Below are 42,720 nucleotides of genomic sequence, written 5' to 3' on the forward strand. Positions count from 1 at the left end.
ACTTAGGTGTGTTCCGTAGATACAGAATTCATCTATAGTTAAATTTCTTATATTTCTCTATTCATGTTCAAGCATATTAGATGAAGTTTATGCATAGAGATGCATATCAGGTAGTGCGACCGCTTAGCTGCCTAGCTATCTTGATTAAGAACATGTCAATTCTTCAGCAGAACCTACCAAAGCTGCGCTATTTTGTGCATCAGGCCTAAAAGCCGACGCTAACACGCTGCAGAATCATAATCACCTGCATATGAACTGCCTCCCATTTCTTATGTCCAAGAAATGGGAGGCAGTTCAGAATTAATCTCACAGGCTCTTTTACGTTTAACTTACGTTGTTGTAGTGTGCGTTACTGAGCGCGCCTCTTGCCAAGAACACCAGCTGCAATAAGAACAGAAGATGCAGCTGCTACAGATACTGCAGCAAAGGAAGCATCACCAGTTGAAGGAAGCTTAGGCTCCTTCTTCTTTGGCTGCTTTGGCTTCTTAGGAGTCTCTGAAGGTGGAGTGGTTGGAGTTGGAGGAATGTGAGTATTAGTAATAGTAAAGCCACTGGTAACATCACCTGTTACCTCAGCGGTATATCCCTCAACCTCGTCCTCAACAACGGTGTACGTAATAGCTGTTGTAGTGCCAGCCTGATTCTTATCGAGGTTGCTAAATGTTGCAGTCCAGCCATTTGCGTCAGAGAGAACCTCACTCTTACCAGTATCTACGCCGTCTGCATAAAGGTGTACGGTAACTGAAGTAGGACGAGTACCGTCAGCGTTATTTTGATCTTCCCAAACCTTGGATACAGAAACGCTTACCTGCTGCTCGCCAGTTGCAGTACCGGCACCGCGAGGATTAATCCACCAACCTTCACGAGTGAAGTTATCAGTGTTGCCATCAAAATCAAGAGTTGCTCTATTGTCTACCTGGGTAACGTTGGCTGGAACAATGGTCTTGTACTCAAGCCAGCAATCCTGGATAAGTGGTTGGAAACCAGCAAAATTAACCTGATCATTGAGTCGAGCAAAGTCAAGAGTGTAACCATTAGGGGTAAAGGTAATTGCAGGAAGGATCTGATCTGCAGAGAGAGTCTGAACAGCACCGTTAACAAGGTGGAGAACAAAAGAGTGCTTAAGATATGGACCAGCAAGCTCATCTGAAGGATTAACGCCAGTACCAGTAAGCTTTGATGCATCAACAGTATAAGGATTGACAATCTGATCCTTAACGGTGGCATTAAGCAGACCAACCTGGGTGATATCAGATGGAGTTAGGTTAACAACCCAGCTGGTAACGTAATAATCATTTCCAGTTGTAATAGTTGCACCAGAAGGAAGCGTATAAGTTGTCTCTGCAGTTGCACCAGTTCTGTTGTACTTAGTAATTGCAGTATCCATTGCAGCAATAGAACCGCCATACGTCATGTTAAGGCTGGTGTTACCAATATTGAGCGTAGTGCTGCCATTGCCTCTCTGTGCAATTGCGCTTGACCAATTGAGCGAGAAAGACATCTGGCCATGAACGTTAAGAAGACCCGCAATATTGTTATTGAAGGTAACAGTCATGGTATTAGGGTTACTGGTAGGAGTTGCAGTACCAACAGAAATACTATTTCCATTTGCATCTATACCCATAACCTCAAAAGGAGCTGGAGTATTATTCTCTAGCTCTGGAGGAAGCATAATAGTAAAGGTATCACCTGGTTGTGCAGGGGCACCATTGTTGAGCGCATAATCAAAATTTACACGCACGTTACTACCAACTAATGTTGTATAGCTAGCATTTGAAATAGTTGGTGTGTACTCAACAGCTTGTGCCTTTGTGTTGAATACAGTGAGCGCAGCAAATACAGTGAGCACAAACATAACTGCAAAGCTCAAAGACCTGCTAACTAAACCCTTAGACTGCATGATGCTCCTCACAGCTAGTTCAAAGATTTATTTATCTGCACACAAATAGCTGTACAAAACAATAAAATTTCTTTGAAACTCTAACTTATTACTTAAAAATATAAAGTTCTAAAGTACTGATGTCAAAGAACTATCTATATCTCCATAAAAAAACTCCCGCACAGAGTGCGGGAGTTAATAAATTGTTTGGATTGTAAGCAAAACTTACTTACCCAGAAGCTCCTGAACGTCAAGAGCGATCATGTACTCCTCGTTGGTAGGTACAACCAGGACGCGTACCTTTGAATCTGGAGCAGAGATGTCACGGATTTCACCGGAGCGAACCTTGTTCTTCTCCTCATCAATCTTGACACCCATCCACTCAAGCTCTTTGACAACCCCAAGACGCATCTCGTCGGAGTTCTCACCAATACCAGCAGAGAATGCCATGGTATCAAAACCGTGCATAGCCTGAGCCATCTCCATGATGAGCTGAGACGTACGATAATAGAACATATCAAGTGCAAGCAGGCAGTCCTTATCGCCAGCGTGAGCGCCATCCTCAATATCACGAGAATCGGAATGACCAGACAGAGCGAGAAGGCCAGACTGCTTGTTCATCATAGTGTCAATCTCATCGATGGAGTAACCACCAACGCGAGAGAGATAGAAGACAGTAGCTGGGTCAATAGTGCCGCAACGAGTGCCCATGATAAGGCCATCAAGTGGAGTAAGGCCCATGGTGGTCTCAAGATCGCGACCATCCTCAATAGCGGAAAGAGAAGCACCAGAACCAAGGTGGCAGCTAACCAGCTTGTGAGTCTGACCGTTGGTAAACTCATTGGTTGCACGCCAAATGTAGCGGTGAGAAGTACCGTGAGCGCCGTATTTGCGGACGTGGTACTTATCAACAACATCGCGAGGAAGAGCATAGCGATGTGCCTTCTCTGGCATATTGAAGTGGAAAGAAGTATCGCAAACGATTACATTGCCAACCTCTGGGAAGAGCTCACGGCAAATCTCAATAACATCAGCCTCAGCATAGTTATGAAGAGGAGCAAGTGGAGCAACCTCACGAACCTGAGCCAAGACCTTATCGTCTACAACAGCAGACTCTGGGAAGTACCAACCACCCTGAACAACACGGTGACCAATGCCATCGATTGGCTTATCAATAGTCTTAAGGATGTCAAAGACATGCTTAATAGCAGTCTTGTGATCAGGAAGAGCAACCTCAAGCTTCTGCTTCTCTCCACCAAGCTCCTCGTGACCAACAAAAGAACCTTCGATACCGATACGCTCGCAGTTTCCTTTTGCGTAAACCTCGCGGGTGTCAACGTCAAGAAGCTGATACTTAAGAGATGAGCTACCTGCGTTGATAACCAGTACGTTCATGTGACTCCTCTTTCCGTGAAGCAGTGCAGACTATTAAGTCTTTCTCTCCTACTTCAAATAAACATAACCGCATGACATCATAAACCCCAAGATACCCTGGAGTTAAATAGACAAGCAAAAAACTTGAATATTTTTATTTACAGCCCATTGAATCATCCAACTGCTTGCCACCTAAAACGTGGAAGTGGACGTGGTTGATTGACTGTCCGCCGTGTTCTCCGGTGTTGGTAATAACACGGAATCCAGTCTCTTTAATCCCAGTCTTTTCTGTTACAGCAGCTATAGCCTTAGTAACACTCTCAAGGGTTGCAGCAGGAATGCCATCAATAATGTTGTCGTAGTGGTTCTTTGGTACAACAAGAACATGCACAGGCGTAAGAGGATTTAGGTCATTAAAAGCTACAACGTTTTCATCCTCATAGAGAAACTCTGTAGGGATTTCTTTGTTAGCAAGCTTACAAAAAATGCAATCAGACATAACCTCTCCTTTACTCGTCTAAATATGCAGTAGAAGGTGCTGCGGTTGTATCAGTAATTGCAGCTCCTGCCTGGGACTCATCAAGTAGGACCTTAACCTTCTGCTCTGCAGTATCAAGCCTTCCACGAAGATCCTTTACCAACTCAACGCCACGAGCATACAGAGCCAAAGACTCCTCGAGCTCCAAGTCTGTGCCCTCAAGCTTACGGACAATCTGCTCAAGCTCGATGGAGGCGTCTTTAAAAGTAAGCTCTTCAGTCTTCTTAGTATCCATGTTGTTCCCCTTATCTATGAAAGTTCAATGTCAGAAACAGTTGCCTTAATTGTTCCATCCGTCATTTTGACCAGCAAAGAGTCTCCAACCGAGGCGTCTTTGGCCGTTTTAATGACAGACCCCTTTTCATCTTGAACATACGCATATCCCCTTGTAAGAACCTTTAGAGGAGAAAGTGCGTCTAATTTTCCTGCAAGCGAAGACAGCAAAGCCTCATGCGGATGGAGCATGGCAGCGCTAGCTCTGGTTAGCCTTTGTGACTCAACAGAAAGCGTCTCTTTCTTTCTTACAAGAAGCGCTGGCAGAGCGTCCATAAGCCTTTGCTCAGTCTGATTAAGGTCTTCTGTTCTTGTTGAAATAATATAAGCAGGGTCTTTCAAACAAGGACGATCTGATAGCTTCTCTAGCTGGTACTGTTTACTTGCTAGAGCATTTTTCATTGCCAAGTTAGAGCGTTGCTCAACAGTTGTAAGTCCCGTTTTATAGAACTGCAAAATCTTTCTTGTAGCATTTCCAAGGCGAGAAATTCTGTTGTTAAACGTAGTTTGTAACTCACTAATAGCGGGAGCCACAGACTCTGCAGCAGCAGTAGGCGTTGAGGTCCTTCTATCAGAAACCATATCTGCAATGGTGGTATCGGGTTCATGACCAATGCCCGTGATAACAGGAACTGGACATGCCGCAATAGCACGAGCCACTCCCTCATCATTGAAGCACATAAGATCTTCGAATGAGCCACCACCACGCACCAGCAAGATTGCATCTGGCCGTGTAGTTGCAGCAACCTGGAGAGCTCTCATAATAGTTGCAGGTGCATGAGTACCCTGAACAGCACAACCAGATACCTCAAGCTCTACAAGAGGGTTTCTGCGCGCAAGCGTACGCTTAACATCATCAATGACGCTGCCAGAAAGTGAGGTAACTACACCAATGCGTGTACAAAACTCTGGAATGTAGCGCTTTCTGGAAATATCTGTAAGACCTTCTTTTTCTAGCTTTTTAGCAAGCTGTGCCACCTTTTGGCGAAGGTCTCCTTCTCCGGCGATCTGTATAGTACGCGCATGAAAAGAAAGTTTGCCGCTTGAAGCGTAAATATCAAACTTTCCTGTCATCTGGATTTTCATTCCGTCTTGCAACGTAATGCCACTAGCAGCATAAATCTTTGACCAGACAATAACTGCCATAGAACTAACAGGGTCTTTTACGTCAAAGTAACAATGCCCAGACTTATAGTTTGGACCCCTAAATCCAGAGACCTCTCCAACCACCGTCATAGATGGCATTGAGGCAACTTCATTTTTTGCAAAGAGCACCGCATCAGATACCGAAAGAACAGAATCTTCTTTCTCTTGAATCTGATCCATTACTAGTTCCTGCTTCTGGAAGAACCAAGCAGATATAGAAGCTGGAGTGCAGAAACCATTGCAGCGGCTACGTAAGTAAGAGCAGCGGCAATCAGTACCTTTTTAGCGCCATTGTAGTCAAAGCCTGCAGGAGCGTTTGCCTTCAAAAAGGCTAATCCACGCCTTGAAGCATCGATCTCTACAGGAAGCGTAACTATATGGAATAAGAAGGTAAATGCATACAGCCAAATTGCTAGCACGGTCATGCCTGAAACATTTAGCAAGACACCAGCAATAAAGACATAGATCCATGCTGCGGATGCTAAATTAACAACAGGAACGAGAGCGGAACGAACGCGAGATGGCATGTACATCTTAGCGGTCTGAACAGCATGACCCGCTTCATGACAAGAAACAGCAACTGAAGCTACGCTACCCTCAGAGAAGTTTGCATCAGAGAGGTGCAGGCAATTGTCACGTGGATCAAAGTTATCGGTGAGCTCACCAGAAATTCTCTTGATGCCAACATTGCCCGCTCCGTTAGTGTCCATCATGGTACGAGCAACAGAAGCGCCGGTAGCATTAAACCCTGAAGGAACTAGAGAATACTTTTTAAATTCATGTTTGATGTACCACTGAGTACCCAATCCGAGCACCAACGAGGCAACTACTAGAACAACGTATGGGATAAACGCACCTGAGTAATACATATTTTTCTCCTATCTATGTATAGAGATGAGTATACCCAACTCACCGGACAAAAAGTCAGGTTTGCAAGAGTAATCGGTAGCTACTTGTTCTTAAGTTTAGGAGCAGCTTTTACAGTAGCTCTACTCGACCGTTTTTAACTGTTAGACCTACCTCGCCATTGAGCAGGCCAACAAGCTGCTTACCTACTAATTGATAGCGCCATCCGGTTTTAAGTCTTGCGTCAGACCTATCCAAAAGCAAATCAGTAAGATCATCTTTATTGGCAATTAACGGAGATGCAATTCCCTCTTTTTCTGAAACAATCCTGATAAGAGCATACATAAGCTCAACAACACCTTCAGAGCCAGATGAAGGATGAGCGTGATGCTCGATTTTTGGACACTGATCTGCGGGTGTCTTTTGTCCACGCTTAATTGCATCCAGTAGATGCACTACCCCACCTTGAGAGATTTGCTCAGTGCCGCGAATTTTGCGCAGTCTATCTGGTGTTGTAGGAACACGGCGACAAATCTCAATAATGAGTTCGTCAGAAAGCACCCACTTACGTGGAACATCTCTTTTAGCAGCAGTTTCTTCTCGCCAGGCGCACACCTCTCGAGCAATAGCAAGTTGTCTGCGCGTAAGCGAGCCAGAACGTTTCAAACGGAGATATGCCTGATAGGGGTCTCGGCGATACTGCTCAATATTAGTATGTTGGTCCATCTCTGGCTTTACCCAGCTCAAACGATCAAGCTTGATGAGCTTCTCGACCATTTGATCGTAGATTGCGGGAAGATATCTCACGTCATCCTCGGCATATACCAGCTGCTCTTTATCAAGAGGTCGCTTTGACCAGTCTGTTAAAGACTCAGCCTTAGCAAGCTTGACGTTAGCAAAATTTTCTACCAGACCGGCGTAGCTCACCTGCTGACGCATGCCCAAAAATGCAGCTGCTACCTGCGTATCAAATACAGGAGCGCATGCGCAATCCATTTTTTCTAGTAAAACTTCAAGGTCTTGTGAGCACGCGTGGAAAATTTTGACAATCTGCGGATTTTCCAAGAGCTCTTTAAGCGGAGTTAGGTCATCAATAAGCAAGGGATCAATCGCAGCAATCTCTGAACCTGTGGAAACCTGCACCAGGCAAAGCTTGGGAAAGTAGGTTTTCTCGCGAAGAAACTCCGTATCAACTGCAAGGATATGCGAAGTCTTTGCTCGCTCACAAAATGCGGAAAGTTCTTCTGAGGTTGCTATATACAATGCGTCCATCCAATTGCCGATTAAGTATCTAACGTAAAGCGATACACTCATACGTATCAAAATGATATACCAGCTTGTCGCAAATCTTCGGAGGATATATGAGAACCCTCATCATTCACAATCCTTGCTCAGGTTTTAGCTCTGACGCAATCTTTGAATTTGAGCGTGCTCTTTTGAAAAGCGGCGACGAATGCCTGGTAAAGCTAGTTGAAAGCCATTGGCGCACAGATGAGGTTCTGAGTTCTGTTCAGCCTGAAGATTTTGACGTAGTGGTGCTCTCGGGCGGAGATGGAACCGTATCTAGCCTGCTCTACGGCCTTAGAGGATACCAGACACCTATTCTTGTCTTCCCTTCTGGAACCGCTAATCTTCTAGCTGCAAATATTGGAAACGCTCCTGAACCTAACGCACTGGCGCTGGCCTGCAGAAACCTTCAGACCGCACAGCTTGATCTGGGTGAGATTACCTGGACCACAGTGTCGGGAGAAACCCATGTAGCTGGAGTTCCTTTAATGGCCGGTACAGGCCTTGACGCAGAAATTATGCGTTCAGCTATCCCCCACAAACAAACCTTTGGAGAAGCCGCATACTTTACTGCGGCCCTAGCCAACCTTATGCCGCCAGTTCACGACTTCAAAATTACCGTTGACGGCAAAGTACATGAGCTTCAGGGCATTGGCTGCCTTATTGCAAACAGCTCCATGATGCAAGCAGGAATTGAATTAGCACCTGGTAATCGTATGAATGACGGTCTGCTTGAGGTTATTGTCATTGAGACTCACATGACTGCAAAGCTGGTACGCCCACTACTTTCTGGTTTCTTTGATCGCACGGGAGACTCGCTTGGTAGGCCCTACCTCAATAGCTTTAGCGGAAAAGAAATTACCGTTGAATCAACAGCTCCTATGCCACTGGAAGTAAATGGCGAGGTCACCTGCCACGACATCTACGCCTATTCTGCTAGGTGTCTTCCTGGCGTGGTAAACGTTGTAGTGGACCACATGAGCCCTTACAGTAAGAAAGTATAAGAGCAGTTAAACAGCATTTTCTGTACTGACAGAGGACGCGTTTTCTTTTCTTTCGTTTTCGTAACATTCAACCAAAAAGATTGCACGTAGCCGTCAGATTAACTAATCTTTTATAGATACATTACTAGGGTACGCGCAGAGACTTCTGTAGCGTACACGCAGTTGATGGGATATTTTTTGGTTGACGTTTCTAAAATTCGCGAGAGGTTCGATGAGCTTTCAACTCCTATTTTGAAGTCTGGAAGACTCTATCAGCTTGCAACTTTTACACAACATGGAACTACCAGCACACTCGACCACGTTATTGCGGTTGCTTATAGCAGCCTTGCCTTTGCCATGAATGCTGGCATCAAAGTTGACGAGCATGCCCTTGTACGTGGCGCGCTTCTTCATGACTACTACCTCTATGATTGGCACGATCACGAGGCCGCACCAGACAACTGGCACGGATTTACGCACCCTCGCCATGCACTTGATAATGCCCGCGAGGATTTCCCTGATTTAACCCCTGTTGAGGAAGACATCATCTTGCATCACATGTTTCCTCTTGTTCCTATTCCACCTCATACCAAAGAGGCTTGGATTGTAACAACCTGCGATAAAGCTTGTTCAACTGCAGAAACGCTGACAGGCAATCCATACAAAAAAGATGGCTTCCGCCCAACGGGTTTCTCGACACCTGAAAGCGATTTTCAGGGCACAACAAACAGTGAGTCAGATGAGTTTAACGACTACATGGATTACGGAAACCTCTCGTGAGCACCATGACTGAGACACTGCGTACACTCTTTGCACTCGATAAGAATATTGAGCTCTTTGTGCAGCATCTGCCTCAGATGGTCATAATTTTTGCGCTGATTTCTTTTGGTGGTTGGGTATACGAGACCATTTATTGCTCCGTTGTTGAGGGAGAATTTACCAAGCGCGGTTTTCTTTTTGGTCCTACCTGCCCTATTTATGGCATTGGAGCGATTGCGGAATGGCTGGTACTAGGCCAGATTTCTGATCCAATTATTGTCTTTATCATAGGTGCAGTTTTAGCCACAGTTATTGAGTACTCGACCGGCCTCTTTTTGGAACGTCGCTTTAAAAAGAAGTGGTGGGATTACTCCATGTTTAAGTTCAACTTGCATGGCCGAATTTGTCCCCAGGCCAGTGCAGTGTTTGGCGCGTTTTCTGTAACATCAGTCTTTGTGCTCGTCCCAACGATGCTTAATATTTTGATGATTTTCTCCAAGCATACTGTCTCGGTTGTGGCGTTTATTGTAGTCACCCTCTATTTTCTGGATACGGTTGCTAGCCTTCTTTGGAATGGGCCTACTACCCATCACAAAGTTGAAGCCGCAGCTCAAGACGCATCAATAAAGGTTGAAGAAGCCGCACAGAATGCTTCGCAGAAAGTAAGCGCCGCGGCACAAAACGCATCGCAGAAAGCAAACGCAGCAGCTCAAAAGGCAAATGCGGCGGCCCAGAATGCAACTCTTATTGCTACCCAAAAGGCTCAACAGGTTTCGCAAAAAGTCCAGGTAACTAAGCAGAAACTTGACGATACCACGCAAAAAGTCAGAGACCGCTTGCCGGGTTCGTTCCCATGGGACAACTAGACGGGTTTCTCGGCATATTGTAATACCTCAGCAAACGCTGATTTCGAGTTTGGATTTATATGTACACCATTGAAAGTAGAGTTAGATATAGCGAGTGCGATGAGACCGGAAAGCTTTCCCTGGTAGGCGTTATGAACTACCTGCAGGATTGCTCGACGTTCCACTCAGAAGATATTGGCCGCGGCTTTAAGCAACTGACCAGCGAGGGATACGCATGGGTTCTGGCAACGTGGCAGATTCAAGTTGACCGTCTTCCTCAATTTGGCGAGAAGATCTGCGTAGGTACCTGGTCATATCAGATGAAGGGTCTTCAAGCATCAAGGTCGTTTGTTATTAATGATGCTAGCGGCGCGACTATCGTAAAAGCGGATTCTACCTGGTATTTGATGGACATTAAAGAAGGCAAGGCGGCTCGCGTTCCAGAGAGTGAGAGCGTCTACATTACCGGCGAGCCTCGCGTAGATTTGCCACCAACTCCTCGCAAAATTGCACTTGAGGGAAATGCTGTTGATGGTCCAGCCATTCTTGTTTCCCAGCAGCATCTGGATACAAACAAGCACGTTAATAATGCTCAGTACGTGCTCATGGCTGTCGACACACTTGTGGCCCTTGGCTATTCTCACAAGCTGCGCCGCATTGTGGTTCAGTACAGAAGTCAGGCACGCTTGGGCGACACCATTACTCCCCAGGTATACACCGATGAGACGGGTTTCTCGGTAGTGCTCAAAGATGCCGAGAGTTCCACCGTCTTTGCAACAGTCAGGCTGGAGGGATAACATGGCCGAGGCCAAAACAGTCAATGTAGCTGCAGCTATCTTCTATAAAGACAACAAAATTCTTGCCGCTTGTAGAGCTGATGCGGATAATGCTGGCTTCTGGGAGTTTCCTGGCGGAAAAGTTGAGGCTGGAGAAACCTCAGAGCAGGCGCTGCGTCGAGAAATTCAGGAAGAGCTGCACTGTAGCGTGCAGGGAGCGTTTTTCTATGACACGGTAGCTTACTCCTACCCCACCTTTGACCTGCATATGGATTGTTATATCTGCACGCTGGGTGAGTCTGAAAAGCCTGTCGCGGATCCAGAGATTCACTCGGAGCTTCGTTGGCTTGCTCAAAACGAGCTGCTTGACGTGCAGTGGCTTCCCGCGGATATTGAGCTCATCAAGCAGCTTGGCACGTTCTGGAACGACATCTTTGCGTCGCAGCACCTGTAGGAGTTGCGGGCGTGTGAACCGCGGGCGCGAGCGCTGCGGGCGCGGACAAGCTGTCGTGTGCAGAATACTTTGCAGAGAATGTGGAGTGACAAAAAGAGGGGTTTCTCGCCATGAAATCCTTGGGCGACGACGGGTATCATCAAAGTGTAAGCGTTTGATTGAGGATTGATGGCAAAGAAAGACGACAACCAAGATACCAGGGACAACAGGCATGAATTTGGCGGCGAGGGCCCTGACTTTGACCCAAACGATCCGTCGCAGATGCCTGACGGCTCTCCTTTCCCTGCAGGCTTGCTATTTTTTATAGTTATTATGCTGCTCTCGGGACTGGGACGTTCTTGTGTTTCGAGCAATCAGACTTCCTCAAGTCCGCTTTTTGGAGACCCCTACAGCGCTTATACTGACAGCAACTGGTAATGTACTTGGAAAAGACTTGCTATACGTACAACTAGCAGGTGTTTATTCCATTTTGTACGATATTTTGAAGGATTGAATATGAGCAAAGCAGATCGCATTTTTATTGATATGTGCTCCGACATTATTGAAAACGGCACCACCACCGAGGGCGAGAAGGTCCGTCCTACCTGGGAAGATGGTACCTCCGCATACACAATCAAGAAGTTTGGCGTCTGTAATCGCTATGATTTGCGCGAGGAGTTTCCAGCGCTGACGCTTCGTCGCACTGCGCTCAAGAGCGCTATGGACGAGATTCTGTGGATTTACCAGAAGAAGTCCAACAACGTTAACGATCTTAACTCACACATCTGGGATTCATGGGCTGACGAGTCTGGCTCCATTGGCAAAGCCTACGGTTATCAGGTTGGACAGGTTTCTCACTACTCCGATGGCGATTATGACCAGATGGATCGTGTACTCAAGGACCTCAAAGAGAATCCGTTCAGCCGTCGTATTATGACTAACCTGTATACCTTTGCCGATCTTTCTGAGATGAACCTCTACCCTTGCGCATTCAACGCAATTTACAACGTTACTCAGGAGCCAGGTAAGGATAAACCTACGCTCAACCTGCTGCTTGTTCAGCGTAGCCAGGACATTCTTGCAGCTAACAACTGGAATGTTTGCCAGTACGCTATCTTGCTCATGATGGTTGCGCAGGTCAGCGGCATGGAGGCTGGTGAGCTGGTTCACATGATTGCCGACGCTCACATTTATGATCGCCACGTTGACATTGTTAAAGAATTGATTTCTCGCCCCACCTTTGATGCGCCAAAGGTGAGCCTGAACCCTAACATCACCAACTTCTACGACTTCACTACTGACGACCTCATTGTCGAGGATTATCAGCACGGTCCGCAGATCAAGAACATTCCGATTGCGGTTTAGGCGCAGTTGCTGCAGACGCGGCTGGCGCTGCAGGCGCCCGGACGGATGCTCAAGCTAAGATCATCATTTCATGTAAGACGATACTTGCCAGGAGAACCACATGAACGCAATTGTTTCTGTAACACGCGATTGGGGCATCGGATGCGACGGAGATCTTCTCATCCCCAACAAGGCTGACATGAAGTATTTTGTTGAGCACACGCGCGGTTGCACGGTTGTCATGGGCAGAAAGACGCTGGAGAGCTTCCCTGGTGGACCGCTTAAAGGTCGCCGTAACATTGTCATTTCTAGAAATGCCGATTACCAGGTCGAAGGCGTTGAGGTGGTGTCGTCGGCAGAGGAAGCGCTTCGTTTAGTTGCGGATGAAGCTCCCGAGAAGGTCTGGCTTATTGGAGGCGCTTCAATTTACCGCGCTCTTCTCGACAAGTGCTCTTACGCGTACATCACGAAGCACGACACCGTAGTTGACGCGGACACGTACTTCCCCAACCTGGACGAAGATCCTGCGTGGGAAGTTTGTAACGAGGAAGATGGCGGCGTGACTCCAGAAGGTGTCGCTTTCAAGTTTGTAATCTACCGACACGTTTAGGCGTCGTGTGGGCCTACCAAGAGCGTTTTTGTTGTTGTGCACAACCCATCAGTGCGTCCAATCGTATGAATTTTATGTTGATTGGGCGCAACGATTTATGGATTCTTTAGTTTAATTTTCATCTAAGTCCCTCTTTTACCTGATGGTATGAGAGGACTTTTTATTATGGCAAAACCAAGCCAGGGAACTTACAAATAGCTGTCAGATTGCTGACAAAGCGTGCTGATATATTCGCTTCTCAATCTAAGGAGGAACGAATAGATATTATTTTCTCGCATGAAACTGCACTTCAAATCTGTGGACAACTTAAGATACACGGAAACGATGAGGCGTTATCACAACGCTCATCAAGGGATTTCCGCGCAACGTACGCTGCATGTTCAGATGAGACATATGAAGAAAAGCTTCAATTTCTGAAGAAAGAATATGGCATAGTTTTGGCTAAAACCACTCATGAAATACTCAGAGATAATTTGAGGACAAGGTCTTGCGATGCGCGAGTATCTCATCAATTCAAATGTCTTTTACCTGTTGGTTCGCTTATTGAGCTTGGACAAAATGTGTATTGTATCTCGCCTGCTTTAGCTGTTTGTATGATGCCCAGGAATAAGAGTCCTCTTCATCAAATTGTGCTTGCAAATCTAATGATGGCCAGTTATGGTCATCTTGCAAACGGTGAACTCTGTGAATTTGATATGCCGTTGGTAACTTCGAACGAGCTTACGTCTCTTTTGAGTGCACTTGAACCTTATTCTCCAGGTTTGAGAACTACGCGAAGAAACATGCGCTATTTCTTCTCTGATGCGGCCTCTCCCATGGAGATCAAAATGGCAATTAGATCTGCCATGCCATATTGTGAAGGTGGTTTCAATCAAATACCGATTGCGTTGAATAAAACGTATGTAATAAAAGACCAAATAAACCAAGAGGTTCAACCTAAAGAACGAAGGTTAGATTTACTTTATGGCAAGATGTCCAAATCAAATTTGTCTGGATTGAATTTAGTGGCTATTGAATATAACGGTGCATATCATGATGGCTTCTATCAGCAAAGAAAAGACAATCAAAGAACAAATGAGCTGAATTCAGTAAGTATTAAGGAGTACTTTGTGAATGCAGATATTTACAGAAACCAGCTCGCAATGCAAAATATGTTCCTAAGTATTAAAAAGGACTTGGGAGATAGCAATCTATACCGGATTAAGCGGGCGTTACGTCAGTATTCTCATGAGCAATTCATTTTGATGAATAAACTTGATTCAATATACAGATTTATGAATGAACTAATATATAAAATTTAACTATCCCTGAATTGCCCCATGCGACAACACAGCAATGTCGGATAATCTGCAAAATTCGATGCTAATAGCACATCAAATGACGATATTCTGCGCTAAACACGCATTATTGAAGCAATGTATAGCCTTTTTTGACAGATTAAGTGACATAGATGTGTTTTGTGAATCTGTAGCAACAGTTTCAATCGAATTTGCACATCAGGCGATCAGGCAGAAAGTTCAGAAGACAAGAAAAAGAGCCGGTTACCTGGGGTTTAGGTAACCGGCTCTTGTTTTGTGCTTTACGCGCGCCGTGGCGGGCGCGACAAACGCTACGCAGTAGACACGCGACGCAATGGATGCGCTACGTAACGGCCGCGGCGGCCGCGACTGTGACGCACGCGAGAATTAGTCCTCGTAGAAGCCTGGCTCACGACCGTAGTAAGCATCCAGATAGAGCTCGCGGAGCTCGGAGACAAGTGGGTAGCGTGGGTTTGCGCCAGTGCACTGGTCATCGAATGCCTGCTCAGACATCTCGTCAAGGGTATCGAGGAAGTATTTCTCATCTATACCGTAATCCTTGATGGTCTCCTTGACGCCGATGTATGCCTTGAGCTCCTCAATCTTCTTGACGAAGTTCTCAAAGACCTCGAGGTCATCCTTGCCGGTAACACCGCAGAAACGACCTGCCTCAGCATACCGTGCGAGGGTGTGTGGGTGATCGTATTGTGGGAAGGTACCCATCTTTGTTGGACGCTCAGCTGCGTTGTAGCGCATAACGCGAGTAAGGATAACTGCGTTTGCCCAACCGTGTGGAATGTGGTGGAAAGCGCCCAGTTTGTGAGCCATAGAGTGGTTGATACCGAGGAATGCATTAGCAAATGCAAGACCACCCAGGCAGGAAGCATTTGCCATGTGATCGCGTGCCTCAACATCGTTTGGATTGTCATAAGCACGTGGCAAGTACTCAAAGACAAGTTTCATGCCGCGAAGAGCCATGCCATCTGTGTAGTCAGATGCCATCATAGAGACAAATGCCTCGAGGCAGTGAGTAAGGACGTCAATACCAGAAGCGGAGGTCAGGCCCTTAGGCTGACTCATCATGTTGTCGGTATCAACAATTGCCATGTTAGGCAGCAACTCGTAGTCTGCAAGTGGGTACTTAACGCCGTTGTCAGCATCAGTGATGATCGCAAATGGAGTTACCTCGGAACCAGTACCAGAAGAAGTTGGAATAGCAACGAAGAATGCCTTGTTGCCCATCTTAGGATAGTTGTAGACACGCTTGCGGATATCCAAGAAGTCCGCTGCCATGTCCTCAAACTTCTCCTCTGGGTTCTCGTACATGGACCACATAATCTTACCTGCGTCCATAGCAGAACCGCCGCCGATTGCGATGATGCAGTCTGGCTCGAAGGAGCGAATGCGAGCTACACCCTCAAGAGCGCACTGAAGGGTTGGGTCTGGAGCAACATCCCAGAATGAAGAGTGAACAATACCCAGGGAATCCAGGGTCTCCTCGATAGTCTTGGTGAAGCCACTCTTGTAAAGGAACTGGTCTGTGACAATGAAGACGCGCTTCTTGTTATAGACCTCTTTAAGCTCACGGAGAGCAAGAGGCATGCAGCCCCTCTTGAAGTAGACCTTCTCAGGTACACGAAGCCAAAGCATATTCTCTTGCCTCTCTGCAACAGACTTGTAGTTAAGCAGGTGCTGTGGGCCAACGTTGCCGGAGACGGAGTTGCCGCCCCAGGTACCGCAGCCAAGGGTTAGGGATGGAGCCATCTTGAAGTTGTAGAGGTCTCCAATACCACCCTGAGAGGAAGGAGTATTGATCAGGATACGGCAGGTTTTCATTGCCTCCTGATGCTTAGCAATCTTCTCTTTCTCGTTAATGTTGACGTAAAGAGAGCTGGTGTGACCGTAGCCACCATCAGCAACAAGACGCTCTGCCTTAGCGATTGCCTCGTCAAAAGTCTTTGCACGATACATGCCAAGAACTGGAGAGAGTTTCTCGTGAGCCATCTCTTCTGAAGGCTCAACAGAGGTTACCTCACCAATAAGAATCTTGGTCTTCTCTGGGACGTCGACGCCAGCAGTCTTTGCGATGAAGTGAGCAGACTTACCAACAATGCCTGCATTAACAGCGCCGTTAACAATGACGGTCTTACGGACAGCGTCAAGCTCTTTACCCTGGAGGAAGTAGCAGCCACGATCAGCGAACTCCTTCTTAACCTGGTCATATACGCTGTCAAGAACGGTAACAGACTGTTCGGAAGCGCAGATCATACCGTTATCGAAGGTCTTGGAGTGAATGATGGAGCTAACTGCAAGCTTGATATCTGCAGTATCGTCGATGATAACAGGGGTGTTACCAGGACCAACGCCCAGAGCTGGCTTACCAGAAGAGTAAGCTGCGTTAACCATACCTGGACCACCGGTTGCCAAAATGATGTCAGCGTTGCTCATGACTGCTGCAGTCATATCAATGGTAGGAGCTGGTACCCAATCGATAATACCCTTGGGGCAGCCGGCCTTCTCGGCAGCATCGCGAACAATACGAGCAGCAGCAATGGTGCACTCTTTTGCGCGTGGATGTGGGGAAATAATAATGGCATTTCTTGTCTTCAGGGCAAGAAGCGTCTTAAAGATTGCGGTAGAAGTTGGGTTAGTAGTTGGAATAACTGCAGCTACGATACCCATTGGCTCGGCTACAACTCGATAACCTGCAGCTGGATCATCCTCTACAACGCCACAGGTCTTCATGTCCTTGTACTTGTTGTAAATGTACTCTGCTGCGTAATGGTTCTTGATAACCTTGTCTTCCATTACACCCATGCCAGTTTCTTCAACTGCCATGCGAGCAAGAGGGATACGATTTTTCTCGGCCGCAAGAGCAGCTTCATAGAAAATCTTATCGACCTGCTCCTGAGTGAATGTTGCAAACTCTGCCTGTGTCTCACGCATCTCTTCGAGGCGCTTGAGCAAAGTATCAACATCCTCAATTTGAGTAGCCTTCTTTGCCATAAAATCCCCTTCTGTTTAGGAACATTAATTCAAATTATACCAAGGTCTGCTAAACAAGTGCTTACCGTTAACCGAGTCTCTCAAAATTTACAATCTGCGTTCTGGCGTCTTCATCCGTTGCTGTAAATCTATGCCATTCACCTGGCGATTCTTTCCACGTGTAATCCACGTACGGGCCAAATCCACCCACCAACTGCGATGTTGCGCGCGAAAAGCTCGGATCCGCTTTGAAGCCCGGATAGCGCACCGCCTCGACGCGCGGATGGCACGCCAGGAACGCAGCAACCACCTGCGCCGCGTCGCTCGCCGCGTGGCGAGAAACCCGTGCACTCGCCTGCTCTTCCGCTCCCGTGGCAGAAACCGTCACGTCCTCTGCAGAACACGCCTTGGCTTCAACCGCCTCTGCTACCCACGGTATGCAGCACTTCCGCATGCACACGACAACATATCCCGGCACCCGAGCGTCCTCGGCTACTGCGATCTCTGCTCCCAGACGACATGCCGGGCTGAACTCGGCTCCAATCGTACGCACATCCGCCACAAGCAGCTCCCCTGCTGCGGCTCTGCCTTTGATGTCGCACACCTCAACGGGCACGCCAGCAAGCGGCTCCACGACGCTTGCTCCGCCTGCAATCAGTGTGGCGAGAAGTTCGTCTACATAGGAAACAGGGACAAGCCGCGCACGGCCTGCCCCTGTCATTTTTACGTATTCAGCTACAACGTTGGTTGCGGTTTGCGTGACAACGTTGGTTGCGGTTTGCGTGACAACGTTGGTTGCGGTTTGCGTGACGCCGTCGATTGCGCCGACACTCTTCGTGCCACCTGCGCCATCCTGCGCGGCACCGCCCGTAACCCGTACTTTGTCTGAAACCCTATTAACCAACGCGCTCCGCATTCTCTTTGACAACCTGAGCAATAAACTCGTCAAGCTCTGCAACGTGAGTCTCGTTGGAACGGTCGCGAACAGAAATGTTACCTGCGTCAACCTCCTGCTCACCAAGGATGAGCATGTAAGGAACGCGATCAAGGGAGCGAGCCTCACGAATCTTATAGCCGATCTTCTCGTCACGGTCGTCGACCTTAACGCGAATACCAGCAGCAGCAAGCTTATCGGCAACCTCATGAGCATAAGGGCGAGACTTCTCAGAGACAGGAAGAACCTTGACCTGGCATGGGCTCAGCCAGACAGGGAACTTGCCTTCGTAATTCTCGGTCAGAATACCAATGAAGCGCTCAAAAGAACCAAAGCCAGCGCGGTGAATCATAATTGGCTGCTTCTTGGTACCGTCGGAGTCAATGTACTCAAGCTGGAAGTTATGAGGCAGCTGGAAGTCAAGCTGGATGGTACCGCACTGCCAAGAACGACCAAGGCAATCGGTTAGATGGAAGTCAATCTTAGGACCGTAGAAAGCGCCATCGCCCTCGTTGACCACGTAATCGATACCCATGGCATCAAGTGCATCACGCAGGCCCTGCTCGGCGCGCTCCCAATCCTCATCAGAACCCATGGAATCCTCTGGGCGCGTAGAAAGCTCAACGCGGTATGGGAAGCCAAACTGTGCATAGTAAGCAGTGATGAGGTGAGATGCATCCGTGACCTGCTCAGTAATCTGATCAGGGCGGATAAAGAGGTGTGCATCGTCCTGAGTAAACTCACGGACACGGAACAGACCGTGCAGAGCACCCTTCATCTCGTAACGGTGATCAAGACCAGCCTCAGCCAGCTTCATAGGAAGATCCCTATAAGAACGTGGCTTGGACTTATAAATTAAGCAAGCACCAGGGCAGTTCATAGGCTTAATGGCAAAGTCCTCTTCATCTACCGTGGTGGTATACATATTCTCTTTGTAGTGGTCCCAGTGACCAGAGGTCTCCCAAAGGGAACGCGAGAGGATCAGTGGAGTCTGAACCTCCTGGTAACCAAAGCGAGCCTGCATCTCATGCCAGTACTCGGTCAGAGCGTTGCGCAAAGCCATGCCATTTGGAAGCCAGAATGGAGAACCTGGACCAAAGTCGGACATCATGAAGAGCTCCATCTCGCGGCCAATCTTCCTGTGATCGCGCTTCTCGGCCTCTTCAATCATCTTGAGATACTGAGTAAGCTCATCTTTGGAACCAAACGCAACACCGTAAATTCTGGTGAGCATCTTGTTGTTCTTGTCGGCCTTCCAATACGCACCAGAAATGCTGGTCAGCTTGAAAGCCTTAACACCCTTGGTGTAGAGCATATGAGGGCCAACGCACATGTCAACGTATTCACCCTGCTTATAGAAGGTGATGTGTGCGTCAGGAGCAAGATCGCCAATGTGCTCAACCTTGTAAGACTCGCCGCGCTCCTTCATGTAGGCAATAGCCTCATCGCGAGGAAGCTCAAACGTCTCAATCTTGAGGTTCTCTTTGACGATCTTCTTCATCTCATCTTCGATAGCTGGGAAATCATCCTCGTTAACCTTGGTGTCTCCAAGATCAACGTCATAGTAGAAACCGTTTTCGGTTGCTGGACCATAGGCAAACTGTGCGTGTGGGTACAGACGCTTCAAAGCCTGAGCAAGCAGGTGAGCTGCGTCGTGACGAATAACCTCAAGCTCTTCAGCTGCATCGTTAATCTCGCCAACATGGCCGTCGTTATATAAAACCTTCATGTAAAACCCCTCAGAGGTAGCTACTCATAGAAACAGGCACGGCGCCTACTCTGCTCACACAGGAGCTTAGGAGCAGACGCCTACATAGTCTCTGTTGTAAAACACCAGATTGCCATCATAAAGAACAAAACCAAACGTTATTGAATGCGAGTACGGCAGTAAGGGCAAACCTTCCAGTCTGCATTCAAAGGACGATGGCATGTTGGGCAAACGTTTCTAACCTGCGTATTGCAGATTGGGCACACGATAAAATCGCGGTCAATTGGAGCGGAGCACTTAGGGCAGATGCCGTAGTGAGAAAGCTGGTGCTCACGAAGGGCAATATCAAGGTCCTGCTCCTCGCGGTCAATGAGGTAGCTGCTTGGACGCAGAATAACGTACGCAAGCAGACCAACAACAGGAACAACAGAAATGACTGCCCACATCCACCAAGGCTCTGCGCCGCGGCGCTGAGCGTCGCGAATAACGTAGATGATGGAAAGGATATAAAGCATTACGACGCAAATGACCATGAGGTAAATAACCATACGTACCTCAGGTGTAATAATCTGATCAAGAATCTCCTGCATCTGACAGCCCCTTCTGCTGGCTTTTTGTTCTCTCCTAAATCGTACGACAAACCGCCTCAAAATGGAGCGAAATGTCGCAGATAAATTTATTTTACCAAAGCATCACTAAAATGTGCAGCAACCTCGCCAGCAAGTGAAATTGTTCCACATGCTACAAAGCCCTTCTCGCGCAAGGCGTCCACTGCTTCAGGAACACTTCTGTAGACAGCTACCACGTTAGCGCCGCAGGCTTTGTACAGCTCAGCAAGCTCATCTGCATCCATGGCGCGCTCGTTATCTGTCTGGGTTACCGCCACCTCAGGGAACTCTTTAGCGAGAAGTTCTGCGATGCCCTTAACATCTTTATCTGCAAAAACAGCAGTCAAAAGCATAGGACGGTTGGCGACCTCTGGCTCAATTGAGCGGATAGCGGTTAAGAACGTCTCGATTGACTGCGGGTTGTGAGCCGCGTCGATAAGGACTAAAGGCTTTGGCTGAAGCAGTTGGAACCTACCGGGTGTAGGACACCTGGTTGTGGAGAAAAACGCTTTCTCTGCATCAAGCGGACGACCCAGAAAATCCTCAGCCAAGCAGGTTGCCAGGGCAATGTTTGCTGCCTGGTAGCTTGGTTTAAGTGCAGCAAGATCCTCGTAGGTTGCACGCGGTGTTACAACCGTAAGCTCCAGCGGGAATCCAATGCTCTTAGGCTTTTTGGTAATGAAGAAATGTGCGTGAGGCAGCTCTGGATGGTCAGTAGCCTTACCAGCAGAAACCTCTCCCTCAACGTCTTCAGGCTTGTCAGCTACAAGAAGAGTTGGGACAACGTCCACAGAAGCTGCTTGGGACAAGAATACGTCTTGGACGCTCTGAGGAGTTGTCGTTCCCACGCCAAGAACGCAGGTACGACCAGGTTTGATGATGGCGGCCTTCTCGCCAGCAATAGCCTCAAGGGTATCGCCTAGGATGCGCGTGTGATCCAGGCCAACGCCCGTGATGGCAACGGAGGTGATGTTTTGAGCAGCACTTGTTGCGTCCCACCTGCCACCCATACCGCACTCAAGCACACAGACGTCAATCTCTGCCTCGGCAAAGACCACTAGAGCTGCAACGGTAAGCAGGTCAAACTCAGTGATGTCATAAGGACGCTCGCCCAAGACGGCTCGCTGAGCGTTGACGCGCTCCCCCGCCACCTGAGCTGCAGAGACGCCGTGAGCAAAGACTTCCTCAGAGACGGGCGTGCCGTTGATCTCCATGCGCTCGGTATAGCTGATGAGTTCGGGAGACGTGTACAGAGCGGTCTGGAGACCCTCTCCCTTGAGCAGGGCTGCAGTGTATCTAGAGGTAGACGTTTTGCCGTTGGTGCCGGCAATCTGGACACTCTTAAAGCAGAGATCAGGGTTGCCCAGCTCTTTGAGCATGTCTTCCACGCTCTCCAACAAGGGCTGAATACCAAACTTCTTTGTATCGTGAAGTACCTTTAAAGACTGCTCGTAGCTCAGCTCAGGTACAGAAAAGGGAACGGAATAACTCATAGTGCGCATACCTCTTATAGGCCGAGCAGACGCATAGCTTCTGCTCGGGTTTTCTCGTTAGTCTTAAAAATGCCACGAACCGCAGACGTGGTGGTCAAAGCACCCGATGCCCTAATGCCGCGCATGCTCATGCACGTGTGTTCGGCCTCCATAACCACCAAAACGCCCAAGGGATCAAGCTCTTCTACCATAGCGTCAGCAATCTGGCCTGTAAGGCGCTCTTGTACCTGCAGACGGCGAGAATACCCGCTGACGCAGCGAGCAATCTTGGAAAGGCCGGTAATACGACCATTTTGCGGGATATAGCAGACATGTGCCTTGCCCACAAAAGGCAAAATGTGATGCTCGCAGGTAGACGAGAAAGGAATGTCGCGGACAATAACCATCTCTTTATTGCCCTCTTCATGGAACTGTTTGCGCAGGTGAGCTGCAGGGTCTTCCTGCATGCCACCAAAGAGCTCCACGCAAGCACGAGCAACACGGTCTGGCGTATCAAGCAGACCTTCTCGCTCTGGATCCTCGCCAATAGCAAGCAAAAACTCCTTGACCGCGGCTTTTACGCGCTCTTGGTCAAGCTCTTTATAGTTATTTTCCGCTGCCATGAGGCAACCTACCTTTCACTCTTATGCAAGCGTTCTTTGAGCTGCGGCAACAACATGGCGAGCAAGAATTGCCGTTGTCACACTACCCACACCGCCAGGAACAGGAGTATAAGCACTTACCAGAGGAGCTACCTGCTCTGTATTAACATCGCCAACAAGCTTTTGAGCTGCTTCATCCCAGTTAATACCTACGTCAATGATGGTCTGACCATCTCTTACGTAGTCAGCCCCAATAAGATGCGCACGACCTGCGGCCACAACCACAACCTCTGCCTGCTTAAGCGTAGCAGCAAGGTCTTTGGTCTTGCTGTGACACACCGTCACCGTAGCGTTTCTTGCACTTAAAAGTGCAGCTACCGGACGACCAATAACGTTAGAGCGACCAACAACTGCAACAGGCGCTCCCTCAAGGGGCACCTGGTAGAAATCAAGAAGTGCGAGAACTGCCTCTGCGGTACAAGGTCCCAGTGCGCCAGAAGTTCCGCAAAGTGTTGCCAGCAGCATCGAATCGGTTGCACAATCAACATCTTTTTCTGGAGCTAGATGCTGAAGCGCTTCATGCTCGTCAATTCCAGCAGGAAATGGACGCATAGGCAGACAACCATGTACCGATGCATCGGCGGAAACCTGATCAAACGCGCTATTTACCTGCTCTTGTGTAGCGTCTTCTGGAAGCTCAATGGTCTCAACTTCAAAGCCCACCTTTTCCGCACGCGTATAAGCCGCACGCTCATAGGTAAGGTCATCGCTTTTCTGTCCAATGCGAACAATAACCAGCTTAGGAGTCACGCCTTGTGCACGGAGCTCCTGGACTTGAGCAGCAAGTTCTTCAGTTATGTCCTTGGCAACAGGAGCACCACGAAGCTCCTGTGAAGTAGTCTCTGAGCTCATGTTATGCCTCCTGTCTTAGCTGTGCGCTTACTGCATCACTTACGGCGTCAGCTCGTGATACATAGGTGTCCAGAAGCTTATCCGCCTCATCAAGCAGCGTTTGAGCGTACGCCGTATCATGCATAGAACGAGTGTTTACAAACAGCGTATGAGAAGCGGCAATCAAAGCGCCACGTGCCAAGGCAGCACCGCAGCCCACATCAGACAAAAGCATACGGGAGCCCTTAATAAGCATCTCTTCAAGAAGCTCAATGGACTCGCAGACTTTTCTCATAACCTTCAGCGGAGGTTGAGCTGCTTCTTTAAGAGCATCCTCAACAATCTCTACGCGCTTTGGGTCATCTTTGGGCACGCTAAACGCGCTTGAAACCAGCAAGAACTGACGAGAGTCCTCGTCCATCAACTCCATAAAGTCCTGACGGAGCGCACTAGCTCGAGCAATGTATTTTGCAAGATCGTCTTCATGCTGAGCATAGGCAGGTTTTCCTTGTGCGTAGACACCAGCCATTGAAGCCAAGGATACTGCAAGCGCACCTACATAAGCGGCAGCGCTACCGCCGCCAGGAATAGGCTCTTTAGCAGCAAGGTGTTGCGCATAAGAATCTGCACTATAGATTGTAAACGCTACTTCTTCAGGTGAAGAGGGATAAGACATTAGAAAAGACCCACAATTCTTCCATCATCAAGAACATCAATGTGCTCTGCAGCAGGAACCTTTGGAAGTCCTGGCATGGTCATGATAGAGCCCGTAAGGCAGACCACAAAGCCAGCACCTGCAGAAACACGAACTTCTCGCACGGTAATCTTAAAGTTTTCTGGAGCACCCAATTTAGTCTGATCATCAGTAAATGAGTACTGAGTTTTTGCCATACAAATAGGAAGCTCACCAAAGCCAAGCTCTTCAAGCTGCTGAAGCTGCTTGGCGGCACTTGGAGCAAATTCAACGCCATCAGCGTGGTAAATCTTGGTAGCAATGTCAGTAATCTTCTGCTTCAAAGACTCTTTGACATCGTATGCAAAGGTGAGTTTAGACTCAGTCTGACAGAGGCGCATGACCTCTTCTGCCAAAGCTTGACCACCCTTTCCACCTTTTGCCCAAACCTCAGACAGCACTACATTTACGCCACGCTTCTTGCACTCCTCCTCTACCAGAGCAAGTTCTTCTGCGGTATCGGTTGGGAATGCATTGATAGCAACAACTACAGGAAGACCGTAGACGGTCTGAATGTTGTCAACATGACGAAGCAGGTTAGGAATGCCCTCTTTAAGCGCCTCAACGTTTTGCTGGTTAAGATCTGCTTTGGCAACGCCTCCGTTGTACTTAAGAGCACGAACGGTTGCCACCAAAACAACAGCCGATGGAGCAAGGCCAGTAGCTCTGCATTTGATGTCCAAGAACTTCTCGGCACCAAGATCTGCACCAAAACCAGCCTCGGTAACAACGTAATCAGCAAGACGAAGAGCAGTCTTTGTTGCCTCAACCGTATTGCAACCGTGAGCAATGTTGGCAAAAGGACCACCGTGGACAAGAGCAGGTGTGTGCTCAAGTGTCTGGACCAGATTAGGCTGAATAGCATCTTTGAGCAGCGCTGTCATAGCGCCCTCTGCGTGGATATCGCTGACGGTAACAGGCTTGCGGTCATAGGTGTAGGCAATAACCATTCTGCCCAGGCGCTCTTTAAGATCTTTGATGCCGGAAGCAAGGCAGAATACAGCCATAACCTCGGAAGCAACGGTAATATCAAAGCCGTCTTGTCTTGGCATTCCGTCAGCAATGCCACCAAGGCCGTCAACAACGTTTCTGAGTTGGCGATCGTTCATATCTACACAGCGCTTCCACACAACATGACGTGGATCAATGTTGAGACTGTTGCCCTGCTTAATATGGTTATCCAGCATGGCAGCGCAAAGGTTGTTTGCAGCGCCAATAGCGTGGAAGTCACCGGTAAAGTGAAGGTTAATGTCCTCCATAGGAACTACCTGGGCATATCCACCGCCCGCAGCGCCACCCTTGACGCCAAAGACAGGACCCAAAGAAGGCTCTCTCAGGGCCAACATGGCAGACTGTCCCAAGCTGGACAAGGCATCTGCCAGACCAACCGAGGTAGTAGTCTTTCCCTCGCCTGCCGGCGTTGGGTTAATGGCGGTTACCAGCACAAGTTTGCCGCGAAGAGGCTTATCTGCCAGAGCACGTGCATCAAGCTTTGCCTTATAGCGACCATAAGGCTCCAGAAGGTCCTCTGGAATACCCGCACGCTTTGCCACCTCAAAGATGGGAAGCATCTCGGATGATTGAGCAATCTCGATATCGGATTTAACCTCAGACATGTTGTTCCTAACCTAAAGTGGACTGTTTGCACGTACTAAACACATGATGCGGCTGTTACACCGCATCAAGTTTTACCTATGAGAAGTCGGCAATCTGCTGCTCTAGCTGAGCAACAAGCGTAGTAAGTTCTTCTGCGCGTGCACGTTTTTTCTCGATAACTTCAGGCGCTGCCTTAGCAACAAATCCCTGGTTAGCAAGGGTGCGCTCCACGCCAGAGAGCTCCTTCTTTGCAGACTCAAGATCTTTCTGAAGACGTTTAGCCTCAGCAGCAAGGTCAACAAGCTCGCCAAGAACAACGTACATTTCAAGGCCAGCATCGGTGACAGAAACAGAACCAGCAGGCTTCTGAGGCGCCTCAGCAACCTCAAATGAGCTTACGCGACCAACATTCTGGATGAAGGCTGCCTGCTCCTTCAGCGCTGCAACATCTTGCGCTGGAGCTTTAACCACAACAGCAAGGTCTGTCTTTGGCGACAGCCTGTAACGTGCGCGAGAAGAACGGACAGCAGAAACAACGGTCTTAGCAAGAGAGAAGTTATGCTCAGCTGCCTCGTCAACAAAGGTTGCAAGCTTCTCTGGGTCTGGCCACTCAGAAATCATCAAGAACTCTGCGTCGTGACTCAAAAGACCAGACGCAGGAAGGGCATCCCAAACGCTCTCGGTAACAAATGGCATAGCTGGATGCAAAAGCCTCATGCTGACATCCAGGACAAAGACAAGGTTGCGCTGAACCTGCAGGCGCTGATCAGGAGTTCCATCAAGAAGTCTGCCCTTGCAGAGCTCAATGTACCAGTCGCAGACATCATTCCAGAAGAAGGACTGAATGTTGCGGGCATACTCACCAAAGCCATAGGTCTCAAGCTGCTCAGTTGTCTCTGCAACAACCTTAGCAAGGCGCGAGAACATCCATGCATCTTCTGGTGTTTCTGCCTTTGGCATGCCGGCAGTGTAGCCGTCGAGGTTCATCTGAACAAAGCGACTTGCATTCCAAATCTTAGTAACAAAAGAACGTGCCTGATCGGTTCTTGGAGACTCAATAAGCTCACGGGTCTTCTTATCAAGTACAGCATCAAACTTGACGTCCTGGTTGTTGGTAATAAGCGTAAGCAGGTTATAACGCATTGCGTCTGCACCATACTTAGCAATCAGATCCATAGGATCTACGCCGTTACCCTTTGACTTGGACATACGGCTGCCGTCCTTAGCCAAAATGGTTGCGTAGATGTAGACATCGTGGAATGGAATCTCTTTGGTGAAATAGAGCGAGCTCATAATCATGCGAGCAACCCAAAGAGCAATGATGTCTCGAGCGGTTACCAGAACCTGTGTTGGGTGGTGACCCTCAAGCTGCTCAGGATGGTCTGGCCAGCCCTGTGTAGCAAAGGTCCACAGCTGAGAAGAGAACCAGGTGTCCAAAACGTCCTCATCCTGGTGAACATGATGACCGCCGCACTTTGGACAGACGTCAGTGTCTTCCATAAGAGCATCCTGCCAGCCACAATCATCGCAGTAGAACACAGGAATACGGTGTCCCCACCAAAGCTGCCTGGAGATGTTCCAGTCACGGAGATTCTCCATCCAAGTGAGGTAGGTCTGAGTCCAACGCTCTGGGTGGAAGGTGACCTGACCGTCTTTGACTACCTGTGCTGCAGGCTCTTTGAGCTTATCAACGGCAACAAACCATTGCTCAGAGAGCCATGGCTCAAGAGTTGTGCCGCAGCGGTAGCAATGCATAACGGAGTGATCAAGATCTTCAACGTGATCAAGCAGGCCATGCTCTTCAAACCAAGCAACAATAGCCTCACGAGCCTGATCTCTATCAAGACCAGAGAACTCACCATATCCGTCAACAACAACAGCATGCTCATCAAAGATGTTGATCTGCTCAAGATTGTGAGCCTGACCCATAGCAAAGTCATTAGGGTCATGAGCTGGAGTTACCTTAACAAAACCGGTACCAAAGCCTGCGTCAACATGCCAGTCAGAGAAAATTGGAATCTCTCGATTAACAATGGGCAGAATAACGGTCTTTCCAACAAGAACGGCCTTTTCTGGATCTTGAGGAGAGACAGCTACGCCGGTATCACCCAGCATAGTCTCTGGACGAGTAGTTGCTACGGTAATGTACTCAACGCCATTAACAGGCTCTTTGAGCGGGTAACGCAGGTACCAAAGATGGCCCTTCTCGTCAGCGTACTCTGCCTCGTCGTCTGAGATAGAAGTCTCACAATGAGGACACCAGTTTACAATGCGCTTACCGCGATAAATGAGCTGGTCATGATACCAGTCAACAAAGACCTTACGTACTGCCTGAGTGTACTCAGGAGACATGGTGAACTTCTCGTCATTAAAATCAATAGAGCAGCCCATGCGCTTAATCTGAGAAACAATGGTTCCGCCGTACTCGCGCGTCCAATCCCAGCAAGCATCCAGGAATTTCTCGCGACCAATTTCAAGACGAGAAATACCCTCTGACTTAAGCTTCTTATCAACCTTAGTCTGAGTTGCAATGCCTGCGTGGTCAGTTCCTAGAATCCAACGAGTTGAATAACCACGCATGCGAGAATAACGAATGTAGGTGTCCTGGATGGTGTCATCCATGGCATGTCCCATGTGAAGGATGCCGGTAACGTTTGGTGGAGGGATAACTACTGTACGGTCTTCAGTTCCTTTGCTACGACCATAGCAATCTGCCTTCATCCACTTTTCAATGAGCTCAGGTTCAGCTGCCTGAGGATCATAATTCTTGGGCATTTCTTCCACAGTAATCTTGCCTTTCATATGCTGACAACATCGTCAAAATTTGCTTCATTTATTCTACTAATAAAAGACAACTTATGGGGTGCTTTCTTACCATTAGTTAAAATTACTATCGGTCTACACTTTTTGAAGCGTAGGTGAAGTAACAAGCTATACTATCTGCAGATACTTTTTATGAGGAGCTCTATGTCTGCCACAATTCCTGAAGCCACTGCTCGACTCGAACTTGTTCTAGGAAAAGACCGCCTTGGACAAATTCAAAATTCCTGCGTTATGGTCTTAGGGCTTGGTGGCGTTGGTTCAAACTGTGTTCAGGCGCTGGCCAGAGGCGGTGTAGGTTCCTTTGTTTTAGTGGATGCTGATGCAGTAGAAGCATCCAACCTTAATAGACAGGCTATTGCCTATGTGAGCACCATTGGAAAAAGAAAAGTTGACGTTACCAAAGAGATGATTCTGGACATTAATCCAGACGCTCACGTGGTCACACTTGACGCGTTTTTGCTTAAAGACAACGTTGACGAGCAGCTCTCTGCTCTTCCAAAACCAGATGTTGTAGTTGATGCTATCGATACCATTTCTGCTAAATTAGCGGTTGTGGCATGGTGTCAGAAGAACGATATCTACCTCATCTCCAGCATGGGCGGCGGCAATAAAATCCACCCAGAACTTCTGGAGATTACTACGCTTTCAAAAACACATACCGATGCTCTTGCAAGAGTAATGAGAAAAGAGTCCAAAAAGCGTGGACTTGCCGACTTCCGTGTTCTCTACTCCCCTGAGCCAGCGCGACCAGTTTTTGCACCAGAGGGCGCAACGGGCAAATCTGCCAAGCTAGGAACTATGTCCTACTACCCTCCTATTATGGGTCAGATGATTGCCTCAGACGTCATTCTGCATCTTTCAGGGCTTGATCATGAGTAACCTCACATACTTTGATGCGCACGTCCATGCCAACCTTATGGACACTCCACTCAATGTAGCGAGAAGTTCCCATGACGCCGGATTAGGTTTCTTTGCCTGTGGTGTTACTCCTCAGGACTACCTAGAACTTGCTCCTCAGCTTACGCAAGCCAACATCCGCGTGGGACTAGGAGCACATCCCTGGTACATCTCTGACGGTCGCGTTACTCAAAAAGATATAGAGCTCCTGATAGAACTAATGGAGCAGACGCCTTACATTGGCGAGATTGGACTAGATTTTTCTTCTCGCTATTGTGTTGATGGGTTGCAAGATTTGCAGGTTAAGGCCTTTACAAAGATTTGCGCACGTGCAGCAGAGCTTTCACGCAACGACCAGCCACGAGTGCTCTCGATGCACACCGTTAGAAGCGTTAATGCGGTGCTAGACATTCTTGAACAGACAGGAGCCGCTCAAGAGTGTGTTCCTATCATCCATTGGTTTAGCGGTAGCTCAGAAGAGCTCCAAAGGGCTATTAAGCTTGGCTGTTGGTTCTCTGTTGGCGAGATGAGCCTTAAGACCAAGCGTGGCCGTGAATACGCTAAGGTGTATCCACAAGATAAGCTTCTTACCGAGACTGACCTTCCCTCCAGTAATCACACAGATATTGACGCTGCGGACATTGTGGATAGCCTGAAACGCGCGCTTAGCGGTCTTAGCGAGGCCCGTGGATACTCTGTGCAAACTGAAGTAATGGCAAACGCAGCAGGCGTTTTTGGCGTCTAAGTGTTAAAGTCTTACGTATGAGAAGATTACGTAAAATACCCACACAACGCCTTGTTGGAACAGGCAGGGCGCAACTTTCTGGAGCAATGCTTGCAAGCTCATCCGATGAGCTGGGACTTGCTCTTAATGACGTTGTGCTTGTTTTTGCCTGCAGCGATAACTTTGTGCCGTATTTATCTGTAGCAATTCAATCCATCATTGAGAATGTCAATCCAGAACGTCGTTACGATATCATTGTTTTGACTCGTGACCTCACTCCTACCAGCATGATTACGCTTACTCGTCAGGCTCAGCTTGTTGATAACGTCCATGTTGGCTTCTTAGATGTTGACGCAGCTCTTGGTGATATTGAGCTTCCTCATCATGGTCACTTTAGACCAGAAACTTACTACAGGCTGCTTGCTCCCTCACTTCTTCCTAACGTCAATAAAGCCATTTATCTTGACTCTGACCTGGTAGTTAATACCGATATTGCAGAGCTCTATGATTTCGACGTCACAGGATACTTGGTAGGCGCTACGCGCGACGCTGATACTATTGGTCAGATTGATGGCTATGACGCCACAGTGGGCCCCTACCTCAAAAATGAGCTGGGCATGGATGATCCTCACGATTACTTCCAGGCAGGCGTCATTTTGATGAACCTTGAAGAGATTAGAAAGCAGATTTCTCCTGAAGAGTTTCTGAAGGTCTCAACCATGCGTGCATGGCGATGGCTTGACCAAGACGTTCTTAACAGGTTTGTAAACGGCCATTATCTTCGTATTAATATGAAGTGGAATTACCTGGTAGACTGGCAATTCCTCCGCCGTGATCACATTGTTGCTCAGGCGCCAAAAGATGTGCGAGAAGAATACGAAGAGGCTCGTAAGAATATCTGTATTGCGCATTTTGCAGGACCAGACAACAGGCCTTGGCTCTATCCAAACTCAGATCTTGCAGGTCTTTTCTGGTTTTATGCTCGTCGCTCCCCTTATCTTGAGGAGCTTCGTTCACAGCTTGAAGAGTCAAGACGTACGGTAAGAGGTCTTTCTCACCGCGTGCAAAGTGGTGTTCTTTTCCGCGGCTTGATGCCTTTGTTTGATACCGTCTTCCCACCAGGCACCAAAACCCGTACCCAACTTATTACGTCATACAACAAACTTGGTGGCGGCAACCTATAACGCAAAAGGAGGTCTTTCGACCTCCTTTTTTATTGCTATGCGAGTTATTTCTTTTTGCCCTTAATGATTTCTGGAGCATTATCTCCGCCAACGCTTTCTGGAGTAACCACAACCTTTGTGATATCCAAATCTGATGGCAGATCAAACATGGTCTCTTGCAACGTAGACTCACAGATTGCACGAAGACCACGAGCACCGGTGCCGCGAGCTAAAGCCTTCTTAGCAATCTCTCTAAGTGAATCCTCAGTAAACTCAAGGTCTACTCCCTCAAGCTCAAACATGCGCTTGTACTGCTTGGTAAGAGCATTCTTTGGATCTGTGAGAATGCTCATCAGATCTTCCTCACCAAGCTCACGGGTAGAAGTAATAACTGGAATACGTCCTAAAAGCTCTGGAATCATACCAAATTTGTGCAAGTCCTGAGGCATTACCTTTGCAATAAGCTCAGACTCACCTTCTTTGACATTCTTAGCAACGTCAGAGTTAAAGCCAATTCCCTTTTTACCAATACGGTCAGCAACAATCTTGTCCAGTCCAACAAAAGCGCCACCACAAATGAACAAGATATTGGTGGTATCAATGTGAATAAGCTCCTGTTGAGGGTGCTTACGACCACCTGTTGGAGGAACACTTGCAACGGTACCCTCAAGAATCTTCAGGAGTGCCTGCTGAACGCCTTCACCAGAAACATCACGAGTAATAGAGAGGTTCTCAGCTTTGCGAGCAATCTTATCAATCTCATCGATGTAGACAATACCTACCTGAGCACGCTCAACATCGCCATCGGCGGCAGTGATGAGCTTAAGCAGGATATTCTCGACATCTTCACCAACGTAACCAGCCTCAGTAAGGGTTGTTGCGTCAGCAATAGCAAACGGCACTTCAAGAAAACGAGCAAGCGTCTGAGCAAGCAGCGTTTTACCAGTACCAGTCGGACCTAACAGTAAGATGTTGGACTTTGCAATCTCAACGTCTTCCTGACCCTCCTGAGGATCATCGTTGCCTGAAAGAATACGACGATAGTGGTTATACACCGCAACCGACATAGCACGCTTAGCGTCTTCCTGACCCATTACGTACTGAGACAGCTCATCGTAAATCTCATGCGGAGTTGGCAAGTCTTTGATGACAGGTTCATCAGAGTGAGTCTCAATCTCTGACTCTTCATCAAAGCCAAGGGACTCATCAATCATATCTGAGCAGGTAGAGACACACTCATCGCAAATGCAGACGCCACCTGGGCCCTGAATAAGCTTATTTACCTGCGACCTACTCTTTCCGCAGAAAGAACAGTGCATCTCATCTAATCCGCCAAAAGGCGAGAAGTCCTGGTCTTTAGCCATAACTTAAACCCTCGATACAAGAACAATTATTGGTCGTTACGAGAAGAAATAACGCGGTCTACCAGACCGTAATCACAGGCCTCCTGTGCACGAAGATAATTATCGCGCTCGGTATCTGCATTGACCTTCTCGATAGGCTGTCCAGTATAATCCGAAAGCAACTCGTTGATGCGCTGGCGAATCCACTTTGTCTCATCTGCAACAATCTGGATATCGGTCTGCTGACCCTGAACGCCACTTGATGGCTGGTGAATCATAACCATAGAGTTAGGAAGCGCAAGACGCTTACCCTTTGCACCAGCTGCAAGAAGAACAGCGCCCATAGAAGCTGCCATACCAACGCAGATGGTAGACACGTCAGGCTTAATGAAGTTCATGGTATCAAGAATGCCCAGACCTGCATAAACGTCTCCACCAGGAGAGTCAATGTAGAGAGAAATATCCTTGTCTGGGTCCTGGCTCTCAAGGTGCAAAAGCTGCGCAATAACAAGATTTGCAGAATCGCGCGTTACCGGCTCACCCAAGAAAACAATACGATCGTTGAGCAGTCTAGAGTAGATGTCATAGCTACGCTCACCACGAGGAGTCTGCTCAATAACATACGGAATAGTTGGAATGTTTGTTGGATAATGCATAATCCTCCTTCAAAGGTCTTTCCTTAGAAACATACCCCGGGAAGCGTGTCTCTAACCCGGGGTATGAAAAATTCAAAGTAACTGCAACTTTTGGCGCAGTCTTTCTGGCGAGAAACCCAACCAGCTGCGGACTACTCAGCGTCCTTCTCTGCGTCCTCGTCCTTCTTAGCTGCCTTCTTCTTAGCAGGAGCCTTCTTAGCAGGCTTCTTCTCTGCCTTCTGCTCTTCCTTAGCAGCCTCAGCAATCTCGTCGACAACGGTGACGGTTGCGTTATCGCGCAGCCAATCAAGAGCCTTGGAACGACGGATGGACTCACGGATTGCAGGAAGACGGCCAGCCTTGCGCCACTCCTCAATTGCAGCCTCAACGTTTGGAACACCAGCGCGCTCAAACTCTGCGCGGATGTCCTCCTCAGTTGCCTCAAGCTTGAGCTCAGCTGCCAATGCGTCAAGAGCCAGGGACTGACGTGCGCGCTCCTCAGCCTGAACACGAAGATCAGAGATGAAGTCATCGGTCTTAATGCCACGTGCAGCCAGGAACATATCAAGGCTCATACCCTGCTGCTGAAGACCATTCAAGAACTCCTGAGCAATCTCGTTGAAGACCTCATTCTTGTACTCCTCTGGAACCTCCTCAAGCTGAAGACGCTTGCCCAGAGCCTCTACAACACGGTCCTCTTTAAGAGTTGGAAGAGAATTCTTCTTGTCAGACTCAATCTCAGACTTAACAGCCTCGCGGAGTTTCTCGACCGTGTCATAACCAAAGGTGTTCTTTGCAAGCTCGTCAGTCAGCTCTGGAGTGACGGACTTCTTGTGAGCAACAACCTTGACGTTGATATCGTAATCGTGGGAGTGAACCTCATCGCCGTGAGTGTGGCTGTGAGTCCATTTGACCTCTTTCTCCTCACCTGGCTTCATGCCGATGAGTGCCTCCTCAAGCTCCTTTGGAGCCTGGGTGCCATTAAGGGTAAGAACGCGGTCCTCGCCCTCCATGTGAGCAGCACCCTCAATGTTCTTGATGTCTACACCAATGGTGTCGCCCTCTTTGACAGCGCGCTTCTCCTTGGTGTTCTCAAATTTAGCCTGGTAAGACAGAAGCTGCTTGATTTGGTGATCAACCTCAGCCTCAGTTGCCTCATTTGGTGGCATGTTGATTGCAGGAGCATCGTAAGAATCAAGCTTAGCCTCAGGACGAACGTTGAAGACTACCTCGTAGGAGTAATCCTGGCCCTCAACAGGAAGGTCTGCATCCTGGTTGTAATCACCACGGCCAACAGGAACAAGGTCAAGCTCCTCAAGAAGCTGTGGCTCTGCTGCGCCGAGAAGATCGTTGGTTGCCTGAGCAAGGACTGCCTCGCGGCCAACAATGCCGTCAATGACAGGACGAGGTGCGCGGCCCTTGCGGAAACCCTGGAAGGAATACTTGTTTGCAATGTCCTTGTAAGCCTGCTTAATTGCAGCGTCTACCTCTGCAGCAGGAACTGTAACCTTGACGGTGAGTTTCTCGTCAACTGGCTTATCTGCGGTAACGGTGATGTTCAACGTTCCTCCAGTGTCTCGTAAAAAATGCTGGCGTACCAGCTCTTAACCAAATTTCTGCATGGTGCGGGCGGAGGGAATCGAACCCCCACGGACTTAGTCCACTAGAACCTAAATCTAGCGCGTCTGCCAGTTCCGCCACGCCCGCATATTTATGCAGCCTTGCAATAATAACAAACTTTTGCGCTCTTCACTAGGAGAACTTCGTATTCTAAACACTTCCCTCACGAAAAAAGACCGGCCTTTTTCAAGACCGGTCTTGTTCAATTGAAAAGCTCATTCTCCAAGCACGTTTTAAAGATCTTGTAGTGCAAAGGTCTCGGGCTCACTCTTTCTTGCCGCAGCAAGTGCCTGAATAAGAGCGGTAGCAGCAGACATTGCGGTGACGCAGGTAATGCCCTGGCTGACAGCTTCTGCGCGCATCTTGGTGCCGTCGCTATGAGCCTCGTGACCATGAGGTGTATTGATGATGAAGCTGACGGTCTTATCGCGCATAAGGTCAACAACGTTTGGATGACCATCGGAAATGCGATTGACGGTAGTGCAGTCAATTCCGGCCGCACGCAGCGTCTTTGCGGTACCACCTGTGGTGTAGATGCCATAGCCAAGGTTCTCCAGAGCCATAGCAACAGGAGCAATGGCGCGCTTATCTCGGTCGCACACACTGATGAAGACGGAGCCCTGCTCAGGAAGCTTGTTCTCAACTGCCTCACGAGTCTTTGCGTACGCTGCTGGGAAGGTGCGGGCAATACCCATGACCTCGCCGGTAGACTTCATCTCTGGACCAAGGATTGAGTCAGCACCAGGGAATCTAGACCAAGGCATAACCGCCTCTTTGACCGCGTAGTAATCGACGGTGCGATTCTCGTCTGGAAGCAGACCTTGTGCTCTGAGCTCACTGATCTTCTCGCCAGCCATGATGCGAGATGCGTATTTGGCCAGGGAGACGCCAGTTGCCTTTGACGAGAAAGGCACGGTTCTAGAAGCGCGAGGATTGAGCTCAATGACAAAGACGTGCTCGTCGCGGACGGCGTACTGGATGTTTAGCAGGCCTCGAATGCCGCAGGCAAGCGCCAGCTTTTTGGTGATATCCCTAATCTGATCAACAATCTTTTCAGAAAGCGAGAAGGGCGGCCAGCAGCAGGCGGAGTCGCCAGAGTGAATACCGCACTCCTCAATGTGCTCCAGGACGGAGCCCACATAACACTCCTCGGTGTCGCAGAGAGCATCAACGTCCAGCTCAATGGCGTCCTCGAGGAAGGCGTCCAGGTAGACAGGACGGTCTGGCGTGACGTGCGTCGCGGACTCCATGTAGGTGATCAGGTCGGAGTCGTCGTAGACAATGGCCATACCACGACCACCAAGAACGTAGCTTGGGCGGACAATCAGTGGGTAGCCAATGCGACGAGCGGCGTCGCGAGCCTCGTCCATAGTAGAAGCAACTGCCGAAGGTGGGCAGGCAATGTTGAGGCGGTCAAGAAGGGCTGCGAAGCGGTCGCGGTCCTCTGCCAGGTCAATTGCCTCTGGCTGAGTACCCATGATAGGAACACCAGCGTCCTTGAGAGCGCGTGCCAGCTTGATTGGAGTCTGGCCACCAAGGGTGACAATAACGCCTTCTGGCTTCTCAACCTCAATGACATCCATGACGTCTTCAAAGGTTAGAGGCTGGAAATACAGGCGATCAGAAGTGTCGTAGTCTGTAGAAACCGTCTCGGGGTTGCAGTTGACCATGACCGTCTCATAGCCCTGCTCACGAAGAGCGTAGGCAGCATGTACGCAGCAGTAGTCAAACTCAATACCCTGACCGATACGGTTAGGACCAGCGGAAAGAATCATGACGCGTGGCTTTTCTGCTTCCACGTACTCCGTGGCATTGCCCTTCTCGTACGTGACGTAGTGGTACTGAGTGGTTGCGCCAAACTCACCTGCGCAGGTATCAACTGTCTTGACCTGTGGGCGAACACCCAGCACTTCCCTCACAGCACGGACAACGTCTGTCTTGGTACCAGTAAGGTGTGCGAGCTGCTCATCCGAGAAGCCCAGCTGTTTGGCAGCAAGCATGTTATCGGTGGTGAGGCCAGAAAGTCCCAGCTCCTTGATGCGTTTCTCGGCGTTGATGATGCCTGCCATACGATGCAGGTACCATGGATTAATGCCGGTCATATCGTGGATGCGCTCAACGCTCCAATTTCTGCGCAGTGCCTCAGCAACGTAGAAAATACGCTCTGGTGTTGGCTTACTGACCAACTCATCAAAGTTCTTCTCGTCAAAGACATCGTGGCCGTCTGCGCCCAGACCAGCGCGATCTTGCTCCAGGGAGCGAAGCGCCTTCTGCAGGGCCTCCTCAAAGGTTCTGCCCATAGCCATAGCCTCACCAACCGACTTCATGCGGGTGGTCAGAACGCGGCTGGTGCCCTTGAACTTGACGAAGGCAAAGCGAGGAACCTTGACCACGCAGTAGTCGATGGAAGGCTCAAAGGCAGCAGGAGTTGCCTTGGTGATGTCATTGGTAATTTCATCCAGTGTATAGCCAACAGAGAGCAGTGCCGCCATCTTTGCAATTGGGAAGCCAGTTGCCTTGGAAGCCAACGCTGAAGAGCGGCTGACACGAGGGTTCATCTCAATGACGATGACGCGGCCGTTAGTTGGGTTGACCGCAAACTGAACGTTAGAACCACCGCAGGCAACGCCTACACGCTCGAGAATAGCGATGGAGTAATCGCGGAGGTTCTGGAGCTCTTCATCAGTAAGCGTCTGAGCTGGAGCAACGGTAATGGAGTCTCCCGTGTGGACGCCCATTGGATCGAGGTTCTCGATGGAGCAGACAACAATACCGTTACCCGCGGTATCGCGCATGACCTCCATCTCAATCTCTTTCCAGCCCTCGATGGACTCCTCTACCAGCACCTCATGCTCTGGGGAAAGCAAGAGGCCCTGTTCAACAATCTCTACAAGCTCTTCTGGGGTATGAGCAATGCCGCCGCCCGCACCACCAAGGGTGAAGCTTGGGCGAATGACCACGGGATATCCCAGGTCAGCAACAATGCGTTGGGCATCTTCCATGGAGTGAGCGATATCTGCGCGAGCAACCTCCAGGCCAATGTCCTGGACTGCCTCACTGAAAAGCTCACGGTCCTCACCGGTGCGGATGGACTCCAGGTTACAGCCGATAACCTCGATGTTGTATTTGTCAAGAACGCCCGCCTCGCCAAGACTGATAGTACAGTTCAGAGCAGTCTGGCCGCCCATGTTTGGCAGAAGCGCATCAGGACGCTCGCGCTCAATGACGCGGGTCACAGACTCAACGGTGATTGGCTCAACGTAGGTTCTATCTGCAGTTTCTGGATCTGTCATGATGGTTGCTGGGTTTGAGTTAACCAGAACAACCTCAAAGCCCTCTTTACGAAGGGCACGGCATGCTTGAGTGCCGGAATAGTCAAACTCGCAGGCCTGGCCAATAACAATTGGGCCAGAGCCGATGACCAGGATCTTCTTAATATCAGTACGCTTTGGCATTAGAAGCGCCTCCCCTCACGAACGTCGATGGCAAGATAGTCAGACTGTCCCTCCATCAAACGCGCAAACGCCTTGAACAAGTAGGATGAATCGTGAGGTCCTGGGCTTGCCTCAGGGTGATACTGAACGGAAAACGCTGGAATATCCAGGAATTGGATGCCCTCTGGAGTGCCGTCGTTAAGGTTGACGTGTGTGAGCCTGACGCGACCAAACTCCTTTGTCTGGACAACAGGAGCAATACGCCTTGCGGACCACTCGCAGAGGTTGTCAAAGTGCTCGGAGATTCCACCGGACTCCTCTGCAATGAGCTTGCCGAGGCTTGGGAAAACCAGACCGTAGTTGTGATTCTGAGCAGTAATCTCTACCTTGCCGGTCAGAAGATTCATGACTGGTTCGTTGCCGCCATGGTGGCCAAATTTGAGTTTCTCGATATCTGCACCTGCGACAATGGAGAGCATCTGGTTGCCCAGGCAGATACCAAAGACGGGAACCTTGCCCAGAACGCCGCGAGCGGCCTCCTGCGTAGCGTCAACCTGCTCTGGGTCACCAGGGCCATTGGAGAAGAAGATGCCGTCTGGGTTGTAGGCTAAGGCGTCCTCAGCAGGTGTGTTCCACGGTACAACCGTGACCTCGCAGCCGTTTGCCGCAAGACCCTGGAGAATGCCGTTCTTCTCGCCACAGTCGTATGCGACAACGTTGAAGCGCTTCTTAGACGTAGCGGAAACCACGTGAGGCGCGTCGACGGAGACGTCGGGGACAAAGTTGTGCTCGGAGATGCTGGGCGATGCCTGGACGCGCGCAAGCAGATGGGCGGGGTCCAGGTCCTCGGTGGAGATGGCCGCCTTCTGTGCGCCAAAATCGCGCAGGTGCATGGTCAGCGCACGAGTATCGATGCCCTCGATGGCAACGACGTCGTTTTCCTGCAGGAACTCTGGCAGACTCTGCTTGGATGTCCAGTTGCTTGGCTCGTAGCACATGTCGTGCACGACAAAGCCACGCAAGTGCAGGGTGTCTCGCTGCATGACCGCAGGATCGATGCCGTAGTTGCCTACCTGCGGATAGGTCAGCGTGACAATCTGTCCGGCGTAACTTGGATCGGAGATAATCTCCTGGTAACCCGTCATGGACGTGTTGAAAACAATCTCGCCGAAGGTCTCTCCGCTAGCACCACAGCACCTCCCCTCGAAGGTTGTTCCGTCTTCGAGAACAAGCAGCGCGCGAGGCTGCGAGGTGGCACTTGCCAGCGGATTCATATACTCTCCAATCTGCGTAGGAGCATGCCGAGCCATAAAAAAAGAGCACTCCTTGTGGAGGCTCAACAGCGAACATGCGCACTCAACGCTATGGGCCTTGCCGGTGTCTCGCACCGTCCTTAAAGGTTGGTAGTATTGTAGCGCATAACCAATAAAGGAGATGGCATGTTTCCAGATTTTCTAGAGAATCCCTCAGATGTGACTGCGCCGCTGCTGCTAGGATGCACCCTGACAAGGACAATTACGCTTAATGGCGAGAAACACAAACTAGTTGCAAGAATTGTGGAGACCGAGGCTTACGACCAAGACGATCCAGCAAGTCATGCGTTTGGCGGTCCTAGCGAGCGCAATGCTGCTATGTTTGGACCTGCAGGTCATCTGTACGTTTACGTTTCGTATGGTATGCATCACTGCTGCAATGTGGTGTGTGGTCCTGAGGGCTTTGGCAGCGGTTGCTTGGTGCGCGCAGTTGAGCCTCTTGAGGGTGTAGAGGTGATGCGCGAGCTCCGTGAGGCTGGACGCGCGGGTAAAGCGCATACAGGACATGTAGGTAAAGAGCAAGCGGAACGTGCGCGTAAGCACCCGCTCAAGCTGCGCGACCTCACTAATGGACCAGGTAAGGTGTGCGCTGCGCTTGGTATTGACAAGGAACTCTACGAACATGACCTGACAGTTGAGCCGCTTGTGCTGGGCTTTGCTCCCCTGTTACCAGGAGAAACAATTGGACGTTCACCTCGCGTAGGCATTAGCAAAAACATTGATGCTCCAAAGCGCTTTTTCATCGAAGGAAACGAGTTTGTTTCAAGAGCGTAGGTAATTTCAAGAGCGCAAGACGGGACCAAAATACTATCAATGAGCAGCACAAAAAAGGACCTTGGGAGACCAAGGTCCTTTTTTGAATACCAAGAGGGAGCTAAACCGACAAAGCAGGTACAACAATCAACTGCAGCAACACCGGGTTTCTCGCCAAGTGTTATGCGAACTAGCAGACACCCTGCGCCATCATTGCATTTGCAACCTTGAGGAAGCCGGCGATGTTTGCGCCAAAGACCAGGTTGCCGGGGTGGCCATACGTTGCTGCGGCCTCTGAAGCAGCGGTGTAGATGCTCTCCATGATTCCCTGCAACTTGGAGTCTACCTCCTCAAACGTCCAGGAAAGGTGCTCGGCGTTCTGGGACATCTCAAGACCGGAAACAGCTACGCCACCTGCGTTTGCAGCCTTACCAGGTGCGAAAAAGACGCCGTTCTCGATGAGATAATTGGTTGCCTCGAGGGTGGTTGGCATGTTAGCGCCCTCAACGACGTACTTGGTGCCGTTAGCAACAAGTTTCTGCACGTCAGCAAGCTCGAGCTCGTTCTGAGTTGCGCATGGCATAGCAATATCACACTTCTGACTCCAAGGACGCTCGCCTGGGAAGAAAGTGGCGGAAGGACGTGCGTCGGCGTACTCCTTGATGCGGGCGCGACGAACCTCCTTGACGTCTTTCAGCAGCTCAACGTCAATACCCTCAGGGTCGTAAACATAACCTGAGGAGTCAGATACGGTCACCACGGTTGCTCCCAGCTGCTGTGCCTTCTGGGCAGCGTAGGTAGCAACGTTTCCGGAGCCAGAGATGCAGACAGTTTTACCTGCGAGCGCATCGTTCTTCTCGGCAAGCATGTGGGTGAGGAAGTAAACCGCGCCGTAGCCGGTTGCCTCGGTGCGAGCAAGGGAGCCGCCGAAGGAGAGGCCTTTGCCGGTCAGGACGCCGGTCCACTCATTGCGAAGGCGCTTGTACTGGCCAAACATGTAGCCAATCTCGCGCGCGCCAGTGCCAATGTCACCAGCTGGCACGTCGGTGTTTGGACCAATGTGGCGAGCAAGCTCAGTCATAAAGGACTGGCAAAACGCCATAATCTCGCGGTCAGACTTGCCCTTTGGATCGAAGTCAGAGCCGCCTTTGCCGCCGCCCATTGGAAGCGTGGTCAGAGAGTTCTTGAAGATTTGCTCAAAGCCGAGGAACTTCAGGATAGAAAGGTTAACTGTTGGGTGGAGACGAAGGCCGCCCTTGTAAGGTCCAATTGCGGAGTTAAACTCGATACGGTATCCGCGATTAACCTGAACGTTGCCGGCGTCGTCAATCCAAGGGACGCGGAACATAACAATGCGCTCTGGCTCAACAAGACGTTCAAGCAAGGCAGCTTTCTCGAACTCTGGATGAGCATCAAGTGCAGGTTGGATGGTGGTAAGAACTTCTTTTGCTGCCTGGATAAACTCAGGCTGATCTGCGTAACGCTCTTCAAGCTGTGCGATTACCTTAGATGAATAACTCATGAAACCCCTTTCGAAGTGGTTACGAATAGCATAGTCATCCAATGTTTCGATTACATAACAAAATAGAAAAATCTGAGAGACAAAAATTAGTTCAAAAAGATTGCAATTTATTCTTGCTCTTGGGCGATTTGTCACCTATACTTTTCTCTCGGCTCGGGGTGTAGCGCAGCTTGGTAGCGCAACTGCTTTGGGAGCAGTGGGTCGCTGGTTCGAATCCAGTCACCCCGACCATTTTTTCTTTTTGCTTTACCCTTGCGGCGGTAGTTCAATTGGTAGAGCATCAGCCTTCCAAGCTGACTGTTGCGGGTTCGAGTCCCGTCCGCCGCTCCATAAAATTTCCTATTTTAAATTATCCCCTGTTCAAGGCATAATTCTGAATATTTATCCCGCCTCTTGTTTCTTCATGGGTGCTGATGGTTTTTTAGACGAGTCAGCGATTTTTTCCACGGTTATCTCTGTTTTCACAGACATCTTATTAGCGATTTTCTTCTTTACTTGTCATGATCAACTTTTGATTTATTTCCTTGAATATTCATGTAATTAAATTCATTTCCGTGCATACGTAATTTTTGA

General features: G+C 49.2%; 36 protein-coding genes and 3 tRNA genes. 15 read left to right on the forward strand and 24 right to left on the reverse strand.

What is annotated here, in order from left to right; all coding sequences use genetic code 11:
• Positions 1–349: 349 nt before the first annotated feature.
• From HMPREF1647_RS02005 to rnd, 7 genes are all read right to left on the reverse strand, one after another.
• On the reverse strand, positions 350–1,900 hold the full coding sequence (locus HMPREF1647_RS02005) for a Cna B-type domain-containing protein (protein ID WP_035431631.1): 1,551 nt from the start codon (positions 1,898–1,900) through the stop codon (positions 350–352).
• A 204-nt stretch (positions 1,901–2,104) separates the two neighbouring features.
• Positions 2,105–3,274, reverse strand: coding sequence for an acetate/propionate family kinase (locus tag HMPREF1647_RS02010; RefSeq protein WP_035431633.1), 1,170 nt, complete (start codon positions 3,272–3,274; stop codon positions 2,105–2,107).
• A 133-nt stretch (positions 3,275–3,407) separates the two neighbouring features.
• The gene (locus HMPREF1647_RS02015) at positions 3,408–3,752 is read right to left on the reverse strand and encodes an HIT domain-containing protein (protein WP_035431635.1); all 345 of its coding nucleotides are present in this window, start codon (positions 3,750–3,752) and stop codon (positions 3,408–3,410) included.
• A 10-nt stretch (positions 3,753–3,762) separates the two neighbouring features.
• A complete protein-coding gene (gene xseB, locus HMPREF1647_RS02020) occupies positions 3,763–4,026 on the reverse strand; it encodes an exodeoxyribonuclease VII small subunit (RefSeq protein ID WP_035428758.1) in 264 nt (87 codons plus the stop codon).
• Between the two features lie 14 nt (positions 4,027–4,040).
• On the reverse strand, positions 4,041–5,390 hold the full coding sequence (gene xseA, locus HMPREF1647_RS02025; RefSeq protein ID WP_035431637.1) for an exodeoxyribonuclease VII large subunit: 1,350 nt from the start codon (positions 5,388–5,390) through the stop codon (positions 4,041–4,043).
• Between the two features lie 2 nt (positions 5,391–5,392).
• A complete protein-coding gene (locus HMPREF1647_RS02030; RefSeq protein ID WP_035431639.1) occupies positions 5,393–6,079 on the reverse strand; it encodes a zinc metallopeptidase in 687 nt (228 codons plus the stop codon).
• A 109-nt stretch (positions 6,080–6,188) separates the two neighbouring features.
• Positions 6,189–7,328, reverse strand: coding sequence for a ribonuclease D (rnd, locus tag HMPREF1647_RS02035; RefSeq protein WP_187468905.1), 1,140 nt, complete (start codon positions 7,326–7,328; stop codon positions 6,189–6,191).
• Between the two features lie 89 nt (positions 7,329–7,417).
• On the opposite strand from rnd, the gene HMPREF1647_RS02040 reads away from it, so the two are divergent.
• The 9 genes from HMPREF1647_RS02040 to HMPREF1647_RS02080 all read left to right on the forward strand — a co-directional run bounded on the left by HMPREF1647_RS02040 (position 7,418) and on the right by HMPREF1647_RS02080 (position 14,394).
• On the forward strand, positions 7,418–8,347 hold the full coding sequence (locus HMPREF1647_RS02040; RefSeq protein ID WP_035431641.1) for a diacylglycerol/lipid kinase family protein: 930 nt from the start codon (positions 7,418–7,420) through the stop codon (positions 8,345–8,347).
• 165 nt (positions 8,348–8,512) lie between these two features.
• Positions 8,513–9,106, forward strand: coding sequence for an HD domain-containing protein (locus tag HMPREF1647_RS02045; protein ID WP_035431643.1), 594 nt, complete (start codon positions 8,513–8,515; stop codon positions 9,104–9,106).
• A gap of 5 nt (positions 9,107–9,111) precedes the next feature.
• The gene (locus HMPREF1647_RS06790; protein ID WP_262363789.1) at positions 9,112–9,951 is read left to right on the forward strand and encodes a putative ABC transporter permease; all 840 of its coding nucleotides are present in this window, start codon (positions 9,112–9,114) and stop codon (positions 9,949–9,951) included.
• A 59-nt stretch (positions 9,952–10,010) separates the two neighbouring features.
• Positions 10,011–10,727, forward strand: coding sequence for an acyl-[acyl-carrier-protein] thioesterase (locus HMPREF1647_RS02055; protein WP_035431645.1), 717 nt, complete (start codon positions 10,011–10,013; stop codon positions 10,725–10,727).
• A gap of 1 nt (position 10,728) precedes the next feature.
• Positions 10,729–11,160 carry a (deoxy)nucleoside triphosphate pyrophosphohydrolase gene (locus tag HMPREF1647_RS02060; protein WP_035431647.1) on the forward strand — a complete coding sequence of 144 codons (432 nt, stop codon included), beginning with the start codon at positions 10,729–10,731 and terminating at the stop codon, positions 11,158–11,160.
• A gap of 168 nt (positions 11,161–11,328) precedes the next feature.
• A complete protein-coding gene (locus HMPREF1647_RS02065) occupies positions 11,329–11,577 on the forward strand; it encodes a hypothetical protein (protein ID WP_035431649.1) in 249 nt (82 codons plus the stop codon).
• A gap of 78 nt (positions 11,578–11,655) precedes the next feature.
• Entirely contained in the window at positions 11,656–12,504 is an 849-nt protein-coding gene (gene thyA, locus HMPREF1647_RS02070) for a thymidylate synthase (protein WP_035431651.1), read from the forward strand.
• A 100-nt stretch (positions 12,505–12,604) separates the two neighbouring features.
• Positions 12,605–13,093 (forward strand): dihydrofolate reductase, encoded by a 489-nt coding sequence (locus HMPREF1647_RS02075; protein ID WP_035431653.1) that lies wholly within the window; start codon positions 12,605–12,607, stop codon positions 13,091–13,093.
• Positions 13,094–13,299: 206 nt separating this feature from the next.
• Positions 13,300–14,394: a hypothetical protein gene (locus HMPREF1647_RS02080; protein ID WP_035431654.1), complete on the forward strand. Its 1,095-nt coding sequence runs from the start codon at positions 13,300–13,302 to the stop codon at positions 14,392–14,394.
• A 384-nt stretch (positions 14,395–14,778) separates the two neighbouring features.
• On the opposite strand, the gene adhE is transcribed toward HMPREF1647_RS02080, so the two are convergent.
• The 10 genes from adhE to HMPREF1647_RS02130 all read right to left on the reverse strand — a co-directional run bounded on the left by adhE (position 14,779) and on the right by HMPREF1647_RS02130 (position 28,704).
• Positions 14,779–17,397 carry a bifunctional acetaldehyde-CoA/alcohol dehydrogenase gene (adhE, locus tag HMPREF1647_RS02085; RefSeq protein ID WP_035431656.1) on the reverse strand — a complete coding sequence of 873 codons (2,619 nt, stop codon included), beginning with the start codon at positions 17,395–17,397 and terminating at the stop codon, positions 14,779–14,781.
• Positions 17,398–17,464: 67 nt separating this feature from the next.
• Positions 17,465–18,280 carry a PLP-dependent aminotransferase family protein gene (locus HMPREF1647_RS02090; RefSeq protein WP_035431658.1) on the reverse strand — a complete coding sequence of 272 codons (816 nt, stop codon included), beginning with the start codon at positions 18,278–18,280 and terminating at the stop codon, positions 17,465–17,467.
• Entirely contained in the window at positions 18,273–20,039 is a 1,767-nt protein-coding gene (gene thrS, locus HMPREF1647_RS02095) for a threonine--tRNA ligase (RefSeq protein WP_035431659.1), read from the reverse strand. Before thrS ends, HMPREF1647_RS02090 begins: the two co-directional genes overlap by 8 nt.
• Before the next feature lie 137 nt (positions 20,040–20,176).
• Positions 20,177–20,608, reverse strand: coding sequence for a zinc ribbon domain-containing protein (locus tag HMPREF1647_RS02100; RefSeq protein ID WP_012808713.1), 432 nt, complete (start codon positions 20,606–20,608; stop codon positions 20,177–20,179).
• A gap of 86 nt (positions 20,609–20,694) precedes the next feature.
• The gene (locus tag HMPREF1647_RS02105) at positions 20,695–22,119 is read right to left on the reverse strand and encodes a bifunctional folylpolyglutamate synthase/dihydrofolate synthase (protein WP_035431687.1); all 1,425 of its coding nucleotides are present in this window, start codon (positions 22,117–22,119) and stop codon (positions 20,695–20,697) included.
• Positions 22,120–22,133: 14 nt separating this feature from the next.
• Positions 22,134–22,721 (reverse strand): GTP cyclohydrolase I FolE, encoded by a 588-nt coding sequence (gene folE, locus HMPREF1647_RS02110; protein ID WP_035431661.1) that lies wholly within the window; start codon positions 22,719–22,721, stop codon positions 22,134–22,136.
• A 21-nt stretch (positions 22,722–22,742) separates the two neighbouring features.
• On the reverse strand, positions 22,743–23,612 hold the full coding sequence (locus tag HMPREF1647_RS02115; RefSeq protein ID WP_035431663.1) for a bifunctional 5,10-methylenetetrahydrofolate dehydrogenase/5,10-methenyltetrahydrofolate cyclohydrolase: 870 nt from the start codon (positions 23,610–23,612) through the stop codon (positions 22,743–22,745).
• Position 23,613: 1 nt separating this feature from the next.
• Positions 23,614–24,267: a cyclodeaminase/cyclohydrolase family protein gene (locus HMPREF1647_RS02120; RefSeq protein ID WP_035431665.1), complete on the reverse strand. Its 654-nt coding sequence runs from the start codon at positions 24,265–24,267 to the stop codon at positions 23,614–23,616.
• The gene (locus HMPREF1647_RS02125) at positions 24,267–25,940 is read right to left on the reverse strand and encodes a formate--tetrahydrofolate ligase (protein ID WP_035431667.1); all 1,674 of its coding nucleotides are present in this window, start codon (positions 25,938–25,940) and stop codon (positions 24,267–24,269) included. Before HMPREF1647_RS02125 ends, HMPREF1647_RS02120 begins: the two co-directional genes overlap by 1 nt.
• 76 nt (positions 25,941–26,016) lie before the next feature.
• Positions 26,017–28,704: a valine--tRNA ligase gene (locus HMPREF1647_RS02130; RefSeq protein ID WP_035431689.1), complete on the reverse strand. Its 2,688-nt coding sequence runs from the start codon at positions 28,702–28,704 to the stop codon at positions 26,017–26,019.
• A gap of 183 nt (positions 28,705–28,887) precedes the next feature.
• Here HMPREF1647_RS02130 and HMPREF1647_RS02135 point away from each other — a divergent pair, with 183 nt between their 5' ends.
• The 3 genes from HMPREF1647_RS02135 to HMPREF1647_RS02145 all read left to right on the forward strand — a co-directional run bounded on the left by HMPREF1647_RS02135 (position 28,888) and on the right by HMPREF1647_RS02145 (position 31,548).
• Complete coding sequence (locus HMPREF1647_RS02135; protein ID WP_035428738.1) at positions 28,888–29,622, forward strand: tRNA threonylcarbamoyladenosine dehydratase; 735 nt, start codon at positions 28,888–28,890, stop codon at positions 29,620–29,622.
• Positions 29,615–30,385, forward strand: a complete 771-nt coding sequence (locus HMPREF1647_RS02140; protein WP_035431669.1) for a TatD family hydrolase — start codon at positions 29,615–29,617, stop codon at positions 30,383–30,385. Before HMPREF1647_RS02135 ends, HMPREF1647_RS02140 begins: the two co-directional genes overlap by 8 nt.
• Before the next feature lie 86 nt (positions 30,386–30,471).
• Positions 30,472–31,548, forward strand: a complete 1,077-nt coding sequence (locus HMPREF1647_RS02145) for a glycosyltransferase family 8 protein (RefSeq protein WP_035431670.1) — start codon at positions 30,472–30,474, stop codon at positions 31,546–31,548.
• Between the two features lie 44 nt (positions 31,549–31,592).
• Here the strand turns inward: HMPREF1647_RS02145 and clpX are convergent, their stop codons facing one another.
• The 6 genes from clpX to carA form a co-directional block, all read right to left on the reverse strand.
• Positions 31,593–32,891 (reverse strand): ATP-dependent Clp protease ATP-binding subunit ClpX, encoded by a 1,299-nt coding sequence (gene clpX, locus HMPREF1647_RS02150; RefSeq protein WP_052039095.1) that lies wholly within the window; start codon positions 32,889–32,891, stop codon positions 31,593–31,595.
• A gap of 26 nt (positions 32,892–32,917) precedes the next feature.
• On the reverse strand, positions 32,918–33,526 hold the full coding sequence (locus HMPREF1647_RS02155; protein WP_035431672.1) for an ATP-dependent Clp protease proteolytic subunit: 609 nt from the start codon (positions 33,524–33,526) through the stop codon (positions 32,918–32,920).
• A gap of 131 nt (positions 33,527–33,657) precedes the next feature.
• Positions 33,658–35,067 (reverse strand): trigger factor, encoded by a 1,410-nt coding sequence (gene tig / locus HMPREF1647_RS02160; RefSeq protein ID WP_035431674.1) that lies wholly within the window; start codon positions 35,065–35,067, stop codon positions 33,658–33,660.
• A 59-nt stretch (positions 35,068–35,126) separates the two neighbouring features.
• A tRNA-Leu gene (locus HMPREF1647_RS02165) sits at positions 35,127–35,212 on the reverse strand.
• 146 nt (positions 35,213–35,358) lie between these two features.
• On the reverse strand, positions 35,359–38,580 hold the full coding sequence (carB, locus tag HMPREF1647_RS02170) for a carbamoyl-phosphate synthase large subunit (RefSeq protein WP_035431677.1): 3,222 nt from the start codon (positions 38,578–38,580) through the stop codon (positions 35,359–35,361).
• A complete protein-coding gene (carA, locus tag HMPREF1647_RS02175) occupies positions 38,580–39,833 on the reverse strand; it encodes a glutamine-hydrolyzing carbamoyl-phosphate synthase small subunit (RefSeq protein WP_035431693.1) in 1,254 nt (417 codons plus the stop codon). The genes carB and carA overlap by 1 nt, the downstream gene beginning before the upstream one ends.
• A 165-nt stretch (positions 39,834–39,998) precedes the next feature.
• Between carA and HMPREF1647_RS02180 the strand changes: the two genes are divergently transcribed.
• A complete protein-coding gene (locus tag HMPREF1647_RS02180) occupies positions 39,999–40,646 on the forward strand; it encodes a DNA-3-methyladenine glycosylase (protein WP_035431678.1) in 648 nt (215 codons plus the stop codon).
• Between the two features lie 169 nt (positions 40,647–40,815).
• On the opposite strand, the gene gdhA is transcribed toward HMPREF1647_RS02180, so the two are convergent.
• A complete protein-coding gene (gene gdhA, locus HMPREF1647_RS02185; RefSeq protein WP_035431680.1) occupies positions 40,816–42,147 on the reverse strand; it encodes an NADP-specific glutamate dehydrogenase in 1,332 nt (443 codons plus the stop codon).
• Positions 42,148–42,301: 154 nt separating this feature from the next.
• On the opposite strand from gdhA, the gene HMPREF1647_RS02190 reads away from it, so the two are divergent.
• Together HMPREF1647_RS02190 and HMPREF1647_RS02195 are read left to right on the forward strand one after the other, a co-directional pair.
• Positions 42,302–42,378, forward strand: a tRNA-Pro gene (locus HMPREF1647_RS02190).
• A 23-nt stretch (positions 42,379–42,401) separates the two neighbouring features.
• Positions 42,402–42,477 (forward strand) — tRNA-Gly (locus HMPREF1647_RS02195).
• The last annotated feature ends 243 nt before the right edge of the window (positions 42,478–42,720 follow it).

This window comes from Lancefieldella parvula DNF00906, assembly GCF_000758945.1.
GTDB lineage: Bacteria > Actinomycetota > Coriobacteriia > Coriobacteriales > Atopobiaceae > Lancefieldella > Lancefieldella parvula_C.

Excerpts from the sequence above, each read along its gene's own strand:
- HMPREF1647_RS02115 (WP_035431663.1), bottom strand. The coding sequence starts at position 23,612 with ATGAGCTCAGAGACTACTTCACAGGAGCTTCGTGGTGCTCCTGTTGCC.
- HMPREF1647_RS02100 (WP_012808713.1), bottom strand. The coding sequence starts at position 20,608 with ATGCAGGAGATTCTTGATCAGATTATTACACCTGAGGTACGTATGGTT.
- HMPREF1647_RS02155 (WP_035431672.1), bottom strand. The coding sequence starts at position 33,526 with ATGCATTATCCAACAAACATTCCAACTATTCCGTATGTTATTGAGCAG.
- HMPREF1647_RS06790 (WP_262363789.1), top strand. The coding sequence starts at position 9,112 with ATGACTGAGACACTGCGTACACTCTTTGCACTCGATAAGAATATTGAG.
- xseB (WP_035428758.1), bottom strand. The coding sequence starts at position 4,026 with ATGGATACTAAGAAGACTGAAGAGCTTACTTTTAAAGACGCCTCCATC.
- HMPREF1647_RS02045 (WP_035431643.1), top strand. The coding sequence starts at position 8,513 with ATGGGATATTTTTTGGTTGACGTTTCTAAAATTCGCGAGAGGTTCGAT.
- thrS (WP_035431659.1), bottom strand. The coding sequence starts at position 20,039 with ATGAAGGTTTTATATAACGACGGCCATGTTGGCGAGATTAACGATGCA.
- HMPREF1647_RS02015 (WP_035431635.1), bottom strand. The coding sequence starts at position 3,752 with ATGTCTGATTGCATTTTTTGTAAGCTTGCTAACAAAGAAATCCCTACA.
- HMPREF1647_RS02010 (WP_035431633.1), bottom strand. The coding sequence starts at position 3,274 with ATGAACGTACTGGTTATCAACGCAGGTAGCTCATCTCTTAAGTATCAG.
- carB (WP_035431677.1), bottom strand. The coding sequence starts at position 38,580 with ATGCCAAAGCGTACTGATATTAAGAAGATCCTGGTCATCGGCTCTGGC.
- HMPREF1647_RS02105 (WP_035431687.1), bottom strand. The coding sequence starts at position 22,119 with ATGAGTTATTCCGTTCCCTTTTCTGTACCTGAGCTGAGCTACGAGCAG.
- thyA (WP_035431651.1), top strand. The coding sequence starts at position 11,656 with ATGAGCAAAGCAGATCGCATTTTTATTGATATGTGCTCCGACATTATT.
- adhE (WP_035431656.1), bottom strand. The coding sequence starts at position 17,397 with ATGGCAAAGAAGGCTACTCAAATTGAGGATGTTGATACTTTGCTCAAG.
- gdhA (WP_035431680.1), bottom strand. The coding sequence starts at position 42,147 with ATGAGTTATTCATCTAAGGTAATCGCACAGCTTGAAGAGCGTTACGCA.
- HMPREF1647_RS02145 (WP_035431670.1), top strand. The coding sequence starts at position 30,472 with ATGCTTGCAAGCTCATCCGATGAGCTGGGACTTGCTCTTAATGACGTT.
- HMPREF1647_RS02030 (WP_035431639.1), bottom strand. The coding sequence starts at position 6,079 with ATGTATTACTCAGGTGCGTTTATCCCATACGTTGTTCTAGTAGTTGCC.
- HMPREF1647_RS02180 (WP_035431678.1), top strand. The coding sequence starts at position 39,999 with ATGTTTCCAGATTTTCTAGAGAATCCCTCAGATGTGACTGCGCCGCTG.
- HMPREF1647_RS02065 (WP_035431649.1), top strand. The coding sequence starts at position 11,329 with ATGGCAAAGAAAGACGACAACCAAGATACCAGGGACAACAGGCATGAA.
- HMPREF1647_RS02005 (WP_035431631.1), bottom strand. The coding sequence starts at position 1,900 with ATGCAGTCTAAGGGTTTAGTTAGCAGGTCTTTGAGCTTTGCAGTTATG.
- HMPREF1647_RS02075 (WP_035431653.1), top strand. The coding sequence starts at position 12,605 with ATGAACGCAATTGTTTCTGTAACACGCGATTGGGGCATCGGATGCGAC.
- HMPREF1647_RS02125 (WP_035431667.1), bottom strand. The coding sequence starts at position 25,940 with ATGTCTGAGGTTAAATCCGATATCGAGATTGCTCAATCATCCGAGATG.
- HMPREF1647_RS02140 (WP_035431669.1), top strand. The coding sequence starts at position 29,615 with ATGAGTAACCTCACATACTTTGATGCGCACGTCCATGCCAACCTTATG.
- HMPREF1647_RS02060 (WP_035431647.1), top strand. The coding sequence starts at position 10,729 with ATGGCCGAGGCCAAAACAGTCAATGTAGCTGCAGCTATCTTCTATAAA.
- xseA (WP_035431637.1), bottom strand. The coding sequence starts at position 5,390 with ATGGATCAGATTCAAGAGAAAGAAGATTCTGTTCTTTCGGTATCTGAT.
- HMPREF1647_RS02120 (WP_035431665.1), bottom strand. The coding sequence starts at position 24,267 with ATGTCTTATCCCTCTTCACCTGAAGAAGTAGCGTTTACAATCTATAGT.
- HMPREF1647_RS02135 (WP_035428738.1), top strand. The coding sequence starts at position 28,888 with ATGTCTGCCACAATTCCTGAAGCCACTGCTCGACTCGAACTTGTTCTA.
- carA (WP_035431693.1), bottom strand. The coding sequence starts at position 39,833 with ATGAATCCGCTGGCAAGTGCCACCTCGCAGCCTCGCGCGCTGCTTGTT.
- clpX (WP_052039095.1), bottom strand. The coding sequence starts at position 32,891 with ATGGCTAAAGACCAGGACTTCTCGCCTTTTGGCGGATTAGATGAGATG.
- HMPREF1647_RS02055 (WP_035431645.1), top strand. The coding sequence starts at position 10,011 with ATGTACACCATTGAAAGTAGAGTTAGATATAGCGAGTGCGATGAGACC.
- folE (WP_035431661.1), bottom strand. The coding sequence starts at position 22,721 with ATGGCAGCGGAAAATAACTATAAAGAGCTTGACCAAGAGCGCGTAAAA.
- HMPREF1647_RS02040 (WP_035431641.1), top strand. The coding sequence starts at position 7,418 with ATGAGAACCCTCATCATTCACAATCCTTGCTCAGGTTTTAGCTCTGAC.
- rnd (WP_187468905.1), bottom strand. The coding sequence starts at position 7,328 with ATGGACGCATTGTATATAGCAACCTCAGAAGAACTTTCCGCATTTTGT.